The sequence below is a fragment of the Streptomyces sp. NPDC013157 genome, from assembly GCF_042899865.1.
Classification (GTDB): domain Bacteria; phylum Actinomycetota; class Actinomycetes; order Streptomycetales; family Streptomycetaceae; genus Streptomyces.
Map to the genome: position 1 here is coordinate 111,312 of NZ_JBIBAK010000011.1, position 54,417 is coordinate 165,728.

General features: G+C 70.0%; 61 protein-coding genes (2 of these 61 running past the window's edge). 38 read left to right on the forward strand and 23 right to left on the reverse strand.

The features are described from left to right. On the forward strand, positions 1-258 hold the 3' end of the coding sequence (locus tag ACFY6U_RS29825; protein ID WP_390043150.1) for a protein kinase. Its footprint begins 1,440 nt before the window's first position; the window shows 258 of its 1,698 coding nt (coding positions 1,441-1,698); its start codon lies off the left edge, out of view; it ends in the stop codon at positions 256-258. A gap of 6 nt (positions 259-264) precedes the next feature. Here ACFY6U_RS29825 and ACFY6U_RS29830 read toward each other — a convergent pair whose 3' ends face one another. Further along, positions 265-531, reverse strand: coding sequence for a PLD nuclease N-terminal domain-containing protein (locus ACFY6U_RS29830; protein WP_390043152.1), 267 nt, complete (start codon positions 529-531; stop codon positions 265-267). Positions 532-641: 110 nt separating this feature from the next. On the opposite strand from ACFY6U_RS29830, the gene ACFY6U_RS29835 reads away from it, so the two are divergent. Further along, positions 642-1,106 (forward strand): DUF3515 family protein, encoded by a 465-nt coding sequence (locus tag ACFY6U_RS29835; RefSeq protein WP_390043154.1) that lies wholly within the window; start codon positions 642-644, stop codon positions 1,104-1,106. Positions 1,107-1,121: 15 nt separating this feature from the next. Here ACFY6U_RS29835 and ACFY6U_RS29840 read toward each other — a convergent pair whose 3' ends face one another. Next, positions 1,122-1,682: a TlpA family protein disulfide reductase gene (locus tag ACFY6U_RS29840; RefSeq protein WP_390043156.1), complete on the reverse strand. Its 561-nt coding sequence runs from the start codon at positions 1,680-1,682 to the stop codon at positions 1,122-1,124. Positions 1,683-1,745: 63 nt separating this feature from the next. Here ACFY6U_RS29840 and ACFY6U_RS29845 point away from each other — a divergent pair, with 63 nt between their 5' ends. From ACFY6U_RS29845 to ACFY6U_RS29880, 8 genes are all read left to right on the forward strand, one after another. After that, on the forward strand, positions 1,746-3,203 hold the full coding sequence (locus ACFY6U_RS29845; RefSeq protein ID WP_390043158.1) for a menaquinone biosynthesis decarboxylase: 1,458 nt from the start codon (positions 1,746-1,748) through the stop codon (positions 3,201-3,203). Continuing rightward, positions 3,200-4,102, forward strand: a complete 903-nt coding sequence (mqnP, locus tag ACFY6U_RS29850; RefSeq protein ID WP_390043160.1) for a menaquinone biosynthesis prenyltransferase MqnP — start codon at positions 3,200-3,202, stop codon at positions 4,100-4,102. The genes ACFY6U_RS29845 and mqnP overlap by 4 nt, the downstream gene beginning before the upstream one ends. 85 nt (positions 4,103-4,187) lie before the next feature. Beyond that, entirely contained in the window at positions 4,188-4,832 is a 645-nt protein-coding gene (locus tag ACFY6U_RS29855) for a UbiX family flavin prenyltransferase (RefSeq protein ID WP_390043162.1), read from the forward strand. Positions 4,833-4,915: 83 nt separating this feature from the next. Beyond that, positions 4,916-5,371 (forward strand): Lrp/AsnC family transcriptional regulator, encoded by a 456-nt coding sequence (locus tag ACFY6U_RS29860; protein WP_093499807.1) that lies wholly within the window; start codon positions 4,916-4,918, stop codon positions 5,369-5,371. Positions 5,372-5,409: 38 nt separating this feature from the next. Next, positions 5,410-6,573, forward strand: coding sequence for an aminofutalosine synthase MqnE (gene mqnE / locus ACFY6U_RS29865; RefSeq protein WP_390043164.1), 1,164 nt, complete (start codon positions 5,410-5,412; stop codon positions 6,571-6,573). A 190-nt stretch (positions 6,574-6,763) separates the two neighbouring features. Further along, positions 6,764-7,288 carry a GNAT family N-acetyltransferase gene (locus ACFY6U_RS29870; protein WP_390043165.1) on the forward strand — a complete coding sequence of 175 codons (525 nt, stop codon included), beginning with the start codon at positions 6,764-6,766 and terminating at the stop codon, positions 7,286-7,288. A 90-nt stretch (positions 7,289-7,378) separates the two neighbouring features. After that, the gene (locus tag ACFY6U_RS29875) at positions 7,379-7,678 is read left to right on the forward strand and encodes a DUF4229 domain-containing protein (RefSeq protein ID WP_390043167.1); all 300 of its coding nucleotides are present in this window, start codon (positions 7,379-7,381) and stop codon (positions 7,676-7,678) included. Positions 7,679-7,717: 39 nt separating this feature from the next. Then, on the forward strand, positions 7,718-8,356 hold the full coding sequence (locus ACFY6U_RS29880) for a TetR/AcrR family transcriptional regulator (protein ID WP_351502763.1): 639 nt from the start codon (positions 7,718-7,720) through the stop codon (positions 8,354-8,356). An 11-nt stretch (positions 8,357-8,367) separates the two neighbouring features. On the opposite strand, the gene ACFY6U_RS29885 is transcribed toward ACFY6U_RS29880, so the two are convergent. Together ACFY6U_RS29885 and ACFY6U_RS29890 are read right to left on the reverse strand one after the other, a co-directional pair. After that, positions 8,368-9,660 (reverse strand): DUF6716 putative glycosyltransferase, encoded by a 1,293-nt coding sequence (locus ACFY6U_RS29885; protein WP_390043169.1) that lies wholly within the window; start codon positions 9,658-9,660, stop codon positions 8,368-8,370. 213 nt (positions 9,661-9,873) lie between these two features. After that, the gene (locus tag ACFY6U_RS29890) at positions 9,874-10,713 is read right to left on the reverse strand and encodes a MaoC family dehydratase (protein ID WP_390043171.1); all 840 of its coding nucleotides are present in this window, start codon (positions 10,711-10,713) and stop codon (positions 9,874-9,876) included. A gap of 505 nt (positions 10,714-11,218) precedes the next feature. On the opposite strand from ACFY6U_RS29890, the gene ACFY6U_RS29895 reads away from it, so the two are divergent. The 3 genes from ACFY6U_RS29895 to ACFY6U_RS29905 all read left to right on the forward strand — a co-directional run bounded on the left by ACFY6U_RS29895 (position 11,219) and on the right by ACFY6U_RS29905 (position 15,481). Next, positions 11,219-13,123, forward strand: coding sequence for an AMP-dependent synthetase/ligase (locus tag ACFY6U_RS29895; RefSeq protein WP_390043459.1), 1,905 nt, complete (start codon positions 11,219-11,221; stop codon positions 13,121-13,123). Positions 13,124-13,277: 154 nt separating this feature from the next. Further along, a complete protein-coding gene (locus ACFY6U_RS29900) occupies positions 13,278-14,261 on the forward strand; it encodes a DUF1259 domain-containing protein (RefSeq protein WP_390043173.1) in 984 nt (327 codons plus the stop codon). 26 nt (positions 14,262-14,287) lie between these two features. Continuing rightward, a complete protein-coding gene (locus tag ACFY6U_RS29905; protein WP_390043175.1) occupies positions 14,288-15,481 on the forward strand; it encodes a cytochrome P450 in 1,194 nt (397 codons plus the stop codon). A gap of 9 nt (positions 15,482-15,490) precedes the next feature. Here ACFY6U_RS29905 and ACFY6U_RS29910 read toward each other — a convergent pair whose 3' ends face one another. Next, positions 15,491-16,192 (reverse strand): TetR/AcrR family transcriptional regulator, encoded by a 702-nt coding sequence (locus tag ACFY6U_RS29910; RefSeq protein ID WP_390043177.1) that lies wholly within the window; start codon positions 16,190-16,192, stop codon positions 15,491-15,493. Positions 16,193-16,285: 93 nt separating this feature from the next. Here ACFY6U_RS29910 and ACFY6U_RS29915 point away from each other — a divergent pair, with 93 nt between their 5' ends. Beyond that, complete coding sequence (locus ACFY6U_RS29915) at positions 16,286-17,125, forward strand: SDR family oxidoreductase (RefSeq protein ID WP_390043461.1); 840 nt, start codon at positions 16,286-16,288, stop codon at positions 17,123-17,125. A gap of 341 nt (positions 17,126-17,466) precedes the next feature. Here the strand turns inward: ACFY6U_RS29915 and ACFY6U_RS29920 are convergent, their stop codons facing one another. From ACFY6U_RS29920 to ACFY6U_RS29930, 3 genes are read right to left on the reverse strand one after another with little or no spacing between them, the layout of a single operon-like run. Further along, positions 17,467-18,105 carry a class I SAM-dependent methyltransferase gene (locus ACFY6U_RS29920; protein ID WP_390043178.1) on the reverse strand — a complete coding sequence of 213 codons (639 nt, stop codon included), beginning with the start codon at positions 18,103-18,105 and terminating at the stop codon, positions 17,467-17,469. Between the two features lie 37 nt (positions 18,106-18,142). Further along, positions 18,143-18,457: an AzlD domain-containing protein gene (locus ACFY6U_RS29925; RefSeq protein ID WP_390043180.1), complete on the reverse strand. Its 315-nt coding sequence runs from the start codon at positions 18,455-18,457 to the stop codon at positions 18,143-18,145. After that, entirely contained in the window at positions 18,454-19,140 is a 687-nt protein-coding gene (locus ACFY6U_RS29930; RefSeq protein WP_390043182.1) for an AzlC family ABC transporter permease, read from the reverse strand. The genes ACFY6U_RS29925 and ACFY6U_RS29930 overlap by 4 nt, the downstream gene beginning before the upstream one ends. 71 nt (positions 19,141-19,211) lie before the next feature. Here ACFY6U_RS29930 and ACFY6U_RS29935 point away from each other — a divergent pair, with 71 nt between their 5' ends. Continuing rightward, positions 19,212-19,793, forward strand: a complete 582-nt coding sequence (locus tag ACFY6U_RS29935) for a helix-turn-helix domain-containing protein (protein WP_390043184.1) — start codon at positions 19,212-19,214, stop codon at positions 19,791-19,793. A gap of 93 nt (positions 19,794-19,886) precedes the next feature. Here the strand turns inward: ACFY6U_RS29935 and ACFY6U_RS29940 are convergent, their stop codons facing one another. Further along, positions 19,887-20,090 carry a cold-shock protein gene (locus ACFY6U_RS29940; RefSeq protein WP_003992177.1) on the reverse strand — a complete coding sequence of 68 codons (204 nt, stop codon included), beginning with the start codon at positions 20,088-20,090 and terminating at the stop codon, positions 19,887-19,889. A gap of 316 nt (positions 20,091-20,406) precedes the next feature. Here ACFY6U_RS29940 and ACFY6U_RS29945 point away from each other — a divergent pair, with 316 nt between their 5' ends. Together ACFY6U_RS29945 and ACFY6U_RS29950 are read left to right on the forward strand one after the other, a co-directional pair. Next, on the forward strand, positions 20,407-21,255 hold the full coding sequence (locus ACFY6U_RS29945) for a menaquinone biosynthetic enzyme MqnA/MqnD family protein (RefSeq protein WP_390043186.1): 849 nt from the start codon (positions 20,407-20,409) through the stop codon (positions 21,253-21,255). Between the two features lie 146 nt (positions 21,256-21,401). Continuing rightward, a complete protein-coding gene (locus ACFY6U_RS29950; RefSeq protein WP_390043187.1) occupies positions 21,402-23,087 on the forward strand; it encodes a serine/threonine-protein kinase in 1,686 nt (561 codons plus the stop codon). A 30-nt stretch (positions 23,088-23,117) separates the two neighbouring features. On the opposite strand, the gene ACFY6U_RS29955 is transcribed toward ACFY6U_RS29950, so the two are convergent. Continuing rightward, entirely contained in the window at positions 23,118-27,698 is a 4,581-nt protein-coding gene (locus ACFY6U_RS29955) for an FtsK/SpoIIIE domain-containing protein (protein ID WP_390043189.1), read from the reverse strand. Between the two features lie 244 nt (positions 27,699-27,942). Here ACFY6U_RS29955 and ACFY6U_RS29960 point away from each other — a divergent pair, with 244 nt between their 5' ends. The 6 genes from ACFY6U_RS29960 (at position 27,943) to ACFY6U_RS29985 (ending at position 32,859) form a co-directional block, all read left to right on the forward strand. Then, complete coding sequence (locus tag ACFY6U_RS29960; protein WP_390043190.1) at positions 27,943-28,245, forward strand: WXG100 family type VII secretion target; 303 nt, start codon at positions 27,943-27,945, stop codon at positions 28,243-28,245. Positions 28,246-28,366: 121 nt separating this feature from the next. Further along, positions 28,367-28,690 (forward strand): hypothetical protein, encoded by a 324-nt coding sequence (locus tag ACFY6U_RS29965; RefSeq protein WP_390043191.1) that lies wholly within the window; start codon positions 28,367-28,369, stop codon positions 28,688-28,690. Next, positions 28,687-30,207 carry a putative T7SS-secreted protein gene (locus ACFY6U_RS29970; protein WP_390043192.1) on the forward strand — a complete coding sequence of 507 codons (1,521 nt, stop codon included), beginning with the start codon at positions 28,687-28,689 and terminating at the stop codon, positions 30,205-30,207. The genes ACFY6U_RS29965 and ACFY6U_RS29970 overlap by 4 nt, the downstream gene beginning before the upstream one ends. Positions 30,208-30,214: 7 nt before the next feature. Then, positions 30,215-31,588, forward strand: coding sequence for a hypothetical protein (locus tag ACFY6U_RS29975; RefSeq protein ID WP_390043194.1), 1,374 nt, complete (start codon positions 30,215-30,217; stop codon positions 31,586-31,588). A gap of 34 nt (positions 31,589-31,622) precedes the next feature. Then, positions 31,623-32,273: a hypothetical protein gene (locus ACFY6U_RS29980; RefSeq protein WP_390043196.1), complete on the forward strand. Its 651-nt coding sequence runs from the start codon at positions 31,623-31,625 to the stop codon at positions 32,271-32,273. After that, positions 32,266-32,859, forward strand: coding sequence for a hypothetical protein (locus ACFY6U_RS29985; protein ID WP_390043197.1), 594 nt, complete (start codon positions 32,266-32,268; stop codon positions 32,857-32,859). Before ACFY6U_RS29980 ends, ACFY6U_RS29985 begins: the two co-directional genes overlap by 8 nt. Positions 32,860-32,915: 56 nt before the next feature. Here ACFY6U_RS29985 and ACFY6U_RS29990 read toward each other — a convergent pair whose 3' ends face one another. The 5 genes from ACFY6U_RS29990 to ACFY6U_RS30010 form a co-directional block, all read right to left on the reverse strand. Continuing rightward, a complete protein-coding gene (locus tag ACFY6U_RS29990) occupies positions 32,916-33,614 on the reverse strand; it encodes a hypothetical protein (protein WP_390043199.1) in 699 nt (232 codons plus the stop codon). Between the two features lie 117 nt (positions 33,615-33,731). Then, positions 33,732-34,775 (reverse strand): hypothetical protein, encoded by a 1,044-nt coding sequence (locus tag ACFY6U_RS29995; protein WP_390043201.1) that lies wholly within the window; start codon positions 34,773-34,775, stop codon positions 33,732-33,734. Next, positions 34,763-35,437 (reverse strand): hypothetical protein, encoded by a 675-nt coding sequence (locus tag ACFY6U_RS30000; RefSeq protein ID WP_390043203.1) that lies wholly within the window; start codon positions 35,435-35,437, stop codon positions 34,763-34,765. The genes ACFY6U_RS29995 and ACFY6U_RS30000 overlap by 13 nt, the downstream gene beginning before the upstream one ends. 349 nt (positions 35,438-35,786) lie before the next feature. Beyond that, positions 35,787-36,164 carry a hypothetical protein gene (locus ACFY6U_RS30005; protein ID WP_390043204.1) on the reverse strand — a complete coding sequence of 126 codons (378 nt, stop codon included), beginning with the start codon at positions 36,162-36,164 and terminating at the stop codon, positions 35,787-35,789. After that, positions 36,164-36,511, reverse strand: coding sequence for a hypothetical protein (locus tag ACFY6U_RS30010; RefSeq protein ID WP_390043206.1), 348 nt, complete (start codon positions 36,509-36,511; stop codon positions 36,164-36,166). The genes ACFY6U_RS30005 and ACFY6U_RS30010 overlap by 1 nt, the downstream gene beginning before the upstream one ends. A 182-nt stretch (positions 36,512-36,693) precedes the next feature. Between ACFY6U_RS30010 and ACFY6U_RS30015 the strand changes: the two genes are divergently transcribed. Next, the gene (locus tag ACFY6U_RS30015; RefSeq protein ID WP_390043207.1) at positions 36,694-36,963 is read left to right on the forward strand and encodes a GntR family transcriptional regulator; all 270 of its coding nucleotides are present in this window, start codon (positions 36,694-36,696) and stop codon (positions 36,961-36,963) included. Positions 36,964-37,072: 109 nt separating this feature from the next. Here ACFY6U_RS30015 and ACFY6U_RS30020 read toward each other — a convergent pair whose 3' ends face one another. The 6 genes from ACFY6U_RS30020 to ACFY6U_RS30045 all read right to left on the reverse strand — a co-directional run bounded on the left by ACFY6U_RS30020 (position 37,073) and on the right by ACFY6U_RS30045 (position 42,182). Then, on the reverse strand, positions 37,073-37,783 hold the full coding sequence (locus ACFY6U_RS30020) for a hypothetical protein (RefSeq protein WP_390043209.1): 711 nt from the start codon (positions 37,781-37,783) through the stop codon (positions 37,073-37,075). Positions 37,784-37,810: 27 nt separating this feature from the next. Then, positions 37,811-38,701 (reverse strand): hypothetical protein, encoded by an 891-nt coding sequence (locus ACFY6U_RS30025; RefSeq protein ID WP_390043211.1) that lies wholly within the window; start codon positions 38,699-38,701, stop codon positions 37,811-37,813. Between the two features lie 18 nt (positions 38,702-38,719). Continuing rightward, complete coding sequence (locus tag ACFY6U_RS30030; protein ID WP_390043213.1) at positions 38,720-39,943, reverse strand: enoyl-CoA hydratase/isomerase family protein; 1,224 nt, start codon at positions 39,941-39,943, stop codon at positions 38,720-38,722. Positions 39,944-40,001: 58 nt separating this feature from the next. Next, positions 40,002-40,304, reverse strand: a complete 303-nt coding sequence (locus tag ACFY6U_RS30035; protein WP_390043214.1) for a hypothetical protein — start codon at positions 40,302-40,304, stop codon at positions 40,002-40,004. A 61-nt stretch (positions 40,305-40,365) separates the two neighbouring features. Continuing rightward, the gene (locus ACFY6U_RS30040; protein ID WP_390043216.1) at positions 40,366-41,355 is read right to left on the reverse strand and encodes a hypothetical protein; all 990 of its coding nucleotides are present in this window, start codon (positions 41,353-41,355) and stop codon (positions 40,366-40,368) included. Between the two features lie 53 nt (positions 41,356-41,408). Then, positions 41,409-42,182: a hypothetical protein gene (locus ACFY6U_RS30045; protein WP_390043217.1), complete on the reverse strand. Its 774-nt coding sequence runs from the start codon at positions 42,180-42,182 to the stop codon at positions 41,409-41,411. Positions 42,183-42,437: 255 nt separating this feature from the next. Between ACFY6U_RS30045 and ACFY6U_RS30050 the strand changes: the two genes are divergently transcribed. From ACFY6U_RS30050 to ACFY6U_RS30070, 5 genes are read left to right on the forward strand one after another with little or no spacing between them, the layout of a single operon-like run. After that, entirely contained in the window at positions 42,438-42,740 is a 303-nt protein-coding gene (locus ACFY6U_RS30050) for a WXG100 family type VII secretion target (RefSeq protein ID WP_390043219.1), read from the forward strand. After that, positions 42,737-44,140, forward strand: coding sequence for a hypothetical protein (locus tag ACFY6U_RS30055; RefSeq protein WP_390043221.1), 1,404 nt, complete (start codon positions 42,737-42,739; stop codon positions 44,138-44,140). Before ACFY6U_RS30050 ends, ACFY6U_RS30055 begins: the two co-directional genes overlap by 4 nt. A 35-nt stretch (positions 44,141-44,175) precedes the next feature. Continuing rightward, positions 44,176-45,021 (forward strand): hypothetical protein, encoded by an 846-nt coding sequence (locus ACFY6U_RS30060; protein ID WP_390043223.1) that lies wholly within the window; start codon positions 44,176-44,178, stop codon positions 45,019-45,021. Next, complete coding sequence (locus tag ACFY6U_RS30065) at positions 45,018-45,671, forward strand: hypothetical protein (protein WP_390043224.1); 654 nt, start codon at positions 45,018-45,020, stop codon at positions 45,669-45,671. Before ACFY6U_RS30060 ends, ACFY6U_RS30065 begins: the two co-directional genes overlap by 4 nt. Further along, complete coding sequence (locus tag ACFY6U_RS30070; RefSeq protein ID WP_390043225.1) at positions 45,671-46,270, forward strand: hypothetical protein; 600 nt, start codon at positions 45,671-45,673, stop codon at positions 46,268-46,270. The genes ACFY6U_RS30065 and ACFY6U_RS30070 overlap by 1 nt, the downstream gene beginning before the upstream one ends. Before the next feature lie 58 nt (positions 46,271-46,328). Here ACFY6U_RS30070 and ACFY6U_RS30075 read toward each other — a convergent pair whose 3' ends face one another. Continuing rightward, positions 46,329-47,000, reverse strand: coding sequence for a hypothetical protein (locus tag ACFY6U_RS30075; RefSeq protein ID WP_390043227.1), 672 nt, complete (start codon positions 46,998-47,000; stop codon positions 46,329-46,331). A 493-nt stretch (positions 47,001-47,493) separates the two neighbouring features. On the opposite strand from ACFY6U_RS30075, the gene ACFY6U_RS30080 reads away from it, so the two are divergent. Genes ACFY6U_RS30080 through ACFY6U_RS30120 form a run of 9 tightly spaced genes read left to right on the forward strand, consistent with a single transcriptional unit; the run spans position 47,494 to position 54,000 of the window. Then, positions 47,494-48,231, forward strand: a complete 738-nt coding sequence (locus ACFY6U_RS30080; RefSeq protein ID WP_390043228.1) for a hypothetical protein — start codon at positions 47,494-47,496, stop codon at positions 48,229-48,231. A 16-nt stretch (positions 48,232-48,247) separates the two neighbouring features. Then, positions 48,248-49,099, forward strand: coding sequence for a hypothetical protein (locus ACFY6U_RS30085; RefSeq protein WP_390043230.1), 852 nt, complete (start codon positions 48,248-48,250; stop codon positions 49,097-49,099). Then, positions 49,096-50,403 (forward strand): ATPase, T2SS/T4P/T4SS family, encoded by a 1,308-nt coding sequence (locus tag ACFY6U_RS30090; protein ID WP_351487472.1) that lies wholly within the window; start codon positions 49,096-49,098, stop codon positions 50,401-50,403. Before ACFY6U_RS30085 ends, ACFY6U_RS30090 begins: the two co-directional genes overlap by 4 nt. Positions 50,404-50,433: 30 nt before the next feature. Further along, positions 50,434-51,408: a type II secretion system F family protein gene (locus ACFY6U_RS30095; RefSeq protein ID WP_390043463.1), complete on the forward strand. Its 975-nt coding sequence runs from the start codon at positions 50,434-50,436 to the stop codon at positions 51,406-51,408. Next, positions 51,405-52,325 (forward strand): type II secretion system F family protein, encoded by a 921-nt coding sequence (locus tag ACFY6U_RS30100; RefSeq protein WP_390043232.1) that lies wholly within the window; start codon positions 51,405-51,407, stop codon positions 52,323-52,325. Before ACFY6U_RS30095 ends, ACFY6U_RS30100 begins: the two co-directional genes overlap by 4 nt. 59 nt (positions 52,326-52,384) lie before the next feature. Then, positions 52,385-52,636, forward strand: a complete 252-nt coding sequence (locus tag ACFY6U_RS30105) for a hypothetical protein (protein WP_390043234.1) — start codon at positions 52,385-52,387, stop codon at positions 52,634-52,636. A 36-nt stretch (positions 52,637-52,672) separates the two neighbouring features. Further along, positions 52,673-53,122 (forward strand): TadE family protein, encoded by a 450-nt coding sequence (locus tag ACFY6U_RS30110; RefSeq protein ID WP_390043236.1) that lies wholly within the window; start codon positions 52,673-52,675, stop codon positions 53,120-53,122. Then, on the forward strand, positions 53,123-53,542 hold the full coding sequence (locus ACFY6U_RS30115; protein WP_390043237.1) for a TadE/TadG family type IV pilus assembly protein: 420 nt from the start codon (positions 53,123-53,125) through the stop codon (positions 53,540-53,542). Next, a complete protein-coding gene (locus ACFY6U_RS30120; RefSeq protein ID WP_351487486.1) occupies positions 53,539-54,000 on the forward strand; it encodes a pilus assembly protein TadG-related protein in 462 nt (153 codons plus the stop codon). Before ACFY6U_RS30115 ends, ACFY6U_RS30120 begins: the two co-directional genes overlap by 4 nt. A 115-nt stretch (positions 54,001-54,115) precedes the next feature. Here the strand turns inward: ACFY6U_RS30120 and ACFY6U_RS30125 are convergent, their stop codons facing one another. Then, positions 54,116-54,417, reverse strand: the end of a protein-coding gene (locus ACFY6U_RS30125; protein WP_390043239.1) for a sigma-70 family RNA polymerase sigma factor. It continues 1,234 nt past the right edge of the window; the window shows 302 of its 1,536 coding nt (coding positions 1,235-1,536); the start codon falls outside the window, past its right edge; it ends in the stop codon at positions 54,116-54,118.

A 54,417-nucleotide genomic window follows, 5' to 3' on the forward strand; every position in this document is an offset into this window, starting at 1 on the left:
TTCACCGTCCCGAAGCCGGACGTCTGGACCCACCTGGTCGGCGTCTACGAAGGCCTCCGCAACCAGCTTCTCCTCTACGTCGACGGCGTCCAGGAGGCCGGCATCAACGACAGCAACCCCGTCGCCGCACACGGCCCCCTGACGATCGGCCGCGCCACCACCGGCGGCGCCCCCTCCGACTGGTTCCCCGGCTCGATCAAACAGGTCCAGGTGTTCCAGCGGGCGCTGACGGCGGCCCAGGTGAAGGCGCTGCTGTAGCGCCGGTCAGTCCGTGCGCGGATCGTCCGGCTTCAGGGACTTCAGGAACTCCGGGTTGTCGTCCGGGGCGACCCATCGCTCGCGCGGCTGGCGGGTCTTGCCGGCCACCAGCCAGGCCACCGGGCCGACCAGGACCTCGCCGAAGAGCAGGATGACGAACACCCACGCCAGCTTCGGCAGGGCGCGCACCTCGTCCTCGGGGGTGTTCAGGCAGTCCACGAAGGCGTAGATCCACAGGGCGAGGACCAGCAAGTAGGGCAGGTACCTGAGCATGGCGGCCAGACTAGCGGCTGACCGGGGCCGCGGTTCGGCACCCGGGCATCATGGTTTTCCACGGACGGGAGGGAAGTGGCGCGATGCGCGGGTGGGCTCGCAGGAGTCGGGTGGCGGTCGGTCTTGCCGTGGTGGGGCTGGGCGCCGGGGGCGGGCTGGTGGCCGGTGAGCTGGACTCGCCGGTGTTCGGGCTGGCGCAGGGGCCGTTCGCGCAGGACCCGGCGTGTGCGCGGCTCGCCGACCGGTACCCGGACCGGCTGGGGGGCACCACCCGGGACCGGGTGACCTTCGAGGGGCTCGCCGTGTGGGGGCACGGATCGGTGGAGCTTCGGTGCGGCGTGAACCCGCCCGGTCCGACCACGGACGCGTGTGTCAGCGTGGACGGTGTCGACTGGGTGTGGCGGGAGACGGCGGGGGGCGGCCGCAAGAAGCTGGTCACCTATGGCCGAAGCCCCGCCGTGGAGGTCTCGGTCGCCGGTTCCGTGGCGGGTCTCGACGCGGTGCTGGTGGACGTGAGCCATCTCGTGGCGCCGATCCGGGAGGGCGACAAGTGCCTCGCCAGTAGCGGGAGCTGAACCCGGCCTGGCCCGCTACTCCGCCAGCAGCGGCCGGGTGATGGTGCGGACGTCGGCCTCCGTCAGGGGGCTCAGGTACTTCGCGGCGATCTTCCCGTGCCGGTCGATGAAGAGGGTGTACGGCAGCGCCTGCGGCATGTACCCCTTCGGCAGCCGGACGAGCTTGCGGCTGCCCGGGTCGTGCAGGCTCGGGTACACCAGGTCGTGCTCGTCCTGGAACGCCCGCCCCTTGTCCTGCCGGGCGTCCGTGTCCACCCCGAGCACCTGGACCCCCTTCACCCCCAGCGCCCGCTGCGCCCGCGACAGTTCGGGCGCCTCGGCGCGGCAGGGCCCGCACCAGGACGCCCACACGTTCAGTACGACGACCTTGCCGCGGTAGCCGGCGAGGCTGACCGACTTGCCGTCGAGGCTGCTGCCGGTGAGGTCGGGTGCCGTCTGCCGGTCGGCGGCCGGTATCCGGGTCAGCGGGGAGACCGGCGAGCCGGCGGCCTCCCGCGCCGGCGCACAGGCGGCGGCGAACACGAGCAGCGGGGCGAGGAGCGGGGCGAGCAGCGGCAACCGGCGATGACGTCTCACGCCCGACGAGTATGCAGGGGGCGGTGACCGGGCCCGGACCCCGGGTGGCCGATACTGGGACACATGGCTTACGACGATCTTCGCTCCCTGCTCCGGGCACTGGAGCGCGAGGGAGACCTCAAGCGTGTCAAGGCCGAGGTCGACCCGTATCTGGAGGTCGGGGAGATCGTCGACCGGGTGCAGAAGTCCGGCGGACCGGCGCTGCTCTTCGAGAACGTGAAGGGGTCGAGCATGCCCCTCGCGATGAACGTGTTCGGCACCGACCGACGGCTGCTGAAGGCCCTCGGCCTGAAGTCGTACGGCGAGATCTCCGAGAAGATCGGCGGGCTGCTGCGCCCCGAGCTCCCGCACGGCTTCGTCGGCGTGCGCGAGGCGTTCGGGAAGCTCGGCGCAATGGCGCACGTACCGCCGAAGAAGGTCAAGTCCGGGGACGCCCCGGTGCAGGAGGTGGTCCTGACCGGCGACGACGTCGACCTCGACCGGCTCCCGGCGCTTTTCACCTGGCCGCAGGACGGCGGCTCCTTCTTCAACCTGGGGCTCACCCACACCAAGGACCCCGAGACCGGCATCCGCAACCTCGGCCTGTACCGGCTCCAGCGCCACGACCGGCGAACCATCGGCATGCACTGGCAGATCCACAAGGACAGCCGCAACCACTACCAGGTGGCGGCGCGGAAGGGGGAGCGGCTCCCGGTCGCGATCGCCTTCGGCTGCCCGCCCGCCGTCACCTACGCCTCCACCGCCCCGCTCCCCGGCGACATCGACGAGTACCTCTTCGCCGGGTTCATCGCGGGCCGGCGGATCGAGATGGTCGACTGCAAGACGGTCCCGCTCCAGGTGCCGGCCAATGCCGAGGTCGTCCTGGAGGGCTGGCTGGAGCCGGGCGAGATGCTCCCCGAGGGCCCGTTCGGCGACCACACCGGCTTCTACACCCCGCAGGAGCCGTTCCCGGCGCTGACCATCGACTGCGTGACGATGCGCAAGCGGCCGCTCCTCCAGTCGATCGTCGTCGGCCGCCCCCCGACGGAGGACGGTCCGCTGGGCCGCGCCACCGAACGCTTCTTCCTGCCCCTCCTGAAGATCATCGTCCCGGACATCGTGGACTACCACCTCCCCGAGGCCGGCGGCTTCCACAACTGCGCGATCGTCTCGATCGACAAGAAGTACCCGAAGCACGCGCAGAAGGTCATGCACGCGATCTGGGGGGCGCACATGATGTCGCTCACCAAGCTGATCGTGGTCGTCGACTCCGACTGCGACGTCCACGACCTGCACGAGGTCGCCTGGCGGGCCCTCGGCAACACCGACTACGCCCGTGACCTCACGGTCGTGGAAGGCCCCGTCGACCACCTCGACCACGCCTCCTACCAGCAGTTCTGGGGCGGCAAGGCGGGCATCGACGCGACGAAGAAGTGGCCCGAGGAGGGCTACACCAGGGACGGGGGCTGGCCGGACATGGTCCTGTCGGACCCGGATACGGCGGCCCTCGTGGACCGCCGATGGAAGGAGTACGGCCTGTGAGCTCCGCCTCCGCAGCCCTCCCGCAGCCGGGACGGACGAAAGCCTTCCTGCGCCTGGTGATGATCGAGCACTCGGTCTTCGCCCTGCCCTTCGCGTACATCGCCGCGCTGACCGCGATGTTCGAGCTGGACCGGAACATCCACTGGGGCCGGCTGCTCCTGGTCACGATCTGCATGGTCGGCCTGCGCACCTTCGCCATGGCCGTCAACCGGATCATCGACCGCGAGATCGACGCCCGGAACCCGCGTACCGCCCACCGCGAGCTGGTCACCGGCGCGATGAGCGTGAAGCACGCCTGGACCGGCGCGCTGATCGCGGTCGCGGTCTTCCTGGGCTCGGCGGCCCTCCTGAACCCCCTCTGCCTGGCCCTCGCGCCCGTCGCCGTGATCCCGATGGTGGTCTACCCCTACGGCAAGCGGTTCACGAACTTCCCGCAGGCCATCCTCGGTCTCGCCCAGGCCATGGGCCCGATCGGCGGCTGGCTGGCGATCACCGGCGAGTGGTCCTGGGACGCGGTGATCCTCGGCCTCGCCGTCGGCATCTGGATCGGCGGCTTCGACCTGATCTACGCCTGCCAGGACGTCGAGACCGACCGCGAGATCGGCGTCATGTCGGTCCCGGCCCGCTTCGGCATCCCGGCGGCCATCCGGGGCGCCCGGGTCTGCCACGCGGTGACGACCGGCCTGTTCGTCTGGTACGCGGTCGTCACCGACGCCGGCGCGTTCTTCTGGCTGGGCCTGGTGATCGTGGCGGGCGCGTTCGTGTACGAGCACACCATCGTCCGCCCGCACGACCTCTCCCGCCTCAACCGCGCCTTCTTCAGCGTCAACGGGTTCATCGGCATTGCCCTGTTCGGGTGCGCTCTGCTGGACCTGCTGGTCCGGGGCCTGAGCGTCTGAGTACGGTCGGTCACCGCGGCCCCGTCCTGAACTCGCCGGGTCGCGCCGGTACGCTCAAGATGTGAACGCAGGAGAAACGCAGCGCGTGCCTTGGATCGTGGGGGTGTCCGGGGCGTCCGGAACGCCGTATGCCGCTGCTGTGCTGCGTGCCCTGCTGGACGCGGGGGAGAGCGTCGACCTGGTGGTCAGCCGGGCCTCGCGGCTCACCCTGCTGGACGAGACCGGGATCTCCTTCCGGGACGCGCACTGGCGGGACGACCTGGGGGAATGGCTGGCGCGGGGGGCCGACGGCAAGCCGGACACCTTCGCGGCCGACCTGACCCGGGTGCGGTACTGGAGCGCCGGGGACCTGGCCGCGGGGCCGTCCTCCGGGTCGTACCCGGCGAAGGGCATGCTGATCGTGCCGGCGTCCACCGCCGCCGTCGCCGGGGTCGCGCTCGGGCTCTCCAAGGACCTGCTCCAGCGGTCGGCCAGTGTCACCCTGAAGGAGCGCCGGCCGCTCGTCGTCGCCGTCCGCGAGACCCCGCTGAACGGCCAGACCCTGCGCCACCTGGTCACCCTGGACGATCTCGGGGCGGTCGTCGTCCCCACCTCCCCCGCCTTCTACGCGGGCGCGACCCACATCCAGGACCTGGTCGACTTCGTCGCCGGGCGGGTGCTGGACGCGGCGGGCGTCGGGCACCGGCTCTACCGCCGCTGGGAAGGGGACCTCGGCGGCGGAAGCAAGTAGCACCACCCCGGCACCACCTCTGGCACCACCTCTGCACCACCTCTCATCTACTTCGGGAATCTTCAGCGGAAGGCTTCGATCGCATGGACGCCGTGGACAGGCAGCTCATCCAGGCCCTGAGGGAGAACGGCCGGGCCTCGTACGCGGAGCTGGGCCGCCTCGTCGGACTGTCGGGACCCAGCGTCACCGACCGCATCAACCGGCTGGAGGCGGCCGGGGTCATCACCGGCTACCGCGCCACCGTCAACGCGGCCTCCCTCGGCCTCGGCGTCACCGCCCTCATCGGCATCTCCCTCTCCGACGCGGCCGACCACGAGGACGTGGCGCAGCGGCTGCGGGACCTGCCGGAGATCGAGGACTGCTGGTTCATCGCCGGCGACGACTCCTTCATGCTCAAGGTGCGCTCGTCGGACGTGGACGGCCTGGAGAAGACCATCCGGCGGCTGTCCGGGACGAAGGGCGTCTCCCGGACCCGTACCACGATCGTGCTGTCCACGAAGTGGGAGAACCGGGTCGGGGAACTTCCCGAGGAGGCGTAGAAGTACGGTGGTCGGAGTTGTCGTAGAGAGGTGTGGGCATGGACGTCGGACTCAAGCGTGAGCTGGAGGAGAAGGTCAGGGCCGGTGAGCGGCTGACCCGCGAGGACGGCATCGCGCTGTACGAGTCGGACGACCTGGCCTGGCTGGGCGGCCTCGCCCACGAGGTGCGCACGCGCAAGAACGGTGACGTGGTCCACTTCAACGTCAACCGCCACCTCAACATGACGAACGTGTGCACCGCGTCCTGCGCCTACTGCTCGTTCCAGCGCAAGCCGGGCGAGAAGGACGCGTACACGATGCGCATCGAGGAGGCGGTGAAGCTCGCCAGGGCGATGGAGGGCGAGAACCTCACCGAGCTGCACATCGTCAACGGCCTGCACCCGAACCTTCCCTGGCGCTACTACCCGCGGTCGCTGCGCGAGCTGAAGGCGGCCCTCCCGAACGTCTCGCTGAAGGCCTTCACGGCGACGGAGATCCACCACTTCGAGACGATCAGCGGGCTGTCCGCCTCCGAGATCCTCGACGAGCTGATCGACGCGGGCCTGGAGTCGCTGACCGGCGGTGGCGCGGAGATCTTCGACTGGGAGGTCCGCCAGCACATCGTGGACCACCGCACCCACTGGGAGGACTGGTCCCGGATCCACCGCCTGGCGCACGAGAAGGGCCTCAAGACGCCCTGCACGATGCTCTACGGCCACATCGAGGAGCCCCGCCACCGCGTCGACCACGTCCTGCGCCTGCGTGAACTCCAGGACGAGACGAACGGCTTCCAGGTCTTCATCCCGCTCCGCTACCAGCACGACTTCGTGGACATGAAGGACGGCAAGGTCAGGAACCGGCTCCAGGCCCGGACCCAGATGGCGACCGGCGCGGAGGCCCTGAAGACCTTCGCGGTCTCCCGTCTCCTCTTCGACAACGTCCCGCACGTCAAGGTCTTCTGGGTCATGCACGGCGTTCAGACGGCGCAGCTGGCGCTCCAGCACGGGGCCGACGACATGGACGGCTCGGTCGTCGAGTACAAGATCACTCACGACGCGGACAACTACGGCACGCCGAACAAGCTGACCCGCGAGGACCTGCTGGACCTCATCCGCGACGCGGGCTTCCGCCCGGTGGAGCGCAACACCCGCTACGAGATCATCCGCGAGTACGACGGCCCGGACCCGGCCCGCCGCGAGTCCCCGCAGCCGATGCGGGTGTGAGGCGGCCGACGGTGCGTCGTCGGGTGCGGGTGAGCAGAGGCTGATCGCGCAGTTCCCCGCGCCCCTAGAAGAAGGGCGCGGGGAACTGCGCGACAAGCCACGACGCACCCGCAGCCGCGCAACGGCCGCAGCCCCCACGGCGACATCGCCTCTACCTCCCAACTTCCGCTGTAATAGATACGATCCGCCCATGCCCCTTACCTTCACCCTCGACCCCGCCATCACCCCCGCCCTCCGCGACGGCATCCTCGACCTGTGGACCGACGTGTCCAACGCCGGCGGAGCCGTCGGGTTCGTCGCGCCGGTCACGGCGGAGGAGATCCGGCCGGAGCTGGTCCGGCACTTCGCCGCGATGGCCGAGGGCCGCCACCGTCTGCTCGTCGGGTACGACGAGGCCGGCGAGGTCGCCGCCACCGCCTTCTTCTCCTTCAACACGCACCGGCTGATGACGCACTGGGTGTGGCTGTACACGGTGATGGTGCACCCGAGGCACCAGGGGCGGGGCTACGGCCGTGACCTCCTCGCGGCCGCCGCCGACGCCGCCCGCGGCTTCGACGGCATCGACGCGATACGGCTCAGCTGCCGCGGCGGCCTCGGCCTGGAGAACTTCTACGGCTCCTGCGGATACAAGGAGGTCGGCCGGGTCCCCGCCGCGGTCCGCGTCGCACCCGGCGACGACCGCGACGACATCACCATGCTGCTCCCGCTGACCTGACCCGGCCCGACCCGACCCCGGTGAAAGATCGGCCCCACGGCGTGCTTCACTGGACGGTGCCCCTTTTCGTCATCGGAAGACTGGATTGAGATGCTCCGCTACACGCTGATGCGCCTCGGTATCTTCGCGGGCTGCCTCCTCGTCGTCTGGGGCCTCGTCTACGCCGGCGCGTTCCCGCGTGGCTTCGGCGACTCCAACTTCCTGTGGGTCCTGCTGCTCTCCCTCGTCCTGTCGGCGCCGATCAGCTTCGTCGTGCTGCGCAAGGAGCGGGACCGGGCCTCGGTGCAGGTCGCGCAGCGGGTCGAGCGGATGCAGGCCAACATCGAGGCCAGCCGCAGCCAGGAGGACGCGGCGGTCGACGCGGCGGACCAGGCCCAGACCTCCTCCTGAGCGACTCCCGCGTCGCCGGCCCCAACTAGGCTCTGTCCCATGGGGACCGTCAAGACCAAGCGGATGCCGCGCGCGGTACGTGAGCAGCAGATGCTGGACGCCGCCGTGCGGACCTTCGGCCAGCGCGGCTACATGGCCGCGTCGATGGACGAGATCGCCGAACTCGCCGGCGTCTCCAAGCCGTTGGTGTACCTGTACCTCAACTCCAAGGACGACCTGTTCACGGCCTGCATCCGCCGTGAGGCCGGCGCCCTGACCGAGGCCGTCCGCACCGGCGTGGACCGCGAACTGCCCGCCGACCGGCAGCTCTGGGACGGACTGAGGGCGTTCTTCACGTACACCTCCGAACACCCCGACGGCTGGTCGGTGCTGCACCTCCAGGCCCGTACGCACGGCGAGCGGTTCGCCTCCGAGGTCGCGGCGATGCGCGAGGAGATCGTCGCGTTCGTGACCCAGCTGATCGTCGCCGCCGCCCGCGACGCCCACCGGGACCCCGACCTGGGGGAGGGCGAGGTCGCCGGCCTCGCCGAGGCACTGGTGGGCGCCGCCGAGTCCCTGGCGGCCTGGGCCAACGCCACCCCGGGGGTGACGGCACGTCAGGCGGCGGCGACCCTGATGAACTTCGCCTGGGCGGGGCTGGGCAACCTGATGGAGGGCCGGCCCTGGTCCCCGCCGTGACCGGCCCTCCGTCACACGGCACCCCAGCGGCGCAGGGCGGGCGCGAGCCGCTGGTGGCCCACGCGGTACAGCTTCTTGGCGCCCCGCCCGGCGACCCGCCGTACGGCCTTCTTCACCCGCCCCCGGCCGCCGGCGCCCGGCGGCGCGGGCAGGGGGCGGCCCTGCTCGTCGAAGCCGTTGTTCCGGAGGATGCCGCCGAGGTAGATGCCGGCGGTCTGCGGCGTGTAGTACGGGCGCAGCGGTGGCAGCGGGCCGGCGGCGCGCAGCGCGGTGATACGGGCCCGGGCCGCGGCGTACGGGTCGCTCTTGCCGATGCCGTGGGCCGCCGCCCACTCCGGGTCGGGCTGCGGGAGCGCGCCCGCGTCGAGGTCGTCCCAGGACGCGAGGCAGCCGGAGTGCACGAAGTAGTGGTTGCCGTGGGCCTCGCGGAGGCCGAAGTCGGTGAGGATCGCGGTGGGTATCCGCCGGTGCATCGACTCCAGGGCGGCCGTCGAACTCACCGTGACCAGCAGGTCGGTGCGGTCCAGCACGTCGGCCATGTTGCCGTAGACGAGCTGGAGGTTCGCGGGCGCGGGTTCGGCGAGGGTCTCGACCAGCTCCTGGTACGGGTCGGACTCCACGTGGGTGGTCTGCTCGCTGGGCAGGCTGCGCAGCTTGACCAGCACGAGCCGCTCCGGATACAGGCGCGCGTGGGCGGCGGCGCGCTCCAGGAGCCGGCACCGGGACGCGCGGTCCCTGGGCACGGACGGCTGGGCCGCGAAGGTGACGGTGAACGGCCGGTCGGCGGCGGGCCGGTAGGGGGCGCCGCCCAGGAAGGGCAGCGCGCACTCGACGACCGAGCCGGGGTCGACGCCGACGCTCGCGAAGACCGAGCGGAAACGGCGGCTGTCGTGGCCGGAGTTGGCGAGCACGAGGTCCGTGCCGGCCCGTGTCATGAGGCCGTCGACCATCTTCTCGTAGACCACGCCGACGTACCCGCTGACCGTGACCGGCCGGTGCAGCCGGCCCTCCCAGGCGCGCCCCAGGCTGTGCACGAGCGCCAGGACCGTGCCGCCGAGGACCGCCAGCACGACGATGTCGGCCCTCGCCAGCTCCTCGTCGTCGACCAGTGCGGCGGCGGGCACCACGCGCCTGCTGTCGGGCTCGATGCCGATCTCGGCGAGCTGCCGTTCGGTGGGGGTGGACCGGCCCCGCAGGAAGTACGCGTCCAGCGCGCAGTCGGGGGCGAGCTGCCGGGCCACCGACGCCCCCCATTTCCAACGGGTGTCAGAGTCGGCTATTACTGCGACGCGTCTGGGAGGCATGCTCAGTGCCCTTCGTGCAATGGATCGCAAAAGTGAGCCGAGGTTAAGGACGCATTCTGAGCGCAGCATGGGGGATTCCTTCACGGATCCTTGGGCAGGCTGGGAATCCCGTGTGAAAAGGACTTTGGGCAAGCTTGTGACCTGCGGGTTCGCCACGACGTGACAGGATTTGCACAGAAAGGCGAAACACACTCTTTGTGCAGGGTTGGCAGATCAAAGGGCAACGCGTGGGCGCACGCTGCCCTCCACGTGCACCCGGTCGCCGCTCCGCAATTGAAAGCGTCCGCCCTCGGCGGCGTATTCGACCGTGCCCGGCAGCAGTACCGGCGCCCGGAACTCCGCCCGCACGTCGGCCGCCGTCGGCACCCCGTGCGCGGCCAGGCACCGGGCCACGGTCCACATGCCGTGCGCGATGGCCCGGGGGAAGCCGAAGAGGCGGGCGGTGAGCGGGTGCAGGTGGATGGGGTTGCGGTCCCCGGAGGCGGCCCCGTACCGCCGGCCGACGTCCCCGGCGATCCGCCACTCCTCGACGACGGGCAGCGGACGGCCGGGCTCGTCCCGGGCCGTCTCGCCCGAATGCTGCGTCCGGTGCCGTGCCAGATAGGTACTCCGCGACTCCCATACGACGTCCTCGCCGACCCGTACCCCGGTCACGACGGTGGCCTCGGTGCCCCGCCGGTGCGGACGCAACTCCTCGACATGGACGGCTATGTCGTACGTCCCGTCCCCGGGCAGTTCGGCATACCGCTCGATCCCGATGGAGGTGTGCACCAGCCCCAGCAGCGGCAACGGAAACTCCCGCGCACTCATGAGCCGCATCGCCAGCGGAAACCCGAGCACGTGCGGGTAGGTGACCGGCAGCCCGTCGTCACCGGTGGCGAACCCGCAGACGCGTTCGTAGGCGGCGAGTCTTTCGAGGTCGGGGCGGACACCGGGCAGTACGAGGCGGGTGCGGGGGAACGAAGCGTCGGTGCCCGGCTTCTTGAAGGGCGACCGCAGCGCGCCGAGGGCGAGCAGAGGGCCGAGAGCAGGGGCCCGGTCAAGGACGATCACAGAGGTTCACCTTTCGATGCCGTCGGCGAGAGCGCCCCGTCAGGGGCATGGGGGTACCCCCGGCCGAAGGCTGGGGGAGGAACTGCGCGATCAGCCACCACGCACCCGCACCCGCACCACAACCGTCACGCCCCCCAAAAAAAGGCTCTTCCCGCATGTCGTCCGATTCCTGACTCTGGAGTAAGGTTACCGTAGGTAAGCCTATGTCGCAGCTGTCAAGTACCGGGAAACGGGCGGAACGTGAAGGACCCTCACGTAACCTCCGGGATTGCACAGGCCCGTCCCCGGACAACCCCCGAAACCCCACAAGCCCGCCACAGCGGCCCCGTACGATCTCCAGCCTGAACCGCCGGTAACCCCTTTCCGAGGGGCGGTGCCGGTGAACGCCTCGGTGCGCGAGGCACGTACGTCATGCAGCAAGCAGTTCACCGCTGCACGCCCGAGGAGCCGCCCCGTGTCCACGTCCTCTTATCCGAACGCCGCCCCCGTCTCCCCGGGTGCGTCGATCCAGGCCACGGACTACGACGGGAACCCGATCCTGGTCGAGCCCCTCGTGCAGCGGCTGGACGGGGTGGTGCGGGAGGCGTACGTACCGCCGTTCGCGCCGCCGGTGCGGCACGGCTCGCTGGCCGACCTGCCCTTCGAGAACGCGGAGGCGGAGCCGGGCGCCGTGGTGCTCAGCCGCAAGCCGGCCGAGGGGGAGGGCCGCTGGGAGCACGTGACGGCCGCTCAGTTCGCCGCGCAGGTGATGGCGGTGGCGAAGGGCCTGATCGCCGAGGGGCTGCTGCCGGGCGACCGGATCGCGATCATGTCCCGGACCACGTACGAGTGGACCCTCCTCGACTTCGGCGCCTGGGCGGCCGGCCTGGTGACCGTGCCGATCTACCCGACCTCCTCGGTCTTCCAGACCCGCTGGATCATGCACGACTCGGGTGCCGTCGCCCTGGTCACCGAGTCCAGCGCGCAGGCTGCCGCGCTCGGCCCCGAACTCGACCGGCTGCCCGACCTCAGGCACCTGTGGGTGATGGAGAAGGGGCACGTGGACCGGCTCGCGGAGGCCGGTGCGCAGGTGCCGGACGCCGAGGTGGGCGTACGGCGGGGCATGCTGGGCCCCGACACCCTCGCCACCCTGATCTACACCTCGGGCACCACCGGCCGCCCCAAGGGCTGCGCCCTCTCGCACGGCAACTTCTTCGCCGAGGTCGACAACGCGATCGAACTCCTCTACCCGATCTTCAAGGCACGCAACGACGAGGAGGTCTCCATCCTCCTCTTCCTGCCCATGTCCCACGTCTTCGGCCGCATGGTGGCGATCGCCTGCGTCCGCGCCGGGGTCCGTCTCGGCCACGCCCCCAGCCTCAAGGCCGAGGACCTGCTCCCGGACCTCGCCGGCTTCAAACCGACCTGTCTGCTCACCATCCCGTACATGCTGGAGAAGGTCTTCAACACCGCGCGGGCGAAGGCGGAGTCGGGCGGGCGGGTCTCGGTCTTCGACCGGGCCACAGGGGTCGCGCAGCGCTACGGCGAGGCGCTGGAGGCGAAACAGACCGGCGCCGGCAGCGGGCCCGGCCGTGCCCTGAAGACCGCCCGCAGCTTCTACGACCCGCTCGTCTACCGCCGTATCCGCACCGCCATGGGCGGCCGCGTCCGGCACATCATCTGCGGCGGCTCCCCGCTGGGCCGCCGTCTCGCCGCGTTCTACGCCGGGGCCGGCATCGAGATCTACGAGGGCTACGGCCTGACCGAGACCACGGCGGCCACCACCTGCACGCCGCCCCTCAAGCCCCGCCTCGGCACGGTCGGCTGGCCCATGCCCGGCACCAAGGTCCGGATCGCCGCCGACGGCGAGATCCTGGTCGCAGGCGACCACGTCCTGCGCGGCTACTGGGACCCGGCGGCCGGCGGCGTCGTCCCGGCGACCCGGGACGGCTGGCTGGCCACCGGCGACCTCGGCGAACTCGACGACGAGGGCTACCTCACCATCACCGGCCGCAAGAAGGAGATGCTGATCACGGCCGGCGGCAAGTCGGTGGCCCCGGCCCCGCTGGAGAACTGGCTGCGCTCCCACCCCCTCATCTCCCAGGTGATGCTGGTCGGCGACGCGCTGCCGTACGTCAGCGCCCTCATCACCCTCGACCGGGACGGCCTCACCCACTGGCGCCAGATGAACGGCAAGCATCCGGTGCCGCCCGAGCTCCTCATGGACGACGCCGAGCTGCTGGCCGTCCTGCAGCGCGCCGTCGACGAGGCCAACAAGCTCGTCTCCCGTCCCGAGTCCATCCGGCGCTTCGCCATGCTCCCCGTCGACTTCACCGAGGAGGCCGGGCACCTGACCCCGTCGATGAAGCTGCGCCGCGAGGCGGTCATGAAGGACTTCGCGACGGAGATCGAGGGCCTGTACGCGAAGTGATCCGCGGCCGTCGCCGGAGGTGATCCGCAGCCGTCACGCGGAGTGGTCCGCCTCCGTGCCCGGTGACTTGTGTTAGTCCACCTGGCCCCACTGGCGCGATCGAATCACGGGACCCGCCCGGGACCCGTGATTCCATCGCGCCAGGAGGTGCACCATGGTTGACGACCGGCAGCAGGAAACCCACCCCAGACCGGCCACCACCCGTCGCCGCGTCCTCGCCGCGGGTGCCGTGGCCCCTGTCCTCGCGAGCGCGGCGACCCCGCCCGCGCGCGCTCTCTCCCACGAACACCCGCGCACCCTGGTCGAACCCGAGCTGACCCAGCTCGCCGACTGGGCGGACGTGACCAAGGCCCTGGGGCGGCCGGGCGACATGAAGCGGTACATGTACCACACCGGCCTGCCCCGCCGGGACCTCAAGGTGGTCTCCCGGGGCGTGCGGATCGAGACCGCGCTGGCCCTGGGCACCCACACCGCCTTCGTCCGGTACAAGGACGGCAGCCATCTGCTGATGGGCGACGCCGTGGTCACCGAGCACGAACTGGACGGCTTCACCGACGCGCTCCTCGCGCACGGCATCGCCATCAACGCCGTACACAAGCATCTGCTCTCCCACCAGCCCGCTCTGTGGTGGCTGCACCTGCACGCCCACAGTCACGACCCCGTACCCATCGCCAGGGGACTGCGCGCGGCCTTCGACCGCACCGGCACCCCGCCCGACCAGCCGCCCGCCACCCCGACGCTCGACCTGGACACCAAGGGCATCGACGACGCCTTCGGCAGCAAGGGCTCCCAGGACGAGGGCATCTACAAGAGCGTCTGGGCGCGCGCGGAGCAGATCGTGGACGGCGACATGATCCTGCCGGCCGGCCTCGGCTCGGTGACCACCATCAACTTCCAGCCGCTCGGCCGGGGAAGGGCCGCGATCAACGGTGACTTCGTGATGACCGCGGGCGAGGTCCAGCCGGTCCTGAAGATCCTGCGCAAGGGCGGGGTCGGCCTCGTCGAACTCCACCACCACAACCTGATGGACGAGCCGCGCCTGTTCTTCCTCCACTACTGGGCGATCGGCGACGCCGTGCGGCTCGCGAAGGACCTGCGCGCCGCCGTCCACGCAACCAACGTCGTGCCGTTCCACTGAGCGGCCGACCGACGAAGGAGAAGAACGTGCAGGCGATCAACTGTCCCTTCGGTTTCAGCGAGGCCCTCGACTTCGATCCGGCCCTGGCCGGCTTCATGGAGCGCGAGTCCCTCGGCACCATCCGGCTGCCGTACGGCGACTCGGACGCCTGGCTGGTCACCAGATTCGAGTCGGTGCAGCAGGTGACCACGGACCCCCGGTTCAGCCGGGCAGCGATCATCGAGTACGACTATCCGCGCCTGACGGCCGAGCCGATCGTCTCCCCGGAGTCGATCAACGTGATGGACCCGCCGCACAGCGGCCGGATCAGGCATCTGGCCACCCAGGCCTTCACCCCGCGCCATGTGGACCGGATGCGGGGCCGGATCGGCCTCCTCACGGACCGGCTGCTGGACGAAATGGAAGACGCCGGTCAGCCCGCCGACCTGGTCCGGCACCTGTCCGACCCCCTTCCCCAGCACACGATCCTGGACCTGCTGGGCATCGACCGCGCCGAGTGGCCCCGGATGCAGGAGCAGGTCCAGCGGCTGCTGGTGGTCGGCGCGGGCAACCGGGACGTCGCACGCGCGGCCAAGGAGGACCTGACCGGCTACTTCACCGAGCTCGTCGCCGAACGCCGGAAAAACCCCGGTGCGGACATCATCAGCGTGCTCACCGAGGCACGGGACGGCACGGACCAGCTCGACGACCGGGAACTGGCCGTCCTGGCACTGACGTTCACGCTCAGCGGCCAGGACACGGCGACCTGCCAGATCAGCGACATCGTGTATCTGCTGCTGACCCGCCCGGAGCTGGCGGAGTACGCCCGCGCGCACAGGAAGGACCTGACGGACTTCATCCACGAAATGCTCCGGTACATCCCCTTCCGGAAGGGCGTGGGCATTCCCCGGGTGGCACTGGAGGACGTCGAGATGGACGGGGTGGTCATCCGGCGCGGCGACTTCGTCCACGTCTCCTACCTGACGGCCAACCGGGACCCGGACCGCTATCCGGACCCCCACGAGATCGTGCCCGACCGTCCCGTCGCTCCCCACATGACCTTCGGCTGGGGCGGCCACCGGTGCATCGCGGTGCCGTTGGCGATGGCCGAACTGGAGGTCGCCCTGGAACGCCTCCTGGACCGCTTCCCCACGCTCCGCCTGGCGGTGCGCCCGGAAGAGATCCGCTGGGACACCGAGACCATCCGCCGGTTCCCACTGGAGCTGCCGGTGGCCTGGTAGGCCCGGGTCTCACTCCTCGTCGGCCAGGCGGTCCAGCCATTCCCTCAGCAGGTGCTGTTCCGCGCTGCTGAGGGTCGTCTGGCCGGGGAGGCCCGCGCGCAGGGCGCGGGCCGCGGCCGCCGGCCCGCCGCCGGTCCGGACGGCCGGTTTCTCATGCGTGACCGCGCTGACCATGGCCTCCCGGAGGGTGGCCAGCAGGGCCGGGTCGCGGTTGGCCTCGGGCGCGGACAGCCAGGTGAGCACGGCGCCGCGCGCGGTGGCGTGGATGACATCGACCGCGAGATCCTCGCCGACCCGCAGCCACCCGCCGGCGGCGAGCCGCCGCACCCGCCCCCGCAGGATCTCCAGCCCGGCCCGGAAGGCGGCCGACCCGCTGTGCGAGGTGCCGCCGTACATCAGCAGGTACAGCGCGGGGTTCTCCAGCCCGAACTCGACCGCCAGGTCCCAGCCGCCACGCAGGTCCTCGATCAGGTCCTCGGGGTCCGGATCGACCCGCTTGCCGGCCAGGAACGTGGCGAAGCCGTGTTCCGCAACGGCCTCCAGCAGCCCGTCCTTGTCGCCGAACAGCCGGTAGATGGCCGGGGGTTGCAGCCCCGCGGCGACCGCGACCGCCCGGGTGGTGACGGCGTCCCGCCCCTCCCGTTCCAGCAGTCCGATGGCGGCGTCGACGACGCGCTGCCGGGTGTCCGTGTCACGTGATTCCGAGCCCATGTATCAATGATATCGCTCGTGTGCTGCCATCGATAATATCGGTGTTACGGTGTATCTGTTTCCATCGATATCGCCATCGTGCTGGAGGACATAGTGATCGTCGTGACCGGAGCCACCGGACGACTCGGCAGCCGGATCGTGGAGCGACTGCTGACCCGCGTACCGGCCGCGCGGGTCGGCGTCAGCGTCCGCGACCCGAAGAAGGCCCAGGCCCTGGCGGACCGGGGCGTGCGGGTGCGGCAGGGCGGCTTCACCGACCCGGGCGGCCTGGCACACGCCTTCGAGGGCGCCACCCAGATCCTGATCGTCTCCGTCGACCGGCTGGGCGAGGAGGGCGTACGACAGCACCGCACCGCGATCGACGCGGCCGTCGCGGCCGGCGTCCGCCGCATCCTCTACACCGCCCACATGGGCACCAGCCCCACCTCCCGCTTCCAGGCCTGCCGCGACCACGCGGCCACCGAGGAGGCCCTGCGTGCCTCGGGCGTCCCCTACACCTCCCTCCGCAACGGCTTCCACGCGGCGAGCGCGCTGCAGTTCGCCGGCCACGGCCTGGCGACCGGCGAACTGGCCCTCCCGGCCGACGGCCCGGTCTGCTGGACGGCCCACGACGACCTGGCGGAGGCGGCAGCCGTGATCCTGGCGGACGAGGGCCGCTTCGAGGGGCCGACGCCCCCGCTGACGGGGGCGCAGGCACTGACCTTCGCCGACATCGCCGACCTGGCCGGCGCGACCAGGACCATAGCCCCCGACGACACGTTCCGCAGGCAACTGGCGGCCAACGGCGTCCCCGAGGACACGGCCGATCACCTCCTGGGCGTCTTCCTGGCCGCCCGTGAGGGAGAGTTCGCGACCGTGGACCCGACCCTGGCGGACCTGATCGGCCGCGAACCGATCGGCATGCGGGAGCTGTTGAGCGAGCGGCCCGCCTAGAGAGGCAGCTCCGCCCGGACCTGGCGGCCGGTTGGGCCGCGCGCAGGGTCGGCCCGCGCAGGTCCGGCAGCTCGGCGGTCTGCTGCCGGGCGTGCTTGTCGTGGACGAGGGTCCTGGTCTTCTCGCTGGTGGGTGCGCTGTTGGGGACGACGGTGACGATCGCGGTGTCGCCGGCCGGGTTGTAGGTGGCCGGGGTGACGGCGGCCACGTCCTTCATGCCGGTGATGCCGTCGCGGAGTTCACCGACGGCCTTCTTCGTCGCCGCCGGGTCGGTGTCGGTGACGACGACGGTGAGCGGGCCGTTGAGCAACGGTTCCTTCTTGGGCGGTGGCGGCAGCCGGTCAGGAGGTGGCGATCAGATGCGCCTGCGGACTCGTCTCCCCGAGCCCCGCGTCCGCCTCCCGCACCGTGCGGGAGTGGAGCCGGAAACCTGCCTCCGTCAGCAGTCTCGCCATCTCCTCCGGCCGCCGCCGCTGGAAGTCCAGCGCCACCGGATGCCCCCAGGGGTCCTCGAACCGGCGCGCCGCGTCCCCCACCTGGAAGGCGAGGAGCAGATGGCCCCCCGGCCTCAGTACCCTCCTGAACTCACCGAACAGCAACGGCAGATGGTCGTCCGGGGTGTGGATGGACGAGTACCAGCACGCCACTCCGTCCAACGCGCCGTCCGCCACGGGCAGGTCGAGCATCGAGCCCTGGACGAAGGGGAGGCCCGGGTTCTCGCGGCGGGCGACGGCGAGCATCGACGTGGAGAGGTCGAGGCCGAAGACGGAGAGTCCGAGCCCGGCGAGCCGGCCCGTGACGCGGCCGGGGCCGCAGCCGAGGTCGGCCACCGTGCCGCCCGGGCCGACGAGTTCGGCGTACGCGGCCAACAGGGCGCGGTCCAGGGGCCGGTTGGAAACATCTTCGCGGAAGTGGTCGGCGTAGTCTTCGGCGATCGCGTCGTAGAACGTACGCGTGGCGGTGAGGAAGTCGGCGGTCATGCCCGCGGACCCTAACGGGCGGTACTGACAACGACCGTCAGCCGACCCCGGCCGCCCGCAGCAGTGCCGTCACCGCCGCGGCCCCCAGGACCACGACCGCGAACGGCGCCCTGCGCCAGGCCAGTACGCCCGCCGCCAGCACCCCGGCCGGGCGGGCGATCCCCGCGAAGCCGCCGCTCTCCGTCAGTGCCCCGGTGGCCAGCAGGGCCGCCAGGAGCACCACCGCCCCGGCCGACGCCAGTTCCTGGACCCGCGCCGGGATCTCCACCCGGCCGTGCAGCGCCGGGCCCACCAGCCGGAAGGCGTACGTGCCGAGAGCGAGGGCCAGGATCATGACCACGGTCGCGTTCATCGTCGTACCCCCGGCAGCGTGAACAGGCCCAGGAGGGCGAGGAGGACGGGGATCCCGGCCGGGACGGCGGGGGTCGCCGCGAGGGCGATCGCCGCGCCGGGCAGGGCCGCGCGCCGTACGCCCGGGTCCGCGCGGAGGGCGGGCAGGACCAGGGTGACCAGCACCGCAGGGAACGCCGCATCCAGGCCGTAACGGCCGGTGTCGCCGAGGGCGCTGCCCGCGAGGGCGCCGGCCAGGACCCCCACGTTCCAGGCGGCGAACAGGCCGAGCCCCGAGACCCAGAACGCGGCACGGCGGCGGGCCGGGTCCGGCTGGGCCAGGGCGAAGGCGACCGTCTCGTCGGTGACCAGGTGGGCGCCGAGCAGGCGGGTGGCGCGGCCGGGGCCGAGCAGGTCGGCGACGGCGAGACCGAAGGCCGCCGTGCGGGTGTTGAGGAGGAGACCGGTGGCCGCGGCCGCCAGCGGACCGCCGCCGGCGAGCAGCACGCCGACCGCGCTGAACTGGGCCGACCCCGCGTAGACGACGAGGGACATCAGGACCGGGACCCACACGGGCAGGCCGCCGGCGACGCCGACCGCGCCGAAGGAGACACCGACGATCCCGCCGGCCAGCCAGACGAGTGAACTGTCCCGGACCAGGGAGGCCGTCCTCCGAGGCCGGGTTGTTCGGTTTGGCGAACGCATGTTCTTTACAGTGAACGAGTAGAGTGTGTTCGTCAAGGCGAACGATCGTACCGATGGAGCGAACGAACGAGATGTCCGAGGCAACCGACCGGCCGGAGCGGTCCGACCGGCTTCCGATGGAGTGGATCGCCGGGTCGCTGAAGCGGGAGCGGGCCCGGGCCGGGCTCTCCCTGTCCGAGCTGGCCAAACGGGCCGGCGTCGCGAAGTCGACGCTGTCCCAGTTGGAGGCGGGCGGCGGCAACCCGAGCGTGGAGACGCTGTGGTCGCTGGGGGTGGCGCTCGGCGTGCCGTTCAGCGCGCTGGTCGAGCCGCCGGTGTCCGGCGTTCAGGTGATCCGTGCGGGGGAGGGGCCCACGGTCGCGTCGGAGCGGGCCGACTTCGCCGCCACCCTGCTGGCGTCCTGCCCGCCCGGCGCCCGCCGGGACATCTACCACCTGCGGATGGAGCCGGGCGTGGCACGGGAGTCCGAGCCGCACATTCCGGGGACGGTCGAGCACCTCGTCGTATGCGGCGGGCGGGTTAAGGCGGGGCCACGCGGAGAAACCGTCGAATTGAACCCCGGGGATTATCTGACGTATCGCGGCGATGTTCCGCATGTGTACGAGGCGTTGGCGCCCCGCACCACGTTCGTGCTGGTCATGCAGCACATTTAGGCGGCGGCGAAAAGGCAGGAGCCCCGTCGCCTGACGGCGCGGGGCTCCTTGGGTACTGCACTCAGTCTGCGATCAGACTTGGTTTGTCTGGGATCAGACGGGGGTGACGTTCTCCGCCTGCGGACCCTTCGGGCCCTGCGTGACGTCGAAGCTCACCTGCTGGTTCTCCTCCAGGGAGCGGAACCCGCTGGCGTTGATCGCGGAGTAGTGGACGAAGACGTCGGGGCCGCCGCCTTCCTGGGCGATGAAACCAAAGCCCTTTTCGGCGTTGAACCACTTCACGGTTCCGGTAGCCATAAGCCCTCCTTGGGCCCAAAGGGTCGCCCTGCTCCAGAACCTGCAAGTGTGAAAACAAACTAAGTGCCGCACAACTGCATATGTCTGAAAACTACGAGAGCCCGCGGTTACATGCTCCGCAGGCTCTGTACTGCAAGGGAAACCAAACTGCAACTTGCGGCGAGCCTAGCATGTAGGCAGCCGAAAGCAACAGAGGCCAAGATCACGTCACCCGGACGTTTGAATGCCTCCGAGGGCGGGTTGACCGGAGGGGCGGTCGGGACTCCAGGGTGGGGGCGGTCCCAGCACGGTACCTCACGGGGTCTAGTCTCGCGATGTGGACAATTCTCGCACCCGGCCGCGCGTCGGCCACATCCAGTTCCTGAACTGCCTGCCCCTCTACTGGGGGCTCGCGAGAACCGGCACCCTCCTCGACTTCGAGCTGACCAAGGACACCCCTGAGAAGCTCAGCGAGCAGCTGGTACGCGGCGACCTCGACATCGGGCCCATCACCCTCGTCGAGTTCCTGCGCAACGCCGACGACCTGGTCGCCTTCCCGGACATCGCCGTCGGCTGCGACGGCCCGGTGATGTCCTGCGTGATCGTCTCGCAGGTGCCGCTGGACCAGCTGGACGGCCGCCGGGTCGCCCTCGGCTCCACCTCGCGCACCTCGGTCCGCCTCGCCCAGCTGCTGCTCGCCGACCGCTACGGCGTCCAGCCCGACTACTACACCTGCCCGCCCGACCTCAGCCTGATGATGCAGGAGGCGGACGCGGCGGTGCTGATCGGCGACGCGGCCCTGCGCGCCAACCTGCTGGACGGCCCGCGCTACGGCCTGGAGGTCCACGACCTCGGCTTGCTCTGGAAGGAGTGGACGGGCCTGCCGTTCGTCTTCGCGGTGTGGGCGGCGCGCCGGGACTACCTGGAGCGCGAACCGCACATCACCCGTGAGGTGCACGGCGCCTTCCTCGACTCCCGCAACCTCTCCCTGGAGGAGGTCGCCAAGGTCGCCGAACAGGCCGCCCGCTGGGAGGCCTTCGACGAGGCGACCCTCGCCCAGTACTTCACCACCCTCGACTTCAGCTTCGGCGCGCCGCAGCTGGCGGCGGTGGCGGAGTTCGCCCGCCGGGTGGGCCCGACGACCGGGTTCGCGCCGGACGTGAAGGTCGAGCTGCTGACGCCGTGAGAGCGCCCCGTAGGGGGGCGGGGCTGTATCGGACATGCGGCTACCGCCGCGTGGGCGCGACCAGCCCCCACCGACCCGCGGCAAAAGAACCGCCCCACTCGCGGAGCGAATAGGCTGCTGCCGAACTCTCTGGGGGGTGAGGGCGCATGCAGCCGCTCGCGGGCGACGAACCCACGGCCGTCGGGCCGTACCGGCTGCTCGGCCGGCTCGGCTCCGGCGGCATGGGCCGCGTCTATCTGGGCCGTTCGGCCGGCGGCCGCTCCGTCGCCGTCAAGATCGTGCACCCGCACTTCGCGCTGGACGAGGAGTTCCGCGCCCGCTTCCGCCGCGAGGTGCAGGCCGCGAGACGGGTCGGCGGCGCCTGGACGGCCTCCGTCCTGGACGCCGACCCCGACGCGCCGGTGCCCTGGGTCGCCACGGCCTACGCGGCCGGCCCCTCCCTGACGGCCGCCGTGACCGACGGCGGCCCGCTGCCCGCGCACACGGTACGGGCGCTGGGCGCGGGGCTCGCCGAGGCGCTGGCGGCGGTGCACGAACTGGGCCTCGTGCACCGGGACGTGAAGCCGTCCAACGTGCTCCTGACCCTCGACGGGCCGCTCCTCATCGACTTCGGCATCGCCCGCGCCACGGACGGCACGGCGTCGCTGACGTCCTCGGGGGTGTCGATCGGCTCGCCCGGATACATGTCCCCGGAGCAGATCCTCGGCAAGGGCGCCACGGGCGCCGCGGACGTCTTCTCCCTCGGCGCGGTACTGGCGTACGCGGCCAACGGGGCGCCGCCGTTCCCCGGGGACTCCTCGGCCGCCCTCCTCTACAAGGTCGTCCACGAGGAGCCCGAACTCGGCTCGCTCGGCGGTGAGCTGCGGGAGGTGGCGGAGGCCTGCCTCGCGAAGGAGCCGGGACGGCGGCCGGGCCCCGCGGAGGTGGCCCGGCGGCTGGCTCCGGAGGGCGCCGCACGGCTGGTGGCCGGCGGATGGCTGCCGGGGGCGCTGGTGGAGCGGGTGAGCCGGAGCGCGGTGGAGGTGCTGAACCTGGAGGCCGCGGAGGTCGCGGAGGTCGCGGAGGGCGTGTCGGCCGCGGTACCGGCGTCCGGGCCGGTGGAGTTCAGCACCCCTTCCGTGGCCGTGGCCGGGGAGTTCGGACCGCCGCCGACGGTGCCGCCCGTGGCCGTACCGGCGGTCGTACCGGAGCCGCGGGATGCCGCGCCCGCGTCGGAGGGGACCCCCGAGGCGCCCGGGAAGCCCGGCAAGGTGACCGTGAGTGTCGCCGCGACCGCCGTACCGGCGGAGGGCGGGCGTGGCCGCCGGGTGAGCTGTACGGTCGCGCTCGCCGTGGCCGCCGCGCTGGCGGTGGTCACCGTCGGGGTGGGGTTCCTGGTGCAGCCGTTCCTCGGGACCGACGGCGGCGAAGGGGGCAGCGACACGGGCGCCGCCGCCAAGCCGCCCTCGACATCGGCGTCGTCGGCCTCCGGCGGCGGGAAGATCCCGGCCGCCTACCTCGGCACCTGGCAGGGCTCGGCCACCGCCCTCTCCGGCAACCTGCCCATCGGCACCTTCCAGGTCACCGTGGAACAGGCGGCGGTCGGACAGGAGTTGGGCCGTCTGCGGCAGACCGACCAGCTGGGCGGGGTCTGCACCGACATCCTCACCCTGAGGGCGGTGACGGCGGCCAGGCTCGTCGCCTCCTCCACCGGCGCCGAGGGCAACCACGACGGCTGCGACCCCGGCACGAACACCGTCTACCTGACCCCGAGCCACGGCGACCTGGTCTACACGTCGGACAGCTCGGCGGAGGGGAACCCGGTGGCGGTGATGTCCAGGTCTGGGGACTGAGAGTCCCCGGACCGCCGAATCCACCGCGTGTTACTGCGGGGTGGTCACCGTGACGTGCTCCCCGCTGCCCAGGTGCAGCATGCCCTTGCCGGGCTGGATCGGGCCGCCCACCATGGCCCGGGTGGTCCGGATGCCGATCAGCTCGCCGGAGCCGGACTCCTGCGGGGAGAGCAGGATGCCCCGGCGGGCCTTCTTGGCGTCGACCTGCCAGCCCGAGAAGCCGTCGCAGATCTCGTCCTCGTCACCGGCGATGACGACGGCGAGCCCCTCCTCGGTGCCGCGCTCCACGATCCGCTTGAAGACGTCCTCGGCGTCGCAGTCGTCCAGCACCTCGGCGTCGTCGACCAGCACGACGATCGGCTCGGCCGGGGACGCCGACGACAGCACCTCCGTCAGCTCGTCCTCGTCCACGTCCCGCCCGGTGAATACCTTCAGCACGCCTTCCCGGCCCTCCAGTTCACGCAGCGGCGACTGGCGGGGCGCGGCCACGACGATCCGTACGCCGTTCGCGAGGTAGGAGCGGGCGAAGCCCAACAGGGTCGTGGAACGGCCGGACTTGGCGGGCCCGCCGATCACGAACGCGGGGACGCCCTGCGCCAGGTCCGGTCCGAAGGCGGTGAGTTCGTCGCCGCCGACACCCACCAGGGCCCACAGCGGGGCGGCCGCCACGGCCGGGGTCCGCATCGCCCAGGCCTCCTCGAAGGAGATCCGGCTGGGCAGTACGTCCACGCGGAACGGGCGCCGGGAGCGCTCCACCTGGGCGTCGCGGGCCTCGGCCGCCTCGCCGATCGCGACGATCGCCGCGTTCTGGCCCTGACCGGTGGTGTCCGCGGAGAGCAGCGCGAACTGCGTCTCGGCGGCCGTCTCGCTGCGGAAGGCGCGGCCGGGCGGGATCTCCTCGGGAACCTTGCGGGAGTTGATGTCCAGCATCGAGAAGTCGGCGCGGTCGGCGAGCCGCAGACCGTACTTGTCCTCGGTGAGGGAGGAGATCCGGCCGGCCAGGATCTGCCGGTCACCGGTGAGGACGAGATGGATGCCGACGCTCGCGCCCTCCCGCATCATCACCATGATCTGGTCGGTGAGGTCGCCGTGGTTCAGCTCGCCGAGGGTGGGCAGCCAGCCCTCCCAGCGGTCCAGCAGCAGCACGATGTGCGGCAGTCGCTCCGCCTCCGGTACGGCGGCCCGCTGCTCCCCGATGTCCGCGAACCCCCGGTCCGCGAGCAGTTCCTGACGTCGGCTCAGCTCACCGGAGAGGCGGGCCATGAGCCGCACCACCCGCTCGGTCTGGTTGCGGCCTACGACGGCACCGCAGTGCGGCAGCCGGGTCAGCGCGTTCAGCGCGCCGTTGCCACAGTCGATGCCGTACAGGTGCACGTCGGCACAGGAGTTGGTGCGGGCCAGCGAACCGGCGATGGTGCGCAGCACCTGGGAGCGTCCGGTGCGCGGGGCACCGGCGACGATGAGGTGCCCGAAGGTCGCGAAGTCGACGGCGACCGCACGGCGGGCCTGGTCGGCGGGCAGGTCCTCGACACCGTACGCGGCGGCGGGCAGCGCGCCCTGCGCCTGCACGGCCGGCACGTCGTCGAGCAGCAGCATGTCGTCGAGGGCCGGCAGCCACGGCGAGTGCTGGGCCGGGATCCGCAGGGCGGTGTTGGCCTCCCGGACGGCGTCGACGAGCACCTTCAGGTCGGTGATCTCGTCGTCCTCCTTCGCCTCGGACTTCGGCTTGCGCAGCGCGGCCCGCCCGAGGTCCTGCCAGGACAGCGCCCCGGCCCAGGGCGCGAGGGTGGCCGGATCCGCGGCACCCGGCCGCCGTCCGCCGACCCGGCCCGACTGGAAGGGGACCAGCGAGGCGTGCCCGAGCCGGACGTACGCCCGTCCCGGCGTGCTCTTGGCGATGTGCCCGGCGTCGGGCGCGTCGATGACGTCGGTCGACTCGCCGGCGTCGGTGACGCGCAGCGCGATCCGGAGGTTGGTGTTGGCCCGGATCTCGGGCGACACGACACCGGAGGGCCGCTGGGTGGCGAGCAGGAGGTGGATCCCGAGCGACCGCCCTCGCTGGGCGATGTTCACAAGTCCCGTGACGAAGTCGGGCAGATCGCGCACCATCGACGCGAACTCGTCGATGACGATGAGCAGTCGGGGCACCGGGGAGCGCGAGGGGTCTCTCCTGACGAGGTCCTGGTAGTCCTCGATGTCCTTGGCGTCGGCGGCGGCGAGGATGTGCTCGCGCCGCTTCAGCTCCGCCCCCAGCGACTCCAGGGCCCGCTCCACGAGATGGGCGTCGAGGTCGGTCACCATGCCCACGGTGTGCGGCAGCTTCACGCAGTCCTTGAACGCCGAGCCGCCCTTGTAGTCGACGAGCACGAAGGTCATGTTCTCGGGGGTGTTGGCGACGGCCAGCGCGGCCACGATGGTCTGCAGCAGCTCGGACTTACCGGAACCGGTGGTACCGGCGATGAGTCCGTGCGGCCCGTCGCGCCGCAGGTCGATGCCGAACGGGCCGTCGTACGACTCGCCGATGACGGCCATCGTCGACTGGCCACCCATCCGCCAGCGCGCGGCGATCGCGTCCCGCGTGGGCGGCTCCAGCTGGAGCACGTCGAGCAGCCGGCTGGCGGCGGGCAGGGCGGAGTCCTCGCTCTCGCCGCTGATGTCGCGGAGCGGGGAGAGCGAGCGGGCGAGCCGTCCGCACCAGGCGGCGGAGACGAAGTCGGGCCGCACGTTCCGCTTGCGCAGCGCCCCGCTCTGCTCGACGCGCAGCCGCAACTCCAGGTCCTGCGGCGCCTGTTCCTCACCGCCGCCCTGCTGGGGATGCCAGGCCTGGAAGGACGGAAAGCCGCCGACCGCCTGCTGAGCCACGGGCGTCGAGGCCTGAGCGGCGGCCTCCTTGGCGGCCCGCGGCTCGGCGACCACGACCCCCTGGCACTCCCCGGGCAGGAAGCGCTCCTCCTCGTCGAGGCAGATGGACCTGATGGCGACGCCCGGCCCCTCCTTCAGCAGCCGTACGACACCGGGCATGGACCGCAGCCGCCGCGACCCGTCCCACACCACCACGATGTCCGGGTCGGAGAAGGCCGGCCCGTCGGTCTTGCTCCGCCCGCCCTTCTGCAGGGCCTTCTGCCGGCCGTCGAGCAGCTGGGTGAGCTCGCCGACGCGGGCGCCGACGGTCTCGGAGTCGGTGCCGATGAGGACGTTCACGTCCTGACCGCCGCCCGGCCGGGAGTGCGGCAACCACCGCACCCAGTCCCAGCGTTCACCGGCGTCGTTGTCGGTGAGGACGTAGAACTGCACATCCATGGGGCTGTGCAGCACGGCGGTCTGGGCGACCGCCCACCGGCCCAGCGCATGCGCCGAATCGCCCGGCCCGGCGACCCCGATCACCCCGAGGTCGCGCAGCGACAGCCCGACCGGGGCGTCCTCGATGTACCAGCGGACCTTGCGCTTGTGCTCGTCCTGCTCGGGGTCGTCGAGCTCGACCTCGGAGGGCACGCGACCGGTGCCGAACCTGATCAGCAGATGGTCGGCGTCGGTGCGCCGCCGCTCCCACAGCCGCGTCCGCGGCCCGGTGCCGTACGTCAGCACGGCGGCCGGATCCGGCACCGCGGCCCGCCGCTCGGACCGCTCCGCGACCAGCGCCTCCTGGGCTTCTGCTTCGATCCGCTGCTTGTGTTCCTTGTACTCCTTGAGCTGCTTGGCGTGGGACTTCCTGCCGTGCTTCTTGTCCATGAAGTAGTTGCCGAAGAGCATGAGCGGGCTCATCAGCGCCATGATCAGGTAGTACCAGCGCCCGAACATCATCACGGAGACGACGGCCCCGACGAGCGGCAGCAGCGCCATCAGCCAGGGCAGCGGCCGGGCCTCGTAGTCACCGAGCGGGTTGGGCAGCGAGAAGTGCGTCTGCCGCTCGGCGGGGCGCAGCCGCGGGGGCCGGTTGTAGTCGAGCCCCGCACCGTCGTCGGACCACTTGAGGGCGGCGTTGGGCGGGGAGTACCCGGTGATTTCGAGAAGGGTGTTGCCGAGGGCGAGCTGCGAGTTGAGGGGCCAGTCGCCGTCGCTCTGCACCGTTTCCCCGTCCAGCCGCGCGTCTTCGGTGTGTATCGCGACTTTGCAGGTGCCGTCGATGGCGATGGTGAGGGTGGCGGCGCGGGCGGGCAGTTCGGGGTCCTCGACGCGGAGGTGGGAGGCGGGTCCGGCGCCGATGTCGTACCGCCCGACCCAGAGCCGGTGCACGGCGCCGGCGGCGGGACCGCCGGCGACCCGGAACTCGACGATGCCGGTGGGCTCACCGAGCAGACACCCGGCGGGATCGTGGAGACTGACGACGACGCCGTCACGCAGCGGCGAGCCGACGACGGTGGCGGCGGGGTCGAGGGCGTACCCGTCGACGTAGGCGAGCGGCCCGGAGACCTGGACGGCCGCGGCCTGTTGCCGGTGCGCGCCGATGGGGATGACCTGGGCGCCGCCCTCGCCGGGATCCGGATACCCCAGACCGACCTGCCGGGCCAACTCCCTTGCGACGTCACCGACGGTCGACTCGGGATCCGCGTCGAGCACCACGTCGGCGGTGGCACCGCCGACCGGATCGACGACGGTCAGACTCAGGCGCACGTTCCGTCCCCCCACACACCGAGAGCACCCAACACAACAGTGCAAGTGACCTTAGCCGTCCATCCTTTCCCGGGTGCAACGGGATGAGCACGGTTCACGATTCCACCGCATGAGGACGGTGCGGTCGCACGCGTCACCCCCGTAGGATCTTTGCTCGTGCGGACGGCCATGCCATGGCCAAGGATCCGCGCGAACGGTGCCACGGGGGAAGGCCCTGAGGCCACACGAACGGGAGGGAGCCGTCATGGCCGGCAAAGACACGGACCTTACATATGCCGAGATGGAGAAGGTCGCTGGCGACCTGATCAAGGACATGCACGAGCTTGAGGACAAGATCAAGAACGTCGAGAAGCGCGTCTCCGCCCTGGTGGAGAACGGCTTCACCACCCAGAAGGCCTCGGGAGCGTACGACGACTCCATGAAGGAGTTCACGAAGGGCGCGTCCAAGACCATCCAGGGCCTGCACGGCCTCTCGGACTTCCTGAAGAAGGCCAAGGAAGCGTACGAGCAGCTGGACGACTCGCTGGCTAAGCAGGCCAAGGGCTAGTCACCCAGCCGTCTCGGCATGTGACGGGTCACGTCGGTGCGATGGAGCGGTCGGCCATCGCACCGACGGGTTTTGTGCGAACGTTTCATGAGTTTTCTCGACGGGGGCAACGGGGGTACTTATGTCGGATCAGACGGCCGATCTCTCACGCATCAAGGAGAGTGCCCGCTCGATTTCCAGGATCCACAAGGAGTTCGCCGAGAACGCGAACCCCGCGAAGGGGCTGGGGGTGCCCGTCTTCGGTGAGCAGGGGCTGGTCGACGTCTTCGACGACTTCGGCGACAACTGGCGGGTCCACCGCGGGCGTCTGCTGGACGAGCTGGAGAAGCTCTCGAAGATCCTCACCGCGGCGGCGAAGAGCTACGAGGACATCGACCACCAACTCGCCGACGCCCTGCGCGGGACGGATGCCAAGCCGGCCGGGCCCGGGGGAGGGACGAAGTGACGCGGCCCCGGGCCGACGAGTGGGCGGTGATCGGGGAACCGGCCGATCCGGTGCCCGGCGATCCGGACGAAGTCGCCAGACTCGGCAGAGAACTGCGGAAGACCGCCGAGTCCATCAAGAAGCAGGCCGCCGAGATCAAGGCTCTGTCCTCGGTCGAAGCGTGGAAGAGCAAGGCGGCGGACGAGTTCCGGCAGCAGGCGCAGGAGGCCGGAGGAAAACTGCGCAAGGCTTTCCAGCGCTACGACGCTGCGGCCGACGCACTGGGCGAGCGGGTCCTGGACGGTTCGTCCTCCACCGAGTACGCCTCGGAGCTCCACCGGGCGCAGCTGATGGCCGACAAGGCGCTCCGCGACGCCCGGACCGCCGACGACGAGCACCGGGCGAGCGGCGGCGCCCTCGACAAGCTGCCCAAGGACACCCCGGACGACGATCCGGGCCGCAAGAAGCTGCAGAAGCGCCAGGAGGCGGCCAGTTCGGCGCTGGAGCGGGCGAAGCGGGACCTGGAGGCGGCGAAGGAGGTCCGCGACGCGGCCGCCAAACGAGCCCGCGACGCCATTCGGCACGCCATCGACCATGACGGTCTCAAGGACAGCGGGTGGGACAAGTTCAAGGGGTGGGTGCACGATCATGCCGATGTGATCCAGGTGATCCTCACGTGGAGCGGCTGGATCGCCACCATCTGCGGGACATTGTCTCTGATGGTGGGATGGATCCCGATCATCGGTCAGGCGCTCGCCGGAATCCTCGGCAGCATCGCGCTGCTGGCCACCCTGGTTTCGCTCGTGGGCCACCTCCTTCTGGCCCTGTCCGGCGACGGCAGCTGGTTTGATGTCGCTCTCGACGTCGTCGGCCTGGTCACGCTGGGCATCGGTCGAGGTGCCATTGCGGGGGCCAAGGGCGCGTCACTGGCCGCCAAGGTCACCGCAAGGTCCGCGGCGGGCCGGGCGCTCAGGGCCGGCATCAGGGCAAAGCCCGGTACGGCTGCCTACCAGCGGGCCCTGAACCAGACGTGGAAGCAGGCCAACGCACTCAGCGGCGGTGCTCTGCGCGGCAAGGCCGGTGTCCAGGCCATCGCCGGCGCACCGAAGGGATGGAATCCCGGAACCGCCCGGCTTCTGGACGCCTTCAGTCCGAAGTCGATCGGCAAGGAGACATTGGAAGGCTTCAAAGGCGTCAAGGACCTCAAATGGAGCAACCTGCGACAGCTGGGCCAGAGTTCCAGCTGGGCCGGAGTATCGCCACGGGTCGGGGACAGCGGCATCGCCGGACTGGAGAAGAGCATGGGGCAGATCTCCGAGTCCCTGCGAGCCGACGATGCCGTGAAGGCGGCCGGCGGAGTGTTCAAGACGCAGACCCGGATCTGGGCGGGCTCGACCTTCGTCGCCTCGGCCACCGACCTTCTCGACAAGGGCGAGATCACCGGCTGGATCGGCGATCATGTAGGGATCGGTGGGTTGCACGACGGGGTCTGGTCGGCGACCGGGGTCAAGGACGCCACGACGACGGGCGATGGGTGAGCGGACAGTGAAGGCCGAGCAGCGGGCGACGGAGGAGGCGCCGGGCAAGCAGAGCGCCCTGGTGCGGCCCAGACGTATGCGCCCGCACAATGCCGATGTCGTGCGCCGGGCTCGTCTCTACGCTGACGGGAGGACCCTCGTCGTACGCGACCGGCGATCGCGTGAGCGCCGGTATCCGGTTGGTGCCGGAGGCATCAACCGGGCCGTGTTCGTCCCGCCGGATGCGTCCGACGCGTGGGAAACCGTCAGCAGGCGGCCTGCGGAGCGCTGGGGCGTGCTCGTCTTCGAGAACGTGGACGGGCGTGCCGTACTGACTGTCCCGCTCGCCGAATGGCTGCCGGAAGCCGGCGTTGTGGGAATCCTGGACCTGAAGCCGGCGAAGTGCCTGGACCGGACCGGGCTGAGAGAGCTGGCCAATGCGCTCGGTATCCCGGTGGAGGAGAAACCGCGGTTGACGAGTGGTGCGCCCGAGCAGCCTGAAACCGGTTCGAGCCGTGCCGCGGACCGCGCGGTCCACCGCGAACTGCCCCGCTGGCACAACTGGGTTCGAGGCATCGGCGCCTTCGGCTGGCTCATCGCTCTCGTCGTTGCCTTTGCGGCCGACGTCGACTGGTGTCTGCCGATCGCCGCAGGCGCTCTGTTCGCGCTGCCGGCAGCCGATTCCGTGGTGCGCGTCGGTGCGTGGTCGCGCAACAGACGGGACGGCGAACGCCTCGCCGAGGCCATGGTGATCACGCCCGATCCGGCTCCAGGCGAGGGCGCGACGCCGAGATTCACGCATACGGCGTCCGTACGTGTGCTGCCTGGTGATGTCGTACTCATCGACACCGTAGGGCGGGAGCGCTGGCTCGGACGCGAGGGCGCCAACGGCGTCGCACGGCTCGTACGCATCGTGTCCCGCAGAGACCGACAGCCGCTGGGTGTCGAGTTCCGGGACCGCAGGGGTGAGGTCCGGGCTCTGCTGCCGTGGCGGCACTGGTTCGCCGGCCCGCAGGGCCTGAAGCGCTGGGAGGATACGGTCTCGGCGCTCTCGGTTTCCGTGGCCGACGAGGAGATGCGAAACAGCAGGCAGCCCACAGGGGCCACTAAGCCCTGGTGGAACGGTCACCCCCTCGCCGCGGATGCCCGGGTGATGTCGCCGCTGCCGGCCAAAGAGGCCCGGGCCGAGACGAGTTGGCACAGCTCGGTGATCGGTGGGAACGAATTGCTGCTGGTTCCTCTCTTCAGCCTTGTGCTGCTCGCCGGACTCTTCGGTGACACCGTCACAGCGCGCTTGGCCGGTCTGTTCTCGGCTCTGACCATCGTGGCCGAATGGGGCCCAGCTGCGACGAGGTCGCTGTTCAGCCGCTTTTACTACGACAAGCCGAACGAGAATGCGTGACTACACCGGCCGGACCGACGACCCCGGAGCCTCTGTGACCGCGAACGTGGGCATCCCCCGCACTCCCGCATCGCCCGCCGATTACCGGCTGTTGCTGCCGGACGGCTGGTTCCGGGTACGGATCGACCCGGAGGGGCGCGAACGCTCGATCGATGCGTTGGTCGACCGGAAGTTCGAGGGAGTCGACAACGCGCCCCACCTCAAGCGGCAACTGCGCGACGAACTCCTGGCGCAGGCCACGGCGGCCTACCGAGACGGCGGAATCGAGCTGTACCTGAGCCTCCAGCAGGCGGGCCCCCTCACGATTCCCGCATCCCTGCTGATCACGCTGCTGCACCCGGCACCCGGCACAGCCCAGCCCGACCCGACCGAACTGGCCAGGCGTCTCTCGGCCGACATGGACGCCGAGGCCACGGTCGTGGAGCTGGCGGCGGGCACGGCGGTCCGCGTGCGCCGGGAGACCGGGCAACCGGACACCCTTGCTCCGGCCGGGGCACCCGGAAGCGCCGACGAGGTGCTGCCCTCGGTCACGGTGGACTACCAACTACCCGTGCCCGGAAGCGCGGCGCACCTCCTGCTGACCTTCTCCACCCCACTCCTGCAGATCGCCGACGCCATGGTCGAGCTCTTCGACGCGGTGGCCGGCTCGCTTACCTGGCTGGACGGTGACGGCACCCATGAGTGACATCGAGACATGCGGCATCGTCTGCCCGACGGACTGGGTGCCGCTCCCGCTCGATCCGTCGGACGACGTGAAGAAGTGGGCGAAGATCACCGCGGCGGAACTCTTCGATCGGAGTCGCGCGGCGGGGTACGAGCTGGACAGCAGAGCCCTGCGGAAGGACCTGCGGGGCTGGGCCGAGGACAGCCGCAGCCGTGGGCCGTTGTACGGCTTCGCCTTTTACCCCGACGGCTTCGACACCGCCCTGGCCCTCCTGGAAGTCGAGGTCGTCCGGCCCGACGAGACCGTCCCCCGGTTCTCCCTCGACTGGCTGGCGGACACCTTCAGTACACACGAATTCGGTACCCCGCAGATCTCACACCCCGAACTGCCGATCGGCCCTGCCGTGCGCCTCCGCCAGAACTTCGCCGCGGACGGCATGCCACGCGGCGGTCCCGGAGTGCTGCTGCAGACAGTCACGTACGGAGTCCTCCCGGAAGGCACCGACAACGCCGTCGTGCTCCAGGTGTCCTGGACCGTGCCGGGAATCGACGAGGAGATGGAGGAGGCCGCGGACAGCATCGCGTTGACGCTGACGGTGGGTTTCTGAGCTTCTGGAAGCCGGGTTGGGGGCGAGCACGTGAAGTGCTCGGTCGCACACGGCTGTCAGGCTTCCGCGGTCCGTGTCCCGCCCGGCAGCTGATGACGCTTCACGTACGTGTGAAGTTCGCTGTCCCACTCCTCGGTCGTCAGCGTTAGCCACGAACCGTCTTTGAAGCGCAGGAGCAGCTTGTCGTTCCTGACCTTGAAGGCAGAGAGTGGGTCCGCAAGGACGGCGTCCTCGGTCGCTATCTCGGCGACGACCCGCATGAGGGCGTCGCGGCGGATGGATACACGCTTGGGCGGAGCGGCCAGCAGAATGCGGTCCTCGGCGAGTGCGACCAGACGTTCGTGGTGGGAGGAATGGCTGTACCACCGATGGAGAAGGCGGCCGGCAGCTCCGTTCCAGTCGCCGTCGAAGGTCGTGTCGAGACCGAACTTGACGACGGCCTCGTCCCGCTGCTTCTTCTCCAGCTTCGCGGCGCGGTGAAGCTCTTGAGCCCCTTCCGTCGACAGCATGCGCTCGAGGGCCTCCTCACCCGTGGCGAGGAGGCCGAACACCTTGCCGATGTACAGCAGGGGCGTGCCCAGCGCGACCCCGAGCATGCCGAGCGGCCTGATGAAGGCGGGACGCAACGGCGCAGATCCGGCTGCTCGGTGCGCTTCGGCCAGCGGTTCCGGGATCTTGCCGATGGTGCACCAGGCCGCTGCGTCGGGCGTGACGCCGAGCCGGTTTCGTATGGCGCGGTCGGCGCTCGCGGACAAACTCGTCCCTCTTTCCATGTTGTTCGCCGACGGCCTCGACCGTCGTCCTTCAGGCAGGGGAGGCCGTGAGCCATGCACACTGCTCTCGAAACCGCTGTCGGCGGCTTCACCGGCGTGTCAGTGGTTCACGGCCTGGGCTTCCTGGACCCTGACGTCCTGGTCGTTGCCGAAGGTGCCGTTCGGCATGCGGCCGGTTGTGTTTCCGGAGCCTGTCCAGGTGATCTCCCAGGTGACGGTGGCCTGAAGTTTGTACGCGCCGCCGGCTGACGACCGCAGGTACTTGATCCCGCAAGGCGGAGTCTGGCCGGCCCTCCCTGTCGCGTAGGGCTCACCGATCGAACCGTCGGAGTTGAACGTGCACTCACCGGAAGTGGGATAGGTCTCGGCGTCCTCGGTTCCCGGCTGGAGCTTCAGCGAGACGGGCGTGGCCACCGTGGTGGCCCGTATGTCCAGGCCCGGTGCGGTGATCGACGCGGTGACGGAGACAGGCTTGAAGTCTCCGTGGTCCAGCCATGCCCACGTGGCGAGGTTGACTTTGGTGGTACCGCTCGGAGCCAGTGTCACCTCGGTGCCCGGAACCTTGATCTGTTCACGGGCGAGTCCTGCCAGGATCTCTGGTGAGATGGCGTTCTTGACCTTCGGAGATTCGCCGTTCTTGGCCCAAAACGGCAGGGTCGAGTTGCAAGCCGTTCTCTCCAGGATGGGCGCGTTCGGATTCTCGACCGCGCCCCACCACATGCCCTCGTCCTGCTTGTCGAGGTTGTAGTTCTTGTACTCGCCGTTCTTGTACATCTCCCGAAGCTGGCTCGTGGCGTTCTTGGCGTAGTTGGGCTGGTCTGGGTCGGTCGTGACGTTTTTATACTCGGACTCCATCTGTTTGGCGAACTGCTTGGCCGTCCACTTGGGCGCGAGCCAACAGGCCGGAGGCGTCCAGGAGGTTCCGGCGGTCGAGACGTGACCCACGGACGGGCCGGAGCCGTTCTTCGAGGTGTCATAGGAGACCGCCGCGTAAAGAGTGTCGTCCTTGCGGCTGTTTTCCCTGGCGGTGGTGGTCGTGCCCTTGTCGATGGGGCCGCCGGCGAAGGCGCTGTGCGCCGGGGCGAGCAGCAGGGCGGTGACCAAACCGGCGACGCCGATCGTGTGACGCTTCAGGCCTTGCACTGTGTGGCCTCCGACTGCACCTCGACGTCCTCTGCGGTCCACAGTCCCCGGACCTCCTGGGACGCCGTCATGACGATCTCGAAGTAGTAGTAGTCCTTGTCACTGGGACTCGTCTTCAGGACCTTCTTGGACTTGACTTCCTTGCCGTAGAACTTCGAGTCGTCGTCACAGAAGGCGACGGAGGCGCGCTTGCCGTCGGCAGCCAGGTTCACCTTGCCCTGCGAGTAGCGCTGGACCCCGGTGACGGTCCAGCCACCGTCGATGTACTGCTTGATCTGCTTCTTCGCGTATGCCTGAGCGGTGCCACCCGCGGTGGAGTAGAACTTGTACGCTGCATCCTCCGCGTCCTGCCGGGTGATGCCGTAGTTGATGGCACGGACGAAGTTCTCCGCATCACCGAGAGCGGCAGCTTCCTTGGCGTCGGACGGCTTGCTGATGTCGAACGCCATCTCGAAGTCCGAGGGGAACGTCATGGTCGGACGGTTGACGTCCACAGCGGCGTCGGATGCGCTCGGCGACGCGGACGTCTTGGGGTCGCTGGTGTCGGCACCCGCGATCTTGTCATTGCCCTTGGCGTTGTCATCCCCGCCTCCGCATGCCGTCAGCAGCAGGGCTGCGCTTACGGCGAGCGCGGCAGCAACGGGCAAAGTACGGCGCTTCACAGTGAACTCCCCGTGAGACATATGTCCATTCAAGTCGTCCGACGGTATCGGGGAGGTTCTCGGTTTCGCCAGAGCGAACTTCCCCTTGAATGGTGATGATTCCGGTCGCATGGGGTGCGCTCGGAGGTGTGACCTGTGTCCTGGTCTTGCGTGAACGGACGAGGACCTCGGATGCGTTGGCATGCTCGGCCCGGCCCGCTGTGAGATGCGAGTTCCCCTTCGCTATCGCGGTGGCCGGCATCTCGGGCCGGGCCTCGGTCACCTCACCCGCGTGCCGACCTTGCGGACGCGTGGGGTGAGGCGGAGCGGTTGTGGGGTGGAGCGGGTGAACTCCTTCGACTCCTCCCGCTTACGCCCGTAGTCCGCTCCCCGCATTCGGCGTTGCCCGCCCGCGGGTGCTTTCGCGGTGCTCCTCATCGTCCGGTACGACCAAGCGCATGCCCCGGGACTCGGCGATGCGCAGCGCGTCGGTGAGGCACTCGGCGAGGCGGATGCCGGCGTAGCGGACCTCGGTGTAAGGCGACATGGGGTCTTCCAGTACCCGGCGGGCACGGCGGAGCAGGTCGGTGCCGGTGGCGAGCTGGGCGGCTTCCAGGTCGTCGGCGAGGCGGGAGAGGTAGCCGCCGTTGTTGTCGGTGACCAGGTAGCAGGGATTGCCTTCGGGGGTGGGCCAGGGGAGGAGGCGGGGGAAGGCCGGGCCGTGCGCGTCGCTGTTCGCTTGTCCCATTACGCGGCCACCTCCGGCGCACCGATCACGTGCTCGTCGAGGTCGATCCCGAAGTCGGCGGCCAGTACAAGGGCGAGTCGTCGGCGTTGCTGGAGGGCGGCCTCGCGCTCGTACGCGGTGAGGTAGGGGCGGACCAGAGCGGAGTCGGCGCCGTCGAGGAGGGTGGCCAGGCCGTACGGCGACCGGTGGCCGGGGAGGTGCGGGGGCTCGGCGGTGAGGGGGCAGCGTACGAGGGTGAGGTGCAGGTGGGGGAACGGGTGACGGTCAGGGCGGCGGCGCCGTTTCCCGGTGCCGGGGGCGAAGAGGAGGCGCAGCCATTGGAGGGCGCGGGGGATAAGGTCGTGCATGTCGACGCTCCTTGTAAGCGTTGGCCGTGCCCCGGGAGGTCTAGCCACCTCGCCGGGGTCCTGTCATTTCGACCATACCGGTAACTGCGTCCCCCTGCACCCCACAGATATGCTCCGCGCCCCACTGCGGCGGAACGCGTTCTACTCCTGCGATGTGCGCAAGGCTGCGGCACGGTGGAAACATGACCGAGCTTCCGCGCTATGAGTACGTGAAACTCGCCGACGCCATCGCGGCAGACATCGCCTCCGGGAAACTGCCGCAAGGGGCCGCACTGCCTGGCGAGCGCGCCATGACGGATCTGCACCGCGTGAGCATCGGCACCGTGCGCCGCGCCATCGTGGAACTCCGAAAACGAGGGCTGGTCGCGACGCTGCCCGCGAAGGGGACGTACGTCATCGGGATGCCGGAGTCAGACGGTGACGCCCACAAAGGGGACGGATCGAACGTCTGAAGGGGCTGCGCATTGCACTGAGCGTCCCCTGCCGCTCTGTTGACCACTCGGCATCAGCAGCCCACCACCCGCCCCGCTTCTTTCGGGCGCTGGCGCCGGTGGTGGGCGCTCAGTTCGCCAAGGCCGATTCGTCGGTCGTGTCGTCGCGCTGTCCTGACGAGTCCATGTTGTCTTCAAGAGTGGGGAAGGACACGGTCCGTAGGATCGCCACCGTTCCGTCGCAGAACTCACCCCAGTATTCGGTGGATGCCGTATGAAGGGTGAAGACGGCGGTGTACGGGCCGGTAGGGAATGGAACGTGGACCTCGATCTGACCGGTCAGCAGTTTCTTGGGCTGGCCGTCCGCCGTGATCGCCGGGTTGAGACTGAGCTCGCGCAGGGTGACGCAGGAGACCGCAGGGCCGCAAGGCAGGTCCATCCACCGGGCGTCGTTCAGGGGATCGCTACTCAGCGCGGCGAGGATGCCCTGTGCCGCGATCTCCGGATCCGTCTGATCTGTCTCGACGGCGGCTACGGTGAAGGCGCATTGGACGACACCGCCGTCGTCCGTGGAGAACAGGCCCAGCGCTGAGTAGGCGAGACCGCTGTCCGACAGATATTCGGCGATGGCCTCGAAGTAAGGAGCCGCGGGGGTCCAGATGGTCTCGTCGCCCCGGGAGTACAGCTCCCGTACGAAGGTGTGGGCGAGTTCGGCGCGTTCCTCCGGGGTGCCGGCGAGCGGGAGCGCGAAGAAGCCGCCGGGGGCGACGAACGTCATCGGCGGGACGGGGTTGTCGTCGGTGCCTGGATTGGGCGGAGTGATATCGGTGGGGGTGGCCATGGGGCGCTGTCCTGAAGTCGTGATCGGTCAGAAGCCGTAGTCACCGGGCTGGGGGTTCACTTCTTCGCCGTCAGGGCCCATCAGACGGATTACGGCGATGCGCTGCCCGACCGGCGGGTCCTCTGGGCCCAGTTGTTCGGCGAGGAAGTTGCCGCTCGGTCGTCGGCTGACCACGGGGGGAGCGGCGAAGCCGCTCTCTGCAACCATGGCGTTGACTGTGCGGCGCTGCCCGGGCGTGAGTGCGTCGAGGGGAATCAGTTCGTTCGGGATGGTCAGATAACGGAACCACTCGCCGGTGTATACGTGAAGGCGGCACCAAGAGCCGTCGGTGAAGCAGATGACGGTGTCCGCCTTGTCCTTGCTGTACGCCTTCCTCTCCACGGCCGCGATGTCACGGCGCCCGCACTCCCACAGGACCTCGGCCTCGCGGCCGCTGCCACCCGGGTACCCGATGAGGACGATTCGTTGGTCGGTGACGAACGCTTTGGTCTGATAGGAGGCATGCCTCCGGCCTCGATCGAGCTGCCAGGGCAGGGTGCGGGCGAGAGTATCCCGTGCAGCCCACATGACCGGGAAGTCCTCGACCTCGTTTTCGGGATCCTCCGGTGGCGTTTTGACGGGGCCGGAAGGGCCCTTGATGGTGCTGCCGGACCCGGCCAGGCTTTCCAGACCACCCACGACCACTGCAAAGAGCCCGATCAGGCCGGACCGGCCGGCGGAACGAGCCCGGCCACGATTCTCGGTCCGCGGGGTGTAAGTCGGTCCTTCGGGCCAGCCAGGAAGGGCGCCCTGGATGTCGTTCCGCTCCGTGTCGCGGAACCAGCGCATGCCGGAGACCTTGGGCGCGACACCAGTGGCAAAGGTGACGAGGCACCGGGTAAGCAGTAGTTCTCCGGGACGAGGTTGCCAGGTAGTCATGCAGTGTGCCTTCGGTCGTCAGGGGGAGGTTGCGGCTTCGTTGAGGCGATCACCCGCGGTGAAGTGTTCATGCGCGGCACTGACGATACTGACCGCCTTCGGGCCGATCTTGAACGCTCCGTCGATGCCTCGGCCCAGTTTGCTGAACGGGTCGACAGCCATCTTCCCCGGCGCGAGCAGATTCCAGGACTTCGTGCCCAGTGTCTGTCCCTGCCGATAACCCGCGTTCATGACCCCGGCCAAGCGGTTCAGTTTCGTGCTGTCGCTCCCCACCAACCGCATCGGACTCTTGCCCCAGAGCGCTACGGTCTTCCCGAAGGTTTCCAGGCGTTTCCCGCCCATCACTGCCTCGGCCTTCTCACCGAAGGAGACGAAGTTCCGGGAGGCAGCCGGACCCAGATCCCTGAACCCGGCGCCGAAGACAGTCTCCGCAGACTCCGCCACCCCCTTTTCAACCACGACTCCCTCCTTGCCGAAGGCGCCAATGCCCGGCAGTAGACCGAGTGCGTCCAACCCCAACTGCATCCAGGTGACGTCCGCTCCAGCTGCCATGGCAATCGAGTGGGACAACAAGGCCAGCCCACTTGTGAGGATGGCCGCCGCACCGAAGATCGCTCCCAAGGGTTCGAAGGGGAGCGTGATGATGGCCAGAAGGCCCAGCACTGCCGTGAGATCGCTCAAAATGTCGCCGACCATCTTGATCAGGTCCGCGTGATCTTCCAGCCACTTCCCTGTGGCATTCCACGCATCCTCGATCCCGTGCCCCAGCTTGTCCCAGAAGCCGGGCTCGTCGGGCGCGATGTCGGCGGCCTTGTCGAGTTCCTTGCCGATCTGCCGGGCAGCTTGGCGGTACTCCTCTTCCAGCTCGTGGACCTTCTGAATGACGCCGTCCACGGCGCTGGAGGCCTTGCCCAGTTCCATGCTGCCGTCGCTGCCGGCCTTCCCCTCGGCCTCTGCCTTGGCGTCGAGTTTTTCTCCGGCGCTCTTCTCCAGCCGGTCCGCCCGGTCCTGGAAGTCCTGGAGTTCGCCTGCCCAGCGGTGCAGGGCACGGGAGGCCTTGTCGAAGGAGTCGTGGCTCTTGCGGACGAGCGGGGTGACGTCCTTGTCGATGTAGTCGGTGAACGCGATCGCGGTCTTGCCCTTCCAGGCCCCGCACTCGATGCGTTCCAACTCACCGAGCGCCGTACCCAGCTCGCCGGCGAGCTTGCCGAGTTGCTTCGCGAGATCCCGGGTGTCCTCCACGCTCCCCGGCGTGGGATCCCAGCCTATGTGGGGGAAGGCAGGCCGTTGCCCAGCCACGTCACTTGCCCTTCTGCTGCGGAGCCTTGAGGGACTCTGCCAGGTCCAGGTCGAGCTTGCCGAAGCTTTCCCCGATCTTGTTGATCATTTTCACGGCGCCCTGGGTGTGCTTGCCGAGCTGTTTGATGCCGTAGCTCCAGTCGTCGGCGAAGTCCTGGACGTCTTCGATGAGTTGCTTCTCGCCGACGGCCGAGGCGTCCGCGCTGCGGAGGGTGCGGCGGGTGGTCTCCATGCGGTCGCTGATGGACGAGAAGGTCTTCTTCAGGTCCTGGAAGATCGTGTCTTCGAGGCGCAGGTCACTCATGTCGGATTCCGGTCTCCTGGAGCGGCCCGGAGCCGCAACTCGGCGGGCCGCTCGCGTCTCGTCAGCGGTTGACCGCCTGGATTTCCTTCACGGTCACGTTCTGCTCGTACGTGGACAGGCCGTCGGGCAGGCCCGGCTGCCGTGCGGGCCCGTCGGGGTCGGCCGAGTCCGTCCAGGTCACCTTCCAGGTGATCGACGCCTTGAAGGGGTAGGTGCCGGTTCCGGACGAGCGTTGGTAGGTGACGTTGCAGGCTGCGTCCTTGCTGTCGACCGTGTAGCCGTCGTTGCCCTTCACCAGGTCGTACGTGCAGGTCTGTGGATCGGCATCCGACGTACCCGCGTCGACCCTGAGGGCCACGGGAGTCGCGACGGTCGTCGCGGCCATCTCGATGCCCTTGTAGTTGATGCTGGCAGTCGTCCAGACCCGGTCGAAGTTCCCCTCGAACTTCACCCGCGTACCGAGGTTCACCTTGAGGTGGTTCGGGCTCGGGTTCAGCACCACGGGCGGCTTCGGCAACTTGGTCGAGTTGTAGGCGAGTTCGGAGAGAATCTCCGGGGTCAACTGGTTGGGATCCGCCTTCGGCTGGGCAGGCGGGACCCAGATCTCCCAGTTGGCCGGAGTGACGGGACAGGCGTCGGTGTAGTTGTCGTTGCGGAACTGCACCTGCCACCAAAGGCCCTTGTCGCCCTTGTGGAAGTCCTCGTCGGCACGCTTCTTCGCATAGCTCGCGGCCGGTTCCTGAGCGCCCTTGTACGAGGACTTGATGAAGTCCGCGTACTCGTCCGGCGTGTACATCGGCTCGTACCAGCAGACGGGGGGCTTCCAGTTGGCGTTCGAGGAGGTCGTGGTCGCGGTAGAGGTGGACGAGCCAGTCGTCTTCTGGTTGATGCGGATGTGGGCGCCGATGGTGCCGGCGCCCGAGTCGGCGCCGGAATCCGAACCGGAACCGGTGCCGGAGCCGGCGGGCGGTTGATCAGTCCGAGTACCGCCCCCCTTGCCATCGACCTGGCCGTCCCCCGCGTAGGCGGGAGACAGGGTCCCGAGGGCCACAACGAGAGTCGCCGCAACGAGCGTCCCGAGAAGCGGACAAGCGGCTGTTGACCTCAGCCCTGTACGCACGCGGAGTCCGCCTTCTTCCAGTTCTGCTCGGTCACTTGCCAGTCACCGTGTGAGTCCTTCGCGGCCTGAAGCGTGTAGAAGATGAAGTCATCATTGCTCGGCTTGGTGCGCAGCACTTTGCCGGTTTTGATTTCCTTGCTGTAACCCTTGCTCTGGTCCTCGCAGTAACGGACGGCGGCCGTCTTGCCGCTCGCTACATCCGTGACCTCGAAGTTGAAGAAGCGGTAGTGGCCAGTGACGGTGAGGCCTTGTTTTCTGACCGTCGCAACTCGCTGAGTCCAGTATGAAAGGGCCGATGCGGCGAAGTAGCGGTTCATGTTGGCCGTCTGGCCCTGGCCCTCGGCGAAGGCTTCGAGCCGAGCCTGTGCCGAGTAGGAGACGTCCCGCAGGATGGCGTCCTTCGTGGCGTCCCCGGTCGACTGCCGCTCCACGGTCGTGTCGATATCCGATGGATAGGCGAACGTCGGTGCGTTCTTGTCGGCAGAGGCAGAGGCAGAGGCGGAGGGTGACGGAGAACTCGACCCTCCCGCACCGGCCCCCGCAATCTTGTCATTGCCCTTGGAGCTGTCGTCCCCGCCTCCGCACGCCGTCAGCAGCAGAGCTGCGGTCGCGGCGAGCGCGGCGGCAACGGGCAAGGTGCGGCGCTTCACTGTGGACTCCCCCGTGAGAATGAAGTTCGGCAAGAGTGCAAACGGTATCTGCGGGATCCCGGGTTTCGCCACCGCGAACTTCGCTGTAAATGTGATGATTGAGGACATTCGGGGTGGCCCTGCAGGGCGAGGTGGCCTCTGGTGATGGCGTGACATGGCCCCACCCCAGGCCGGCCGCATGGGCATTGTGAAGATTGCGCGGGCATGGCGTGGACGCCTGTATTGCCTGGCCGGGCGCCGCCCCCTCCTTTGAGCTCCCTTTGCGGTCCGTTGGTTGTAGCCCCGAAAACCCGCGACAGACAGTGACCCTGGTCCTCTGCGTCTCGCGGGGCGGCCGGTAGGCAGGTGTTCACGGGGGTAGTTGTGGCGGACCACGTCAAGGTGTCCACGAGTGAGTTGCGGGAGATCAGCAGATCTGTCGCGAAGTTGAAGTCCAACTTTGAACGTGCGAAGGATCTCGTCGACTCGTACGGCTCCGAGATCGGGTCCGGCGAGGTGGCCGATGCCCTCGGCGACTTCGCGGACGACTGGAAGAGGAAGCGCAAAGAGCTCTGTGACGGGCTGGAGTTCCTCGGGAAGACCGCGGGTGAGGCGGCGAAGGCCTACGACGGGGTCGATCAGCATCTCGCCGACGCGCTGGTCAAGGCTCAGCCGGGGGACAAGTGAGCGATCACGACTTCGCCGGCGTCGACTGGCAGACGGCCCGGTACGACGACAGGGAGTTCACGCCGGGGGATCCGTACGAGGTGGCCCGGCTCGGGAAGCGGATCTCCGACACCGCCAGGCTGATCGAGGAGCAGGCCGGCAAGCTGAACAACCTCGTCGACGGGAACGGGTGGGACTCCGATGCGGGGAGGGAGTTCACCAAGAAGACCGGCGCCACCGTCAAGCTGCTGAGCCAGTCGCATCAGCGGTACGCGGCGGCGGGGGCGGCGCTCGGTTCCTCCGTGCCGTACGAGCCCATCGCCGACACCGTGCGGGAGAACTGGGCCACCGCCCTCAACCATGCGCAGAACCGCGTGCGTTCCGCTCTGAAGAAGGCCGCGGCTGCCGATGCCGACAGCAGTAACTACCAGAAGCAGATCGATCAGCATCCGTCCGGTGACGACAACCACCCGGACAAGCAGAAGCTGAAGCGGCAGAAAGAGGCCTCGGACGGGGAGCTCGACGCCGCGAAGCGGGAGCTTCGGGCCGCGCTCGAGTACCGGGACACGCAGGCCGGGTATGCCGCCAAGGCGATACGGGACGCCATCGACCACGACGGGCTGAAGGATCCCAAGCACCACTGGTGGGACAACTGGAAGGACTGGGTCGCCACGATCGGCCACTGGGCAGGCGTGGTTGCCGGTGCGTTGTGCCTGTTGTCCCTGGTCATCGGCTGGATTCCCATCCTCGGCCCTTTGATCGTCGCGGTGGCCCTGGTCGCATCCGTGGTCGCCCTCGTCTGCGACACGGTCTCCGCCCTGGACGGCAAGGGCACCTGGTTGGACGTCGCCATCGACGTGGTCGGCGTGCTGTCGTTCGGGGCCGGGCGGATCCTGGGGACGACGGCCAAGGAGGCGGCCCTCGCGGCTCGTGGCTCGTCGGCGGCGAAGGACGTTCTGGCCGCGCGTGAGCTGGGCGCGAGCAAGGAGTTCGCGGCCGAGCTCGCCGAGACGCTCTCGGGGGTCAAACCAGGCAAGATCGGTGAGGCGCTGGCGAAGGGACCGACGAGTCTGCTGCCCAGGATGCGGTCGGTCGTCAGGGAATCCTTCGACATCAAGTCCTACTTCACCGCTATCGGCAAGAACGAGGACCTGGCCAAAGGCATCGTCCGCGAGGGCAAGCTGCCCAGACTGCGGATGCTCTCCGACTCCGAGTTCAAGGGTATGGCCCGTTCCGCCAACCGTCTCTACTGGGCGAGCCAGGTCGGGCCGACGGTCGCGGGGGTCCTGAATCTCTCGCCCACGACGGGCTTGGAGCGGTACGCCGAGGCCGACTTGTTCAGCAGCATCAAGAAGGGCGTACCCGGTCTCGGCGCCAACGGAATCCCCTTCTACAACGGACATCTGACCGTCCAGGGCTGACGTCCGGGGCCGACGAGAGAACGAGGGCACAGCACGTGGCACGACAAGGCGACGACGACAGCGTTGACGAGCGGTTCGCCCGGCTTCCGCCGACCGCGCAGACGGCGCTCGAGGAGAATGGGCTCGGTCTGCCCCAGCTGCGCCGGATGGCGCAGGAGGAGGGCGGCGAGCGGCGGGTGCGGCTCATCCTCTCCGAGTTCTCGCCGTCCCCTCCCGATCCGGTCGGGTGGTGGGAGTACGGCGGTGACATCGACGGACTGCGCCGCGGGCCCGTGTGGCCCTGGCTGCGGCTGCTCCTGGTGGCTGTCGCGAGCGTCGCCCTCTGTCTGCTCACCACGTACTGGATCAACCGCCAGGCGCTGTTCGTCGGCGTGGCCCTCGCCGTCCCCGTGGCCTGGGCCGCGTTCAGGACCCGATGGTCGCGTGGCGGGTTCGTGGCCCTTGGCCTGGTCGGGGCCGCGTACGTCGTCCTGGTCTGGACGGGCTCCTATGCCGCCGACGAGTGGTATCTGCAACTTCGTGGCCAAGAGGTCAAGGTCACTTATGAGAAGCCCGAGAACGTGGGCTCTCACGGGGTCGCGACTCTGGCCTGCCGGGTCAAACTTCCCGATGGATCTGTCCGTCAGGTGTTCGAGAACGACAAGGTCTGCACGGACGAGGTCATGGTCGGTACCAAATGGACCGCGGTGATCGACCCGTCGGACCATTACCGGCCGTTCCTGGGGCACAAGTCCGATATCGGCGGCACCGTGCCCGGCTACCTCTGCCTGGGCGCCGCCGCTGTCCTCGTCCTCGCCCCGCTGACCGCCGCCGTCATGAGCCGCACGAACGAAGTGCGGAGCAGGCGAGGCGGCGAGGCAAAGAGGACGGCGAGCATATGACCGACGCCCGGTCGGCCTCGGTCACCGCCACCCCCGTCCCACCCCCCTCCGACTACCGCCTGGCCGTCCCCGACGGCTGGGAGCGGATCGTGCTGGACAGCCCGGAGCGGTGGACCCACCGCATCGACAAGCTGGTCAAGCGGGGGCTGCGGCGGACACAGGCCACCCCGCAGCTGGAGGCCGCGCTGGCGGAGCGGATGCGGGCGCAGGCCGAGGCGGCGCAGGCCAACGGCGGTGTGGAGATGTACGTCGTCAACCAGGTCCTCGGCCAGGTCCCCGTCTCCGCCGGTCTGGTCGTGACGGTGCTGCGGCCGTCGCCCGGCACCGAACCCGGCGACCTCGGCGATATCGCCCGCTCCCTCGCCCTCCGCACCGACGCCGGTGACAGCGGCGCCGACGGCGTCACCCTCGTCAACCTCCCCGCCGGCCCCGCCGTACGCCACCGCTACCTCCGCCGGCCCGCCGCCGACGACCCCGACGGCAACAGGCTCGCCGTCGCCCACCTGGACGTCTACCTCGCCGTCCCGCAGAGCGGCCAGCGATTGCTGCTCTCCTTCTCGACGCCGACGGCTCCGCCCCTGGAGCCGCTGGTAGAGGCCTTGGTCACGCTGTTCGACGCCGTCGCCCGCACCCTGCAATGGATGGCCTGATGCCCGAGTTCGCCGCGTCCACGGTGCGTATGAAGGTGCCCGGGGACGCCATGTCCCTGCCGGTGCGCGTGCCGGAGGTCGACCTGCACGCGTGGGCCGCGGAGGCGGCCGCGCGCCGCGTCGGCCCCGACACCCCCGACCCGAAACTCCTCGCGGCCCTCGCCGCCGAACTCCGCGAGGCCGCCGCCGACTCCCGCGGGCGCGGCCCGGTCACCGCGCTGTCGTACGTCCCCGAGCCGCGCCTCGGTGAGCTCGCCCGGATCGAGTTGTCCGCGCTGGTCGCCGACGACACGTACCCGACCCTGACCGTCGACCTCCTCCAGCGCTATCTCGCCGCCCCGACCGCCGACTCCTACCGGCCGCCCGAGGCCGAGCTCCGTACCCTGCCCGCCGGGCCCGCGGTGCGCGTCCGGCACGCGTATGTCCGGGACGTCGGCCGGGACGGGCTGGGGACGATCATGGAGACGTGCGCGTACGGCATCCGGGCCGACGAGACGTGGGGGCTGGTGCTGCTGACGTCCTGGCAGGTGCCGGCCCACACGGACGCGCTGTGCGAGCTGACCGACGAACTGGCGCGGACCGTACGGGTCACGGCCTAGCCGGACGGTCGGGCCGCCGTCGGTACGGACCGTCCGGGGCACGGCCTGGCCGCAATGGTCAGGCCGACGTCAGCCGGCCGACGAGGGGCTCGCCCTCCAAGGACGTCAGGCGGCACCAGGAGCCGTCCGTGAAGGTGATCCTGAAGTCCCGGCCGCCGACGCTGAACGGGCGTCGCTCGACGGTGGCGACCGTGCTCAGGTCCGTCTCCCAGAGGACTTCCTCCCAGGGTTCCCGGGGGTCCTGGAGTCCGCCGAGGACCAGCAGGCGGCGGTCGGTCAGGACGAGGTGGGTGACGTCCGTGTCGGGGCGGCGGGCCGGGTCGAGTTCCCAGGGGAGGGTACGGGCGATCGTGCCGGGGGCGGCCCACAGCACCGGGAAGTCCGTCTCCTCGTTCTCCGGGTCCTCGCTCCTGCCCAGCGAGCCGGAGCCGTTGGGACCGCTGCCGGAGGGCACGTTTCCGTCGAAGATCACGGCCACGGCGAGCACGCCCAGGAGGAACGCGACGCCCAGGACGGCCCGCACCACGAAGCCGATCCTCGATCTGAGGCGGTATGCCGGGCCCGTCGGCCAGCCCGGCAACTCGCCCTGTATGTCGTGGCGTTCGGGGTCGCGGAACCAGCGCCTGCCCTTGACCCGGTCCGCCGCGCCGGTCGCGAAGGACACCGGGGCGCGTGCCACGAGCTCCTCGCCGTCCGGGGGTTGCCAGGAGCGGCGCTGCGGCACGGTCACGGTCTGCCATCCTCACGGTCGTTCACGGCGGTGGAACCCGTCGTCCGGCCGGGTGATCCGTGATCCCGAGATCCTAGCCAGGCGGCCGTCCGGAACCGGCCGCTGTCGTGAGCACTTCGTGCAGGCCTCATGGGCGCACGGTGACGGTGCCGGGGACGGACCGGCCGCGAGCGGGGTGGGGAGGATTCACCGGCGCACACTTCGGGATCCCTTGATGTGTCCCGCATCTCAACCGCCGTACAGCTCAACGCGGTTGCAGATCGCAACGACGATTTCGGTGAGGTCAAGGAGTCCCGGCGCGCCTTGAGGGGCTTATGTGCGGCTGATACGGTGCGATCGCTTGACACTCACCCCGCGGCCGAGTATTTGGCCGGTTCGGGGTGATTGGTGTGGAGTGTCCGCTCTTGCTGTGCCGGTAGGCAGGGTGACGGGCGTTGACAGGTTTTCAGAGTTCTTGACAGACACTGTCTTGGCTGTAACGGGGAGCGGTTGCGTGAAGATCCAAGAGCGTACGGGGGCGGGCGCCGGTCGTTCCGCCGGGCCGGCTCAGCCTTCGGTCGGTGACCGGCTTCCCACCGCGCCTCGTGAGCGCAAGCCCGCTCTGGCCGCGCTCGCGGTGCTGCTGATCCTGCTCGGTGCGCTGGGCGCCACGACGCTCGTGCTGCAGGCCGGTGACCGGATCGAGGTCATCAAGATCACGCAGGACGTCCCTGCCGGTTCCTCGGTGACCAACAGCGACGTGACCTCGGTGATGGTCGCGTCCGACGACAGCATCCACTACGTCAAGTGGTCGCAGCTGGAGGACCTGAAGAAGCTCAAGGCCGTCAACACCATCCCCGGGGGCTCCCTCGCCGTCGGTGAGATGTTCGGCAGCGGCACCAGCCTCTCCGCCGGCAAGGCCGTCGTCGGTCTCGCCCTCAAGGAGGGCCAGTACCCGGTCGGGCTCAAGGTCGGTGACGTCGTCGCCGCCTACCGCGTCAGCAGCAACGGCTCCTCGACCAACGGCAGTTCGTCTTCGTCGTCGGACGGCAGCGACTCCCCGATCGTCGGCCAGGCCAAGGTCAGCTCCGTGCCGAGCACGACGGGCGGCGACAGCTCCCTCGTCAGCAGCACCAACTACGCCGTCACGCTCACCGTCGACAGCGACGCCGCCGCCGTGCTCGCCCAGGCCGCCGCCACCGGTTCGGTCGCCCTCGTCCTTGTGCCCGGCGCGTCCGGCAACAGCAACTAGAAGGCGGCCCCACCCCATGGCGCTCATCGCAATCGCCGCCGACAAGGGTTCCCCCGGCGTCACCACCGCGGCCGTCGCGCTGGCCGCGGTCTGGCCGCGCCGGGTCCTGCTCGCCGAGGCCGACCCGGCCGGTGGCGACCTCGTCTACCGCAGTGCCGCCGCGCACGGCGGGCCGCTGAATCCGAACACCGGCATGCTGTCCATCGCCGCCACGGCGCGGCGAGGGCTCGTACCGGATCAACTCTGGGACCACGTCCAGCCGTTGAGCGGCGGGCTCGAGGTGCTCGTCGGGCTCGGGATAGCCGAGCACGCCGCCGGGCTCGCCGGGCTGTGGCCCACGCTCGGGCACGCCTTCGCCTCCCTCGCCGACTCCCCGAACGCCCCGGCCGACGTCATCGCCGACTGCGGACGGATCAGCGGGGACACGCCGGCCGTGGAGATGTTCCCGCACGCCGCCCTGGTGCTGCTGGTCTCGCGGACCGAGCCCGAGGCGCTCGCCCGGGTCCGGGACCGGGCCGCCGCCCTCGCGCAGAAGCTGCACGGCGGTCCGCGCGGCGCCGCCGCCCTCTCCACCCCGCTGATCGGGGTGATCCTGGTCGCCGACCCGGCCGGTGCCGGCAAGCTGGTCAACCAGGTCAACGACATGCTCGTGCACGCCCAGACCGGCGCCCGCGTCGTGGGCACCATCGCCGACGACCCGGCCGGCGCCGACCAGCTGGCCGGCCGCAAGCGCGGGCGCCTCGACAAGTCCCTGCTCATCCGCTCGGCCCGCAAGGTCACCGCCGACCTCCACCAGCAGTACGGCGCCGCCTGGACCGTACCGGCGTCCGTACCGCCGCAGGCGCCCCACGCGGGGGCCGGCCGATGACCGCTGTCGACCACCAGTTGGTCAAGCGGTTCCGGCAGGACGCCGGCGACCGTATCGCCGAGCAGCGCCGCCAGGACCAGGCGTCCGGCGTGACGCCGATGTCCACCGAGGACGAACGGCAGTACGCCCGCGCGGTCATAGCCCAGATCCTGGAGGAGTACGCCCGCGCGGAGATCAACGCCGGGCGCACCCCGCTGGACGCGGAGACCGAGGAGCAGTACGCGGCCGCCGTGCACGCGGCGCTGTTCGGCGTGGGGCGGCTGCAGCCGCTGCTCGACGACCCGGACGTCGAGAACATCGACATCAACGGGTGCGACCAGGTCTTCGTCGGGTTCAGCGACGGGCGGGAGGTCGTCGGGGATCCCGTCGCGGAGACCGACGAGGAGCTCATCGAGCTCATCCAGGTGCTCGGCGCCTACTCCGGTCTGTCGTCGCGGCCCTTCGACTCCGCCAACCCGCAGCTCGACCTCCGCCTTCCCGACGGCTCCCGGCTCTCCGCCGTCATGGACGTCACCCGGCGGCCCGCGCTCTCCATCCGCCGCGCCCGCATGGGCAAGGTCTTCATCTCCGACCTGGTGGGGAACGGGACGCTCACGCCCGAGGTGGCGCACTTCATGGCCTGCGCCGTCCGTGCCCGCAAGAACATCATGATCGCGGGGGCGACCAACGCCGGCAAGACGACGCTGCTGCGCGCCCTCGCCAACGAAATCCCGCCGCACGAACGGCTCATCACCGTGGAGCGGGCGCTGGAGCTGGGGCTGGACACCTTCCACGACCTGCACCCGAACGTCGTCGCGTTCGAGGAGCGGCTGCCCAACTCCGAGGGCCAGGGCACTATTTCGATGGCCGAGCTGGTGCGCCGGTCGCTTCGTATGAACCCCTCGCGGGTCATCGTCGGCGAGGTCCTCGGCGACGAGATCGTCACCATGCTCAACGCGATGTCGCAGGGCAACGACGGGTCGCTGTCCACGATCCACGCGAACAGCTCCAGCGAGGTCTTCAACCGCATCTCGACCTACGCGCTCCAGGCCTCCGAGCGGCTGCCCATCGAGGCCAGCCAGATGCTGATCGCGGGCGCGGTGAACTTCGTCGTCTTCATCCAGCGGCGCAACAACTACCAGACCGGCGGCCGCCTCCAGCGCATGGTCACCTCGGTCCGTGAGGTCAACGGCGTGGACGGCAGGGTGCTGTCCAGCGAGGTGTTCGCGGAGGCCCCCGACGGCCGGGTCGTCCCGCACGCGCCCATAGCCTGCCTGGAGGACCTGATGGCCCAGGGCTACCAGCCGCACGGGGCGTGGGGGTGACGTGACATGAACCTGGATTCCCTGGGCTCCATGGGCGGGCTCTTCTCCACCACGGTCCTCTACGCCCTCGGCTGCGGAGTCGCCGTCGGCGGCGGGCTCGCGCTGCTGATCCTGGCGGTCCGCGGCCTGCCCGCCAAGCCCGACCACGAGAAGCAGAAGGCGAACGAACGGGCCGCCGAGCTCATCCGGTTCGCCGGTCAGCGCGGCTCCCTCGCCGCCATCATCGGCCTCGCCGTCCTGCTGCTGACCCGCTGGGCGGTGGCCGGCATCGCGGCCGGCGTCCTCGTCTTCTTCTGGGACAGGCTGTTCGGCGGCGCCGCCGAGGAGCGGGCCGCGATGAAGCGTGTGGAGGCACTCGCCTCCTGGACCGAGTCGCTGCGCGACACGATCGCCGGTGCGGTCGGCCTCGAGCAGGCCATCCCGGCCTCGGCCCGGGCCGCCGCGCCGATCCTGCGGCCGCACCTCGACGCCCTCGTCGACCGGCTGCGCGCCCGCACCCCGCTGCCCGACGCGCTCCAGCACCTCGCCGACGAGATCGACGACGCGTCCGCCGACATCATCGTGGCGGCGCTCATCCTCAACGCCCGCCTCCGCGGCCCCGGTCTGCGCCAGGTGCTGGGCGCGCTCGCCAAGTCGTCGCGCGAGGAGGTCGACATGCGCCAGCGCGTGATGGCCCAGCGGGCGTCCACGCGGCGCTCGGTGCAGATCGTCGTCGCCGTGTCGGTCGCGTTCGTCCTCGGCCTCGCCGTCTTCAACCGGGACTTCGTCGCGCCGTACGGCACCGCCGTCGGCCAGCTGGTCCTCGCCCTGGTCTGCGGGCTGTTCGCGCTCGGCTTCTGGTGGCTGCGCAAGCTGTCCACCATCGAGACGCCGGAGCGGTTCCTGGTCCGCGACCAGTCGTCCGTGCAGTTCGTACGGCCGCCCCGCACCGCTCCCGGCCAGCCCGGTACGCCCGGTCATCCCGGCCGGCAACAGCTCCCCACCGAGGAAGGAGCCCGCCGGTGAACCTCACGATGCCGATCGTCGTCGGCGTGACCCTGGGGCTCGGCGTCTACGTCCTGATCCGCGCCCTGATGCCGTCCAGGCGCAGCGCGGTCGCCCAGGTCGCCCGGATCGACGCGATGCGGGCGCGCGGCGCGGCCTACGAGTCGGCGCGGCAGACGCAGGACACCGGCAGGTTCGGCACGCTGCGCGCCGAGGTCGGCGAGCGGGTCGCCGAGTTCTACCGGCAGCAGGGCTGGGAACAGCGCTCGCTCCGGGCCGACCTCGCCGTGCTGGACCGCAGCTGGGAGAAGTTCCTGGCGACCAAGGTGCTGCTCGCGGCGGCAGGCCTCATCTTCGGACCGTTCCTGTTCGCCGTCGTCTACACGATGGGCTTCGGCCGCAACCCGGTCATCCCGGTCTGGCTGGCCCTGGCCTGCTCGGCCCTGTTCTTCTTCCTGCCCGACCTGGAGGTACGACGGGACGCGGCCGAGAAGCGCCGGGATCTGCGGCGCGTGATCGGGGCGTACCTCGACCTGGTGTCGATGAGCCTCGCCGGCGGCCGCGGCCTGCCCGAGGCCCTGATGGCGGCCGCCGAGGTCTCCGACGGCTGGGCCAACCAGCGCATCCGCAACGCCCTCGCCGACGCTCGCATCACCGGTGTCAGCCAGTGGCAGGCGCTGGGCGCGCTCGGCGAGGAGCTCGGTGTGGAGGAGCTCAAGGACCTCTCCGCCTCTCTCGCCCTGGTCGCGGACGACGGTGCCAAGGTCCGCGAGTCCCTCGCCTCCCGCGCCGAGACCATGCGCCACCGCGAACTCGCCGAGATCGAGGGCAGCGCGGGCGAGAAGTCCCAGTCGATGCTCGTCGCCCAGCTGCTGCTGTGCGCCGGCTTCCTGGTTTTCCTGATCTTCCCGGCGGCGATGCGGGTGTTCCAGGTGTGAGCTGACCCGAGCTGAATCGAGAACCTTCGCCAACTGCTGTTTCGAGAGGACAAGTCATCATGAACACACGGAACTTCAGCACCGGGATCCCGGCGGTGGACTTCCTGGTCACCTTCCTCCAGGGCCGGGTGCAGCGCGCCCGCTCCGGCGAACTCGACCGCGGTGCCTCCGCCGTCGAGTGGGTCATCATCTCCGCGGTCGTCGTGGCGATCGTCGGCGTGGTGGCCGCCATCATCAGCAAGGCGCTGCAGGGCGGTGCCACCAAGGTCGGCAACTGCATCCAGGGTGCGAGCGACAGCAAGACCTGCTGAGCGGGCGGGCAGGCGCACGACGGGGACGAAACGGGGATGACGGGGGTCTGTGTGGACGTGAACGGATGGCTGCGCCGCCGGGCCGCCGCCGCGCGCGGTGACTCGGGCATGACGGCGATCGAGTTCGTGTTTCTCACCCCCGTTCTCTTCTTCATGATCTTCGCGACGGTGCAGTTCGCGCTGTACTTCTTCGCCGACCACGTGGCCCAGGCGGCGGCCCAGGCCGGCGCCCGCAAGGCCCGCGCCACCGCCGACGCGGAGCCCGGCGCCTGGCGCGGCGAGGCCCAGGACGTGGTCGACTCCTACATCAGGCAACTCGGCCCGCAGCTGGTCCTGTCGCCCGACGTGACGATGCTCCAGCCGGAGCAGACCACGGTCGGTGTCGAGATCACGGCCCGCATCCCGACGGTGTTCCCGGGCCTGGACCTGAAGGTGCACGCACGGTCCGCGGGGCCGGTGGAGCGCTTCGTGGAGGACAGGAACTAGATGTCCGCGGTGGAGAAGAGAGCTCTGGCCGACGACCGGGGGCTGTCGACCGTCGAGGTCGTCATCCTGGCCCCGGTCATGATCCTGTTCATCCTGGTCCTGGTCGCCTTCGGCCAGCTCGTCGACGGGCGCGGGGCCATCGACGGGGCCGCGCGGGACGCGGCCCGCGCCGGGTCCATCCAGAAGGACCACGCCACGGCCATGTCGGAGGCCCAGAAGGCCGCCGAGGCCGACCTGTCCGACGTCTGCTCGGGGCCGGTCTCCGTCGTCCAGACCAGCGCGGGCTTCGAGTCCGGCGGCATCTTCACGGTCGAGGTGAGCTGCAGGGTGCGGGGCCTGGCCATGCTGGGCCTGGACATCCCGACGACCCTGTCCTCGACGTTCTCTTCGCCCCTCGACCCCTTCCGGAGGGCGGCATGAGCCTTGCGGTGCTGCGCAGTTGGTGGACCGCCCGCCGGCTCCGTCTCGACGACCGGGGCTCGGGCGCCGGCGCGGTCATCATCTTCGCCCTGGTCTTCCTCGCCCTGTCCGCCTTCGTCATCGACGGCGGCCTGTCCATCTCCAAGCGCGAACGGGCCGCCGACATCGCGGAACAGGCGGCCCGTTACGCGGCCCAGGACATCGACCTGGACAAGCTGTACGAGAACCAGGGCGAAGCACCGATCAACTTCCAGGACTGCGACGCCCGGGTGAAGACCTTCGCCCGCGAGATGGACATGTCCGCCGCCGACGTCGCGGGCACCCACTGCACCGCCGCCGACACCCAACAGGTCCAGGTCGAGGTCCAGTTGACATACGAACCGGTCTTCACGGGGATGTTCTACGGCGGCGCGATCGTGGTGCACGGCGAGGCCACGGCGGAGAACGAGGTCGGTTAGGCGCTGGGCGCTCCGCTGGAAGGGCCGCGATGTGCCGTCGTTCGTCCGCGGCGTCGTTGTGGCTGGTCGCGCCCACGCGGCGGTAGCCGCACATGCAATGCAGCGCCGCGCCCTTTCAGGGCGCTGACTCAGGCCTTGGGCCAGAGGTGGTGCGGCTGCCGTGGCCGTGGGTGCGGCCGTTGCCGTTGCCGTGACCGTGCGGGGGCGGGCAGTCGTCGTCGGGCGGCGTGACCGGATCCGGGTCGGCCGGTGCCGGGTCGGGGTCCGTGACGGGCGGGGGGTCCACGGGAGTCGGGTCCGCCGGGGGCGTGGGATCCGCCGGGGGAGCGGGATCGGCGGGCGGTGTCGGCTCCGCCGGGGGAGTGGGGGCCGTGGGCCCGGAGGGCGGCGTCGGCTCCGTCGGCGCGGGCGGAGTGC

Bases quoted from the DNA above. Each gene is read 5' to 3' on its own strand.
- ACFY6U_RS29830 (WP_390043152.1), bottom strand. From the start codon at position 531: ATGCTCAGGTACCTGCCCTACTTGCTGGTCCTCGCCCTGTGGATCTAC.
- ACFY6U_RS29845 (WP_390043158.1), top strand. From the start codon at position 1,746: ATGGCTTACGACGATCTTCGCTCCCTGCTCCGGGCACTGGAGCGCGAG.
- ACFY6U_RS29860 (WP_093499807.1), top strand. From the start codon at position 4,916: ATGGACGCCGTGGACAGGCAGCTCATCCAGGCCCTGAGGGAGAACGGC.
- mqnE (WP_390043164.1), top strand. From the start codon at position 5,410: ATGGACGTCGGACTCAAGCGTGAGCTGGAGGAGAAGGTCAGGGCCGGT.
- ACFY6U_RS29870 (WP_390043165.1), top strand. From the start codon at position 6,764: ATGCCCCTTACCTTCACCCTCGACCCCGCCATCACCCCCGCCCTCCGC.
- ACFY6U_RS29875 (WP_390043167.1), top strand. From the start codon at position 7,379: ATGCTCCGCTACACGCTGATGCGCCTCGGTATCTTCGCGGGCTGCCTC.
- ACFY6U_RS29880 (WP_351502763.1), top strand. From the start codon at position 7,718: ATGGGGACCGTCAAGACCAAGCGGATGCCGCGCGCGGTACGTGAGCAG.
- ACFY6U_RS29885 (WP_390043169.1), bottom strand. From the start codon at position 9,660: ATGCCTCCCAGACGCGTCGCAGTAATAGCCGACTCTGACACCCGTTGG.
- ACFY6U_RS29900 (WP_390043173.1), top strand. From the start codon at position 13,278: ATGGTTGACGACCGGCAGCAGGAAACCCACCCCAGACCGGCCACCACC.
- ACFY6U_RS29910 (WP_390043177.1), bottom strand. From the start codon at position 16,192: ATGGGCTCGGAATCACGTGACACGGACACCCGGCAGCGCGTCGTCGAC.
- ACFY6U_RS29920 (WP_390043178.1), bottom strand. From the start codon at position 18,105: ATGACCGCCGACTTCCTCACCGCCACGCGTACGTTCTACGACGCGATC.
- ACFY6U_RS29925 (WP_390043180.1), bottom strand. From the start codon at position 18,457: ATGAACGCGACCGTGGTCATGATCCTGGCCCTCGCTCTCGGCACGTAC.
- ACFY6U_RS29930 (WP_390043182.1), bottom strand. From the start codon at position 19,140: ATGCGTTCGCCAAACCGAACAACCCGGCCTCGGAGGACGGCCTCCCTG.
- ACFY6U_RS29935 (WP_390043184.1), top strand. From the start codon at position 19,212: ATGTCCGAGGCAACCGACCGGCCGGAGCGGTCCGACCGGCTTCCGATG.
- ACFY6U_RS29940 (WP_003992177.1), bottom strand. From the start codon at position 20,090: ATGGCTACCGGAACCGTGAAGTGGTTCAACGCCGAAAAGGGCTTTGGT.
- ACFY6U_RS29950 (WP_390043187.1), top strand. From the start codon at position 21,402: ATGCAGCCGCTCGCGGGCGACGAACCCACGGCCGTCGGGCCGTACCGG.
- ACFY6U_RS29960 (WP_390043190.1), top strand. From the start codon at position 27,943: ATGGCCGGCAAAGACACGGACCTTACATATGCCGAGATGGAGAAGGTC.
- ACFY6U_RS29965 (WP_390043191.1), top strand. From the start codon at position 28,367: ATGTCGGATCAGACGGCCGATCTCTCACGCATCAAGGAGAGTGCCCGC.
- ACFY6U_RS29985 (WP_390043197.1), top strand. From the start codon at position 32,266: ATGAGTGACATCGAGACATGCGGCATCGTCTGCCCGACGGACTGGGTG.
- ACFY6U_RS30005 (WP_390043204.1), bottom strand. From the start codon at position 36,164: ATGGGACAAGCGAACAGCGACGCGCACGGCCCGGCCTTCCCCCGCCTC.
- ACFY6U_RS30010 (WP_390043206.1), bottom strand. From the start codon at position 36,511: ATGCACGACCTTATCCCCCGCGCCCTCCAATGGCTGCGCCTCCTCTTC.
- ACFY6U_RS30015 (WP_390043207.1), top strand. From the start codon at position 36,694: ATGACCGAGCTTCCGCGCTATGAGTACGTGAAACTCGCCGACGCCATC.
- ACFY6U_RS30020 (WP_390043209.1), bottom strand. From the start codon at position 37,783: ATGGCCACCCCCACCGATATCACTCCGCCCAATCCAGGCACCGACGAC.
- ACFY6U_RS30025 (WP_390043211.1), bottom strand. From the start codon at position 38,701: ATGACTACCTGGCAACCTCGTCCCGGAGAACTACTGCTTACCCGGTGC.
- ACFY6U_RS30035 (WP_390043214.1), bottom strand. From the start codon at position 40,304: ATGAGTGACCTGCGCCTCGAAGACACGATCTTCCAGGACCTGAAGAAG.
- ACFY6U_RS30045 (WP_390043217.1), bottom strand. From the start codon at position 42,182: ATGTCCTCAATCATCACATTTACAGCGAAGTTCGCGGTGGCGAAACCC.
- ACFY6U_RS30065 (WP_390043224.1), top strand. From the start codon at position 45,018: ATGACCGACGCCCGGTCGGCCTCGGTCACCGCCACCCCCGTCCCACCC.
- ACFY6U_RS30070 (WP_390043225.1), top strand. From the start codon at position 45,671: ATGCCCGAGTTCGCCGCGTCCACGGTGCGTATGAAGGTGCCCGGGGAC.
- ACFY6U_RS30085 (WP_390043230.1), top strand. From the start codon at position 48,248: ATGGCGCTCATCGCAATCGCCGCCGACAAGGGTTCCCCCGGCGTCACC.
- ACFY6U_RS30090 (WP_351487472.1), top strand. From the start codon at position 49,096: ATGACCGCTGTCGACCACCAGTTGGTCAAGCGGTTCCGGCAGGACGCC.
- ACFY6U_RS30095 (WP_390043463.1), top strand. From the start codon at position 50,434: ATGGGCGGGCTCTTCTCCACCACGGTCCTCTACGCCCTCGGCTGCGGA.
- ACFY6U_RS30105 (WP_390043234.1), top strand. From the start codon at position 52,385: ATGAACACACGGAACTTCAGCACCGGGATCCCGGCGGTGGACTTCCTG.
- ACFY6U_RS30110 (WP_390043236.1), top strand. From the start codon at position 52,673: ATGACGGGGGTCTGTGTGGACGTGAACGGATGGCTGCGCCGCCGGGCC.
- ACFY6U_RS30115 (WP_390043237.1), top strand. From the start codon at position 53,123: ATGTCCGCGGTGGAGAAGAGAGCTCTGGCCGACGACCGGGGGCTGTCG.
- ACFY6U_RS30120 (WP_351487486.1), top strand. From the start codon at position 53,539: ATGAGCCTTGCGGTGCTGCGCAGTTGGTGGACCGCCCGCCGGCTCCGT.